The sequence below is a fragment of the Bacillus sp. 522_BSPC genome, assembly GCF_001076885.1.
GTDB lineage: Bacteria > Bacillota > Bacilli > Bacillales > Cytobacillaceae > Niallia > Niallia hominis.
The window spans coordinates 14,272-68,636 of the sequence record NZ_JVDT01000292.1 but is presented as its reverse complement, the minus strand read 5'-3'; the positions used below and the strand labels follow the sequence as shown (position 1 = coordinate 68,636).

Annotated in this window: 45 protein-coding genes and 1 riboswitch; of the genes, 11 read left to right on the top strand and 34 right to left on the bottom strand. The window is 36.5% G+C overall.

All coding sequences use genetic code 11. From position 1 onward, the window contains the following. Positions 1-264: 264 nt before the first annotated feature. The 7 genes from ADJ83_RS24350 to ADJ83_RS24320 all read right to left on the bottom strand — a co-directional run bounded on the left by ADJ83_RS24350 (position 265) and on the right by ADJ83_RS24320 (position 8,583). Positions 265-1,194 carry an ABC transporter permease subunit gene (locus ADJ83_RS24350; protein WP_231512513.1) on the bottom strand — a complete coding sequence of 310 codons (930 nt, stop codon included), beginning with the start codon at positions 1,192-1,194 and terminating at the stop codon, positions 265-267. A 213-nt stretch (positions 1,195-1,407) separates the two neighbouring features. Further along, positions 1,408-1,830, bottom strand: coding sequence for a GNAT family N-acetyltransferase (locus ADJ83_RS24345; RefSeq protein ID WP_031536134.1), 423 nt, complete (start codon positions 1,828-1,830; stop codon positions 1,408-1,410). Then, complete coding sequence (locus ADJ83_RS24340) at positions 1,830-2,927, bottom strand: threonine aldolase family protein (protein ID WP_031536132.1); 1,098 nt, start codon at positions 2,925-2,927, stop codon at positions 1,830-1,832. Before ADJ83_RS24340 ends, ADJ83_RS24345 begins: the two co-directional genes overlap by 1 nt. 240 nt (positions 2,928-3,167) lie before the next feature. Then, positions 3,168-4,970, bottom strand: coding sequence for an ABC transporter ATP-binding protein (locus ADJ83_RS24335; protein WP_031536130.1), 1,803 nt, complete (start codon positions 4,968-4,970; stop codon positions 3,168-3,170). Next, positions 4,967-6,706, bottom strand: a complete 1,740-nt coding sequence (locus ADJ83_RS24330) for an ABC transporter ATP-binding protein (protein ID WP_031536128.1) — start codon at positions 6,704-6,706, stop codon at positions 4,967-4,969. Before ADJ83_RS24330 ends, ADJ83_RS24335 begins: the two co-directional genes overlap by 4 nt. 187 nt (positions 6,707-6,893) lie before the next feature. Beyond that, on the bottom strand, positions 6,894-7,130 hold the full coding sequence (locus ADJ83_RS24325) for a DUF6171 family protein (protein ID WP_031536126.1): 237 nt from the start codon (positions 7,128-7,130) through the stop codon (positions 6,894-6,896). Position 7,131: 1 nt separating this feature from the next. Then, entirely contained in the window at positions 7,132-8,583 is a 1,452-nt protein-coding gene (locus ADJ83_RS24320; RefSeq protein WP_031536124.1) for an alpha-N-arabinofuranosidase, read from the bottom strand. A gap of 291 nt (positions 8,584-8,874) precedes the next feature. On the opposite strand from ADJ83_RS24320, the gene ADJ83_RS24315 reads away from it, so the two are divergent. Beyond that, the gene (locus ADJ83_RS24315) at positions 8,875-9,789 is read left to right on the top strand and encodes an ArsR/SmtB family transcription factor (protein ID WP_031536123.1); all 915 of its coding nucleotides are present in this window, start codon (positions 8,875-8,877) and stop codon (positions 9,787-9,789) included. A 502-nt stretch (positions 9,790-10,291) separates the two neighbouring features. Here ADJ83_RS24315 and ADJ83_RS24310 read toward each other — a convergent pair. Further along, positions 10,292-12,295 (bottom strand): beta-galactosidase, encoded by a 2,004-nt coding sequence (locus ADJ83_RS24310; RefSeq protein WP_048719346.1) that lies wholly within the window; start codon positions 12,293-12,295, stop codon positions 10,292-10,294. 115 nt (positions 12,296-12,410) lie between these two features. Here ADJ83_RS24310 and ADJ83_RS24305 point away from each other — a divergent pair, with 115 nt between their 5' ends. Further along, complete coding sequence (locus ADJ83_RS24305) at positions 12,411-13,226, top strand: AraC family transcriptional regulator (protein WP_031536118.1); 816 nt, start codon at positions 12,411-12,413, stop codon at positions 13,224-13,226. 54 nt (positions 13,227-13,280) lie between these two features. Here ADJ83_RS24305 and ADJ83_RS24300 read toward each other — a convergent pair whose 3' ends face one another. Both ADJ83_RS24300 and ADJ83_RS26640 read right to left on the bottom strand, forming a co-directional pair. Continuing rightward, positions 13,281-14,219 (bottom strand): magnesium transporter CorA family protein, encoded by a 939-nt coding sequence (locus ADJ83_RS24300; RefSeq protein WP_031536115.1) that lies wholly within the window; start codon positions 14,217-14,219, stop codon positions 13,281-13,283. Positions 14,220-14,247: 28 nt separating this feature from the next. Then, a complete protein-coding gene (locus ADJ83_RS26640; protein ID WP_269320374.1) occupies positions 14,248-14,376 on the bottom strand; it encodes a hypothetical protein in 129 nt (42 codons plus the stop codon). 227 nt (positions 14,377-14,603) lie between these two features. On the opposite strand from ADJ83_RS26640, the gene ADJ83_RS24295 reads away from it, so the two are divergent. Beyond that, on the top strand, positions 14,604-16,160 hold the full coding sequence (locus tag ADJ83_RS24295) for an AbgT family transporter (protein ID WP_048719342.1): 1,557 nt from the start codon (positions 14,604-14,606) through the stop codon (positions 16,158-16,160). An 85-nt stretch (positions 16,161-16,245) separates the two neighbouring features. Further along, complete coding sequence (locus ADJ83_RS24290; protein WP_031536111.1) at positions 16,246-17,457, top strand: M20 family metallopeptidase; 1,212 nt, start codon at positions 16,246-16,248, stop codon at positions 17,455-17,457. A gap of 128 nt (positions 17,458-17,585) precedes the next feature. On the opposite strand, the gene ADJ83_RS24285 is transcribed toward ADJ83_RS24290, so the two are convergent. The 4 genes from ADJ83_RS24285 to ADJ83_RS24270 all read right to left on the bottom strand — a co-directional run bounded on the left by ADJ83_RS24285 (position 17,586) and on the right by ADJ83_RS24270 (position 22,420). Further along, a complete protein-coding gene (locus tag ADJ83_RS24285) occupies positions 17,586-19,364 on the bottom strand; it encodes a helix-turn-helix domain-containing protein (protein WP_031536109.1) in 1,779 nt (592 codons plus the stop codon). 132 nt (positions 19,365-19,496) lie between these two features. Further along, complete coding sequence (locus ADJ83_RS24280) at positions 19,497-20,504, bottom strand: SPFH domain-containing protein (protein WP_031536107.1); 1,008 nt, start codon at positions 20,502-20,504, stop codon at positions 19,497-19,499. A gap of 33 nt (positions 20,505-20,537) precedes the next feature. Next, positions 20,538-21,395, bottom strand: a complete 858-nt coding sequence (locus tag ADJ83_RS24275) for a TPM domain-containing protein (protein WP_048719339.1) — start codon at positions 21,393-21,395, stop codon at positions 20,538-20,540. Beyond that, on the bottom strand, positions 21,392-22,420 hold the full coding sequence (locus tag ADJ83_RS24270) for a hypothetical protein (RefSeq protein ID WP_031536103.1): 1,029 nt from the start codon (positions 22,418-22,420) through the stop codon (positions 21,392-21,394). The genes ADJ83_RS24275 and ADJ83_RS24270 overlap by 4 nt, the downstream gene beginning before the upstream one ends. A 288-nt stretch (positions 22,421-22,708) precedes the next feature. Between ADJ83_RS24270 and ADJ83_RS24265 the strand changes: the two genes are divergently transcribed. Then, positions 22,709-23,227: a cysteine hydrolase family protein gene (locus ADJ83_RS24265; protein ID WP_031536101.1), complete on the top strand. Its 519-nt coding sequence runs from the start codon at positions 22,709-22,711 to the stop codon at positions 23,225-23,227. An 844-nt stretch (positions 23,228-24,071) separates the two neighbouring features. Here ADJ83_RS24265 and ADJ83_RS24260 read toward each other — a convergent pair. From ADJ83_RS24260 to ADJ83_RS24220, 9 genes are all read right to left on the bottom strand, one after another. Then, entirely contained in the window at positions 24,072-25,547 is a 1,476-nt protein-coding gene (locus ADJ83_RS24260; RefSeq protein ID WP_031536099.1) for a protein adenylyltransferase SelO, read from the bottom strand. Positions 25,548-25,641: 94 nt separating this feature from the next. Beyond that, positions 25,642-26,721 (bottom strand): D-xylose ABC transporter substrate-binding protein, encoded by a 1,080-nt coding sequence (gene xylF, locus ADJ83_RS24255; RefSeq protein ID WP_031536097.1) that lies wholly within the window; start codon positions 26,719-26,721, stop codon positions 25,642-25,644. Positions 26,722-26,787: 66 nt separating this feature from the next. Beyond that, positions 26,788-28,335 carry a response regulator gene (locus tag ADJ83_RS24250; protein WP_031536095.1) on the bottom strand — a complete coding sequence of 516 codons (1,548 nt, stop codon included), beginning with the start codon at positions 28,333-28,335 and terminating at the stop codon, positions 26,788-26,790. An 11-nt stretch (positions 28,336-28,346) separates the two neighbouring features. Beyond that, a complete protein-coding gene (locus tag ADJ83_RS24245; RefSeq protein ID WP_031536093.1) occupies positions 28,347-29,777 on the bottom strand; it encodes a sensor histidine kinase in 1,431 nt (476 codons plus the stop codon). Continuing rightward, positions 29,770-30,756 (bottom strand): sugar ABC transporter substrate-binding protein, encoded by a 987-nt coding sequence (locus tag ADJ83_RS24240; RefSeq protein WP_031536091.1) that lies wholly within the window; start codon positions 30,754-30,756, stop codon positions 29,770-29,772. The genes ADJ83_RS24245 and ADJ83_RS24240 overlap by 8 nt, the downstream gene beginning before the upstream one ends. 206 nt (positions 30,757-30,962) lie before the next feature. Continuing rightward, a complete protein-coding gene (locus ADJ83_RS24235; RefSeq protein WP_031536089.1) occupies positions 30,963-32,129 on the bottom strand; it encodes a sugar ABC transporter permease in 1,167 nt (388 codons plus the stop codon). Between the two features lie 16 nt (positions 32,130-32,145). After that, positions 32,146-33,666, bottom strand: coding sequence for a sugar ABC transporter ATP-binding protein (locus ADJ83_RS24230; protein WP_031536087.1), 1,521 nt, complete (start codon positions 33,664-33,666; stop codon positions 32,146-32,148). Positions 33,667-33,799: 133 nt separating this feature from the next. Beyond that, on the bottom strand, positions 33,800-34,909 hold the full coding sequence (locus ADJ83_RS24225; RefSeq protein ID WP_031536084.1) for a sugar ABC transporter substrate-binding protein: 1,110 nt from the start codon (positions 34,907-34,909) through the stop codon (positions 33,800-33,802). Between the two features lie 280 nt (positions 34,910-35,189). After that, positions 35,190-36,170 carry a sensor domain-containing diguanylate cyclase gene (locus ADJ83_RS24220; protein ID WP_031536082.1) on the bottom strand — a complete coding sequence of 327 codons (981 nt, stop codon included), beginning with the start codon at positions 36,168-36,170 and terminating at the stop codon, positions 35,190-35,192. A 107-nt stretch (positions 36,171-36,277) separates the two neighbouring features. Next, a riboswitch (cyclic di-GMP riboswitch) is annotated at positions 36,278-36,363 on the bottom strand. 256 nt (positions 36,364-36,619) lie between these two features. On the opposite strand from ADJ83_RS24220, the gene ADJ83_RS24215 reads away from it, so the two are divergent. Next, on the top strand, positions 36,620-37,156 hold the full coding sequence (locus ADJ83_RS24215) for a CueP family metal-binding protein (RefSeq protein ID WP_031536081.1): 537 nt from the start codon (positions 36,620-36,622) through the stop codon (positions 37,154-37,156). A gap of 48 nt (positions 37,157-37,204) precedes the next feature. On the opposite strand, the gene ADJ83_RS24210 is transcribed toward ADJ83_RS24215, so the two are convergent. The 3 genes from ADJ83_RS24210 to ADJ83_RS24200 are packed head-to-tail and all read right to left on the bottom strand — an operon-like array spanning position 37,205 to position 40,102. Next, a complete protein-coding gene (locus tag ADJ83_RS24210; RefSeq protein ID WP_031536078.1) occupies positions 37,205-38,029 on the bottom strand; it encodes a GNAT family N-acetyltransferase in 825 nt (274 codons plus the stop codon). A 14-nt stretch (positions 38,030-38,043) separates the two neighbouring features. Continuing rightward, complete coding sequence (locus ADJ83_RS24205; RefSeq protein ID WP_031536076.1) at positions 38,044-39,114, bottom strand: UvrB/UvrC motif-containing protein; 1,071 nt, start codon at positions 39,112-39,114, stop codon at positions 38,044-38,046. A 22-nt stretch (positions 39,115-39,136) separates the two neighbouring features. After that, complete coding sequence (locus tag ADJ83_RS24200) at positions 39,137-40,102, bottom strand: S66 family peptidase (protein ID WP_031536074.1); 966 nt, start codon at positions 40,100-40,102, stop codon at positions 39,137-39,139. A gap of 124 nt (positions 40,103-40,226) precedes the next feature. Here ADJ83_RS24200 and ADJ83_RS24195 point away from each other — a divergent pair, with 124 nt between their 5' ends. Beyond that, positions 40,227-40,439, top strand: coding sequence for a DUF5316 family protein (locus tag ADJ83_RS24195; protein ID WP_031536072.1), 213 nt, complete (start codon positions 40,227-40,229; stop codon positions 40,437-40,439). Positions 40,440-40,469: 30 nt separating this feature from the next. Here the strand turns inward: ADJ83_RS24195 and abc-f are convergent, their stop codons facing one another. Continuing rightward, entirely contained in the window at positions 40,470-42,104 is a 1,635-nt protein-coding gene (gene abc-f, locus ADJ83_RS24190) for a ribosomal protection-like ABC-F family protein (RefSeq protein WP_031536071.1), read from the bottom strand. 481 nt (positions 42,105-42,585) lie between these two features. Between abc-f and ADJ83_RS24185 the strand changes: the two genes are divergently transcribed. Further along, positions 42,586-44,034, top strand: coding sequence for an amino acid ABC transporter substrate-binding protein/permease (locus tag ADJ83_RS24185; RefSeq protein ID WP_031536069.1), 1,449 nt, complete (start codon positions 42,586-42,588; stop codon positions 44,032-44,034). After that, positions 44,021-44,749 (top strand): amino acid ABC transporter ATP-binding protein, encoded by a 729-nt coding sequence (locus ADJ83_RS24180; protein ID WP_031536067.1) that lies wholly within the window; start codon positions 44,021-44,023, stop codon positions 44,747-44,749. The genes ADJ83_RS24185 and ADJ83_RS24180 overlap by 14 nt, the downstream gene beginning before the upstream one ends. Before the next feature lie 35 nt (positions 44,750-44,784). Here ADJ83_RS24180 and ADJ83_RS24175 read toward each other — a convergent pair whose 3' ends face one another. Continuing rightward, the gene (locus ADJ83_RS24175) at positions 44,785-45,132 is read right to left on the bottom strand and encodes a winged helix-turn-helix transcriptional regulator (RefSeq protein WP_031536065.1); all 348 of its coding nucleotides are present in this window, start codon (positions 45,130-45,132) and stop codon (positions 44,785-44,787) included. A gap of 175 nt (positions 45,133-45,307) precedes the next feature. Here ADJ83_RS24175 and ADJ83_RS24170 point away from each other — a divergent pair, with 175 nt between their 5' ends. Continuing rightward, entirely contained in the window at positions 45,308-46,171 is an 864-nt protein-coding gene (locus ADJ83_RS24170) for an SDR family oxidoreductase (RefSeq protein ID WP_031536063.1), read from the top strand. Positions 46,172-46,249: 78 nt separating this feature from the next. Here the strand turns inward: ADJ83_RS24170 and ADJ83_RS24165 are convergent, their stop codons facing one another. The 5 genes from ADJ83_RS24165 to ADJ83_RS24145 form a co-directional block, all read right to left on the bottom strand. Continuing rightward, positions 46,250-47,605 (bottom strand): PTS galactitol transporter subunit IIC, encoded by a 1,356-nt coding sequence (locus ADJ83_RS24165; RefSeq protein WP_031536061.1) that lies wholly within the window; start codon positions 47,603-47,605, stop codon positions 46,250-46,252. Between the two features lie 80 nt (positions 47,606-47,685). Next, positions 47,686-48,141: a PTS sugar transporter subunit IIA gene (locus tag ADJ83_RS24160; protein WP_048719333.1), complete on the bottom strand. Its 456-nt coding sequence runs from the start codon at positions 48,139-48,141 to the stop codon at positions 47,686-47,688. A gap of 14 nt (positions 48,142-48,155) precedes the next feature. Next, complete coding sequence (locus tag ADJ83_RS24155; protein ID WP_031536059.1) at positions 48,156-48,443, bottom strand: PTS sugar transporter subunit IIB; 288 nt, start codon at positions 48,441-48,443, stop codon at positions 48,156-48,158. Between the two features lie 16 nt (positions 48,444-48,459). Then, positions 48,460-50,592 carry a BglG family transcription antiterminator gene (locus ADJ83_RS24150; protein WP_048719330.1) on the bottom strand — a complete coding sequence of 711 codons (2,133 nt, stop codon included), beginning with the start codon at positions 50,590-50,592 and terminating at the stop codon, positions 48,460-48,462. A gap of 174 nt (positions 50,593-50,766) precedes the next feature. After that, positions 50,767-51,600, bottom strand: coding sequence for a helix-turn-helix transcriptional regulator (locus ADJ83_RS24145; RefSeq protein ID WP_031536056.1), 834 nt, complete (start codon positions 51,598-51,600; stop codon positions 50,767-50,769). A gap of 106 nt (positions 51,601-51,706) precedes the next feature. On the opposite strand from ADJ83_RS24145, the gene fabF reads away from it, so the two are divergent. Beyond that, entirely contained in the window at positions 51,707-52,939 is a 1,233-nt protein-coding gene (gene fabF / locus ADJ83_RS24140) for a beta-ketoacyl-ACP synthase II (RefSeq protein WP_048719327.1), read from the top strand. A gap of 55 nt (positions 52,940-52,994) precedes the next feature. Here the strand turns inward: fabF and ADJ83_RS24135 are convergent, their stop codons facing one another. Continuing rightward, positions 52,995-54,212 (bottom strand): MFS transporter, encoded by a 1,218-nt coding sequence (locus tag ADJ83_RS24135; RefSeq protein WP_031536054.1) that lies wholly within the window; start codon positions 54,210-54,212, stop codon positions 52,995-52,997. Between the last annotated feature and the right edge of the window lie 153 nt (positions 54,213-54,365).

Here is a 54,365-nt window from a genome sequence, read left to right as displayed (position 1 = left end):
TAGCCTCTGCCTTATGACTAGACCGAACGAAGGAATGTAGGCACATAGATGCCCAGAGACATGGGAGGGTACGTCATCATAAGCTACGCAGAGATCCATTGTGCATCGCATAATTCCCTATCACTACTTTCTATAATTATCCAGTAGTGACCGCGTAGCGTACCCGTAGGTTGGAATAATTACACATAATATATAAATTCTGTTAGGAATCGTGTCGAAAAATATTTTTTTGACACCCCAACAACGGCTCAAACCGTTGATAAATCAATATTTATAGAGGGAGGAAACGAAGGATGTAACGGTTATCTTCTCTCTCCACGATTCCTTTTTCAATTCCCGTGCTGGTTCCTTCTCCTCTTTCAATACTATTTCGCCTAACTGAAAAATAATAAAAAATGGCGTGAATATAAGCAGCAAGGAAACAGCAATCGTCATTGGTGTAAAGCTTTCTACTAGAAAATATGTAAATCCATGTATATTAAAGAGTCGTTCAATAATAAATTGACTTGATAGCAATCCCCAAATGATAATTTTCATATGATGAAAGGAAACGGGAATTATATTTCGGAGAATATGTTTCCACAAAATAGGAAAATTATGGATACCTTTACTTCTTGCAAAATTTACATACATCTTCAAATATTCTTCTTCCATCATCAAGATAAGAATTTTGAATAAAGAAACAGCAGGAATAATTGCAAGGGTTAGAATTGGCCCTAAATATGCCTTTTCTGAATAACTGGCTACTTCAAATATCTCTACCCCTGTTTGCACAAAAATAAAGATAACGAAAGATTGCAGAAGTGTCGCTATAATTATATCTGGAATCGATTCAATTAAATCTAAGATTCTTTTTATTGGCTGCAAAAGAAATTTGGGTAGAAAAAAAGAGACAAGTGATAATACAAATGCAGCAATGCTCCCTAATAACAACGCACCAAACAAAATTTCCATCGAATAAATAAACGCCGGAAATAGTATATCCAATATCGGCTTTTCATCTACTCCATTTAAGGAATATACCCATCCATCCTTCTGAAAAAATTCCTCCGATAAAAAAGATAGCAGGGTTGAAAAATATCCCTCTCCCTCTGGAAAATCCCTCATTTGAAAGTATTTTGGAAAAACGCTTAATGCGAGTATCGCCATCGTTCCAAGTAAATAATAGATGATTAATTTCGCAAATTTTCTCATAGATCCCCTTTCCTTCTTATCGCTTTCTATCTAAAAATTTATACTATTCAAATTATATGAATATATCGATTGCTAATCAACCCCATTTTTTCCAAATCAGTGTGAAGGGATAGGGAGATAAGGCTTTCTTAATCTAACATCAGTGAAATTTATGATATACCAGCAAAAATTTCCATTTATCAGCCAATCCTCTTCTTCACTATCATACTTTTTCTATTCCACTAATCTTTTCTGCAAAAAGTATTGTTTTACTCCTTCTGGAAAATGATCTAAAGTTCCAAATACTTCGTAGCCATGCTTTTGGTAAAAATCTGGTGCTTGAAAACTGAAAGTATCTAGATAAATAAATGCACATGCATTTTTCTCCGCAGCTTGTTCCATCTTCTCTAAAAGCTTGCTGCCATATCCTGCTTTCCTTACACTCTCATCCACCCATAAGAAATCAACATGCATATGATGCCAAAACATATGACCCGTAACACCAGCCACGATTGTGCCATTATCATCTCTTACAACAAAACTAATATTTTCATAGGGACTTTTCAATTTTTCTGGCAGCTGCTCCATATTATAAGCAACCAGTTTTTTTCGAATATAATCACTATCCTCTTGAACCCATTGCTGGATTATTTCCATTATTCACCGCTCCTTTTCTCGCTTATTTTTTCTGCAAGTAAACCAAACATTTTTCTGACAGTCTCTGTCGGAATTTCTTGATAAGCATCACCTAAGCTAATTTCAAAAGAACAATTATTTTCAGCTAGCTCTTTTACATAGCCACTTATACCAATTCCCATTATCTCTTGAATATCTGTCAAAATAGTCTCTACTGCTTCTTTTTCCAAATCAAAATGAACATGGAACATATTAGAAACTGGCGCAATTGGAAGTGTTTGAACCCCTTCACATCTGTTAAAAAACGCTGCTAGCTGTTTGGCAGATTCATAGTATTCAGCCATTTTATTAACTCGTTTTTCATAATAATAATCAGCAGACAAAATATATGGATACAAACTGATTAAGTCACCGCCATATCTTCGTTTCCAAACCTTTGACTGGCTTGTAAATTCTTTACTCCCAGCTAGGATTGCCCCAGCAACGCCGCCTATTCCTTTATAAAAAGACATATAAACACTATCAAACAACGCACATACCTCTGCTGCTGTTTTTTGATAATAGGGCAGCACTTCCATTAATCTAGCCCCATCAAGATGGAGCTTCATTCCATGCTCTTTGCAATAACGTGAAATCTTCTCTAATGTCTCAAAGCTTGGTAATTGACCACCAATTTCACGCTGTGGCAATTCTAACAGCACACAGGCAACGCCATTCTCCATTTCCATAATATCTTCTAATTCTATTACTCTCGTTTTATCTGCTAATAGAATTGTTTCGATTTTATGAAGCTTCTTTAATCCATCTTGCTCGTGAATTTCTAAATGACTTAATGGATGATAGGCGACTTTCCCTAAATCTTTTTCATCACACCATATTCGTAGGGCGATTTGCTGTGCCATCGTTCCACTTGGAAAAAAGACTGCTGCTTCCTTTCCGAAAAGATTGGCCATTTTTTGCTGAAAATCTCCTATTATTTTTCCTTGTCCATACATATCACTTTCTACATTTCCGTCTATTTCCTGCAATGCTTCTTTTAGTACCTGTACATTTCTTTTGCCATGATTGCCTAATTTATAGGTGGTTTTGTTATATGAATCTCTTAATGTAATTGCCATCTTACTCTCCCTACTCTCGATCAGAATATTTCGACTATATAATAACTATAGCATTTTTTAAAACTAGCAATGGATTTTTATTAGCTTTCTTGAAAATAGGAAACGGGCACTTACAGGGCGACTCTGTTACCTTTTGCTTTCCTTTTTTGACGAAATGGGCTTAAGAGGCGCTTTCTCTAAAAAATCAAACATACGCAAAGAACAGTAATCCTCATAAGAAATACTGTTCTTTGATGTTATTTAAATAGGCTGTGTTTCTTTCTGATTAACAGTTGCCTCTCCAATATCTGCTTCTCGTTTGAATAATCGTGAATATACACCGTTATTATTTTTTAATAGTTCGTTATGTGTACCTTCTTCGACTATTACCCCTTTATCTAATACGATAATACGATCTGCAGATAATACCGTAGATAGTCGGTGGGAAATGATGAAAATCGTTTGTTTCTTCGTCGTTTTTAAAACAGCTTCATTAATTTTTGCTTCTGTAATAGGATCTAGCGCTGAACTTGCTTCATCTAATACAAGGATTGGGGCATCCTTCAAAATTGCCCGCGCTAAAGATAGACGCTGTTTCTGCCCGCCTGACAGTAAGCTTCCTCTTTCTCCAACCTTTGTGTTCAACCCATCTGGAAGGGTTTCTAGTAATTCGCCTAAACCGCTCGCACGGAGAACATCATACAATTCTTTCTCTGTTGCATCTGATTTTCCAATCCGTAAATTATCTGCCAACGTGCCACTTCGCATTAGTACATCCTGTGTAACGATTGCCATTTGCGAACGAAGCCAGTCCGTATCCCATTCTCGAATCTCTCGTCCATCTACTTCAATAGAACCCTTTGTTGTGTCATATAATCGAAAGAGTAAGTCAATAATCGTTGATTTCCCAGAACCACTCGGCCCAACTAACGCTATTTTCTCTCCTGCCTTAATAGCAAAAGAAACACCTTTTAATACGCTCTCTTCTTTATCTGGATAAACGAAGGACACGTCTTTCAAGCGCACATCACCACTTGCTCTTTCTCCCCTTACCCCTTGCTTCGTTTCTGCTTCTGATACAGGTTGTGAAAGCAAGATATCTGATCTGTCTAAAGCAGGGCCTGTTCGTCTAACTGAAAGCCAATTTCTTAGGAGACGTTGCATTTCATTTGCCGCAATCGTTACTAATCCTCCTGCTGTTAACATTTGACCGCTAGTTAAATCCCCATTCCAGATAAGGAGCGTACTGATAAAATAAACAAGTCCTAATGCAAAACCATTATAGCTTGCAATCACAACTACTGATTGCATTCTTGCTTTTAATTCTCGTAGTGAATGTTTTACAAAAGAATCCCTAATGGAAACGACACTATTTACTTCACTATCGGAAACACCCATTACTCGTGATAGATGAATACCTGTAACAGATTCTCTTAATCTCTCTAAATATTTGGAAGCTTCTGCCCTAGCGTCTGCTGATGCAGCTCGCGTTCTAGCCCCTACATAGTTGGATGCCCAGTAAAACAGAATTCCAAGAACAACACTTGTGATCATTAAATAAGGGTGAATGAACAGCAATACAATACTATAAATCACTACCCCTTGAGCACTTGCCATAAAGGTTGACCCTTCCCATGCTAAAAAATTATGAAGGGTATCTGGATCATCAGAAGTTCGTGCTAATAATTCCCCAGATGAATTATTTTGATAAAACGAAAAAGGGAGTACTTGCAAATGCCCAAATAATCGTAGCTTTTGTCTATTTGTCACAGACTTCGCAGTAATATGGCAAAAGTATTCATCAATGATCATCATGCCTAAATCTAATACAGCAGATAATACCAATAGCCACATTAATCCCCATAGCCAGGTGTTATTCTCACTTGGCAAAATGGTATCAATTAGCCAGCTTAAGGCTAAAGTTGGTATTAACGCAGAAAAGACTTGGCTAATAGCAATAACTAGGGAATCGCCTATGACCCATTTTTTATAAGGCATTAAAAATTGAATAACACGTTTGCCATCACCGATTTTCTTTTGTTTGGAGATATCCAGTTTACTCATCCAATCATCTCCTTCTCCAGCTCGCTATATTGTGCTCGATATAATTGATAATACTGTCCTTTTAAAGCTAACAGTTCTTCATGTGTACCCTGTTCGGCAACCATCCCTTGATCAAGTAGCAGAATTGTATCTGCCTTTCTGACTGTAATCAATCGATGGGCAATCGTAATCGTCGTTCTTCCTGGAATTAATTGTTCTAGTGAGTCTTGAACCTTTTCTTCCGTTTCCCCATCTAAGGATGATGTAGCTTCGTCAAAAATTAACACTGGTGGCTGGCGTAAAATTGCTCTTGCAAGGGCAACCCGTTGTCTTTGTCCCCCCGAAAGCTTCAAGCCACGTTCTCCAACAACCGTTTCATACTTATCCTCCAAGGAATCAATTAGCTCTTTTAATCCTGCCGCTTCAACAGCCTGCTCCAGCTCTTCCATCGTTGCATCTGGCTTTCCATAAAGAAGATTATTGCGAAGCGTACTATTTAATAGGAAGGTTTCCTGTGAGACAACTCCAACCTGCCTGCGAAAACTATTGCGATTATAAGCAAATAAATTTTTCCCATCAATGGTCACTGAGCCTTTCTCCGGTTCATAAAGCCCTAGCAAAATTTGAATTAGTGTACTTTTTCCTCCGCCACTTGTTCCAACGATGCCGATATGCTTACCGGATTCCACAGAAACAGATACACCCTTTAGCACTTGCTTATCGCTTCCTGGATAGGAAAACCAAATATTATCTAAATCTATTTTTCCTTGAACTACACCAAAGTTCGGAAGATTTTGTTCATGCTCTTCTGGCAAATCAAAGTATTCGTATATTCTTTGCAATGCTGGAATGGCTTGTTGAATCGTTAAGGCATTTTCTGCTAAGGAACGAACGGGCTGGAACATGATTGGAATAAAGTTCAAGCAAGAAACGAGTGTTCCAACGGTAATATTCCCTTGCCAGATCGATAATCCACCAATTAGCATCACAACACCAGGAGTAGCAATATTAAATAAATTTCCTAGACGCCAATTGACTTTTCCAATTAAAGCCGCCCGAATAGAATAATTTTTCCAATTGGTCAGTTTCTTTTCCTGTGTAGCAATTTCCTCTTTTTGCGTTTGATAGGTTCTTACTAAACGAACACTTTCGATACTTTCCTGCAAATGCTGATACATGTCTGCACTCATATCTCTTTGTACCGCACTCATTTTCCGCATTGTTTTCCCTAATTTAAAGGATGGGAGAATGTAAATAGCAAATACAATGAACATCACAATCGCAGCTGGCCAGTATATCGCAAATACCGTGATAAAAGCTGCTACTGCACTAATTACTTGTTGAAGTATCCGTGGTACAACCGTATTATTTAAATTTTGTATCGATTCTACATCATGGGTTAGTCGATATAGCATATCCCCACGAGGTGTCTTTGAAAAAAAGGACATCGGCGTTCTGTGAAGTCTTTTAAATGCACGAATTTGCATATCTGTAATCACATCAAAGCCAATTTTCACCTGTACAAATTCTTGTAAAGATTCAAATAGTGCCTTCCCTAAAAATGCTGCTAATATTCCGAAAACAATCCATAAAATAAATGCTATTGCTTTGTCTCCGATTACTTCATCTACCAATTTCCCTACAAGAATTGGAGGTAAAATCGTAAATGCACCACCAATTAATGAGAAAAATAAAGCAATCAATAACTTACGCCAATATGGTTTAAAATGCTGTAAAGTAGTTCTTAATAAGTTCATTCTTTTTCCTCCCCACAAAGAGTTATTGTATTACAAATAATGAAAATATTCACTATAATTTACGAAAAAATTTCGGATTATGAAATTTATTTTTGTACATTAAAAAAGAAGGCAGCAATTGCTAACCTTCGCAAAATATTATTCCGATTTTTCAAGTGATATCTAGGATTGTTTACTATCTATAGCTCTACCACTTTCGATCTGGACAGCTCTTCTTAACTAAGCTAGCACGGAAGCGGACAAAGCATCCGCATTTCCCACATGTATGTTGATTTAGGTACTCACATTGTTCACATATGCTTAACCGCTGATCTCTTACTTCCTCCTGGGCTAAATCTATTTCGAAGGAAAGCTGTTCTTGAACAAGTGCTTCAACATCTAATCGACCAACCTGTTCCTTTATCTCGCAGCCTACACAAGCCATCTTAATTTTCCTTTGTTAGGATGCTTGCAACACTCATTGGAGGCAATGTAACTTTTAGCGTTTCTTTATCTACTAGATAACTAGTAAACTCTTTTTTTGCTACAATTTCTGGTTCTTCAAATGTATTATGTGCATCCATTACATCAGCTGTAATATATTCCGCTTTTAGGACAACAAATTCTCCATTCTTTCTAGAAAGCGTAATTTCTCTCGTTTCTGTTACATCATAGTTACATAAGGAGATCGCTACTTTGCCGTCCTTCTTGGAAGCTGTGTATGTGACATGATTAGTCTCATCGCCATAAGAGTCGACAAGCTCTGCATCCTGATGATGTTTATATAAATCGAAAACATGATAAGTAGGGGTTTTAATCATTTTTTCCCCTTCTGTTAAAATCATCGCTTGTAATACGTTCACCATTTGGGCAATATTCGCCATATGAACGCGGTCTGCATGCTTATGAAAAATATTTAGCGTAATCGCAGTAAGCATTGCATCACGAATCGTGTTTTGTTGATATAGGAAGCCTGGATTTGTTCCAGGTTCTACGTTGTACCAAGAACCCCATTCATCTACGATTAAACCAACTCGTTTTTCTGGATCGTATTTATCCATAATAGTACTATGCTTCGTGATTAACTCGTCCATATACTGTGCATGTTCTAATAAAGAATACCATTGTTCCTCTGGGAAGTTTAAGGCATTTCCTTTATCCTGCCATACTCTTGTTGGAATGGAATAATGATGTAAACTAAGTCCATCCATAAAGTTTGCGGCATTTTTCATTAATACTTCTGTCCAATTATAGTCATCTACACTTGCGCCACAGGCAATTTTATAAATATTATGTTCTCCATACTTGCGGACATATGTCTGATATCTGCGGTATAAATCCGCATAATACTCGGGACGCATATTTCCGCCACAGCCCCAATTTTCATTTCCTACTCCAAAAAACTCTACTTTCCAGGCTTCCTCTTGACCATTCTCTCTACGAAGATTTGCCATTGGCGACTCACCGTTCATCGTCATATACTCAACCCATTCTTGCATTTCCTGAACAGTTCCACTACCAACGTTACCGTTAATATATGCTTCACATTCTAACTGACGAATTAATTCAAAAAACTCGTGTGTTCCAAAGTGGTTGTTTTCTGTTACGCCACCCCAATGTGTATTGACTATTGTACTTCGATTCTCAACTGGTCCAATTCCATCCTTCCAATGATATTCATCCGCAAAGCAACCACCTGGCCAGCGAACTACTGGTACTTGAATTTCCTTTAATGCTGCCACTACATCTTTACGAATTCCATTTACATTAGGAATATCGGAATCTTTGCCAACCCATACTCCTTCATAAATGCATCGCCCTAAATGTTCTGCAAATTGTCCATAAATATGTTTACTAATTTTCGGTCCTTGTTTATCTAATAATAAATTTACTTGCATATTGTTATTCCTCCATTACTGTTTTTTTGGAAAAATGTGAACAGATAATAGGCTACTCTATGTATTAATTCCTCCTTTGCGTCTAACTCATTATCCATTGCCAGTTACATACTTCAAAGATAAACTTACGACTAAAATATATTATATTTTGTAACCGTTGTCAATAACTTAATAGTATACTATTTTAATAATTTTATCATCTTTGTTAACCATTCGGTTATGTAAAATAATTTATTTTGCCATTAATTTATTCCTGTAGTAATATAAGAATAATAAAAGGGGGAATCACACATGCAATTAGATATTTCGGAAAATTCTATCCCTGTGTACGAGGTTCTATCCAGTCCTACTCGAATCAACATTATTAAATTATTATCCAAGAAAAAAATGAATATTGGAGAACTAGCGAAGGAATTGAATATAAGTAGTGCGATAGTGAGTAGACATATTACAAAAATGAGCGATGCAGGGTTAGTAAAAACCGAAACAATCCCTGGTAAATCTGGTCTGCAAAAAGTTGTTATCTTAAAAGTAGATCGAATTGAAATACAATTTCCACAAAAGATCTACTCTGCTTATGAAAGCTATAAACAGGAAATTCCTGTTGGGCATTATTTTAATTTTGATGTTTATCCAACATGCGGACTTGCTACCACAACACATCCAATTGGCGAATACGATGATCCCAAATACTTTATGGATCCACAAAAAAATCAAGCAGCTATCCTTTGGTTTACAAAGGGATTTATTGAATATCGCATTCCATCTATTTTAAAAAAGACGGATAGGCTAGAGATGATTGATATTGTATTAGAGGCATCATCAGAATTCCCTTTTTCCAATAATGTTTGGCCATCTGACATTACGTTCTCCTTAAATGGAAAAGAGCTGTGTATGTGGACTAGCCCAGGAGACTTTTCTGATACAAGAGGTCGCTTCACCCCTGATTGGTGGCCGAATGAAACCAATCAATACGGCATCTTGCTAACAATTCGCATTACCAAGCATGGTGTTTATGCAGATGGGAAAAAATTATCAGACACTACTATTGACGAGTTTCGTGAAGAACAACGTGGAATGTGGGATTTAAAGGTAGAAATAAAAGAAGATGCCCACAATCTTGGTGGCGTTACTTTATTTGGAAAAGGGTTTGGAAATTACAATCAAGATATTAATTTTATTACTTATTACAGTAATCCTGTGTGATGGAATGGGAAACTCCTCTGTTGAAGAATAAACTGCACGGTTAATGGTTCTTTCGTTTTTGGAGAAAAGCTGTTTAGTAAAGACACTTTTTCTTTTACACTTGTAAATTCGGTTTTCATGCTTGGGATGAAAACCTTTTTTGTTTTTGGCATGAGGTTTGGTGTTCATTGGTTTGGTGAACACTACTTTTCCAGCTTTTGGCATGGATTTTGGTTTTCATCGGCTTGATGAACACCACTTTTCCCTCTCCTTTCATCAATTTTGGTTTTCATCGACTGGATGAACTCCACTTTTTCCTCTCCTGTCATCAATTTTGGTTTTCATCGACTGGATGAACTCCATTTTTCCCTCTCCTGTCATCATTTTTGGTTTTCATCTCCTCCATAAACACCACTTTTCCCGCTTCCCCAAAGCTCCCGGCCTTCATCCAGGATCAATCACCAATCTCCCCCTCTAAACCTCCAAAGCAAAAAGCTGCACCAACATCGGTGCAGCAAAATTATTATTTCAATAAAAGCACAGCAAATTGCTCTAGCTCTAGTGCTTCTTTTACTACTTCTCCGGTTAATAGATTTAGTTTGCCAACAAGCTCTTCTGGCAATTTCTGTATCTTTGGATGTTGATTAATAACAAAATAATAGGAGGAATCTGCTGTGTCTCTTTTCGTAATTTCTAGACCTTTTCCGTTCGTGCAGATTGGTTTTACAGTCGTTTCTGCTATCACTTGATCGAATAAATGGGCAATGCCCTCTTGCTCTACTTGTGTGCCAACATACCAGACATTCCCTTTCCCATACGAATTTTTCGTAATTGCTGGAGTATCACTGTAGAAATCCTCTTTATAGGTGGCAATGGCCTCTGCACCTTCGAGATGAATAATGTCACATAGCAACGTACAGGTATATGCATTTCCATCATTAAATGCAACGGCATTTTTTTGCTCTGGCGCTAATGCATCTATTTCTTCTACCCATATTCCAGCTATTTTGCGCAATGGTCCTGGGTATCCTCCTAGGTATACATTATCTGATTCATTCACAATACCGCTCATAAAGGTAGTGACAAACTGTCCTCCATTTTCAACAAACGCTGTAATGCGCTCTGCCAAGCCTGCTTTCATCATATAAAGAACTGGGGCTACCACCACATCATATTTAGAGAGATCACTATCGACCGAAATCATATCGACTAGAATATTTTCATTATAAAAATATTGATAGTACTGATGGATTTGGTCTACATAGGTTAAATCTTTATTTGGTCCACTCGTATACTCCAGCGCCCAATAATTTTCCCAGTCAAACATGCTGCCGACTTTACTTTTTATTGTTGATCCTAGAATTTCCTCTAATTGCTGTAGTTCTTTTCCAAGCTCCATCACTTCTCGAAACACTCGTGTATTTTCATGTCCAACATGTTCAATGACAGCACCATGAAATTTTTCACATGCCCCTACTGAACGGCGTAGCTGGAAAAATTGGATGGTGTCAGCTCCATGGGCAATTGTCTGGTAGCTTTGCGCACGCATTTTCCCTGGTCTTTTTAAGGAATTATAAGGCTGCCAGTTTTGTTGACTTGGGGTTTGTTCCATTAGCATAAATGGTTGCCCATCTTTAAGCCCGCGCATCAAATCATGGCACATCGCTGTATAGCTTAATGGTGTATTATAGCTTGGATAATTGTCCCAGGAAACAATGTCCATCTCTTTTGCCCATTTAAAGTAATCTAAATTTTTGTAAGTACCCATTAAATTTGTAGTGATTGGCGTTTCAGTATCGTATTTCCGAATCGAATCTCGTTCCATCTTGAAATTTTCCAGCATGCTATCCGAGTTGAAACGGCGATAATCTATAGATATTCCTGCAAAAGCGGTTTTATCGCTGCCAATTCCTTCACTTAGTGCATTCGGCAATACTACTTCATCCCATTCATAAATAGTATGACCCCAGAATTCTAAGTTCCATGCTTTGTTTAGTGCTTCAATCGTTTTATAGCGATTTTTTAGCCATACACGAAAGGCCTTCTCACAGTTTTCGCAATAGCACTCGCCCCCATACTCATTATTAATATGCCAACAGGTTACATGGGGATTGCTTCCATATCTTTCTGCAAGTTTTCCTGCCAATTTGCTAGCAAACTTCTGATAAACAAGACTGTTCGGACAAGCATTATGTCTTTGTCCAAACTTATGATGTCTTCCTTCATAATCGGTTCGCGCCACTTCAGGATATCTTTTTACCATCCATGCAGGCAAAGAAGCAGTAGAAGTAGCGAGAATAATGTCATACCTATCCTTACTTAGCATTTCTATGATTTCGTCTAGCTCATCAAAATAATATACTTCTTCCGAAGGCTGAATTTTTGCCCATGAAAAAACATTGATTGTTGCCGAATTAATTCCTGCCTTTTTAAAAATGCGCATATCCTCTTCCCAGATATCCTTTGGCCACTGATTCGGATTATAATCTCCTCCATACAAAAAACGATTAAACAATTTTTTCTCCATATTTCATCCCTCCGCACTTTTTATACATTCATTATAGAAAGGCAAATGGAGAAAAAGTATAATAAGAGTAACTAGTTTATATAAAATTATGAAACTATTGTAAGGGGATACATAAATGGAAGTATATTTTAATTTACTAGATCATTTCAATCCTTTTTCCATTGAAAGCATTGGGTATATGTGGGAACAACCAATGGTCTTAAGAGAAGAGGGATATCCTTACTATCACTGGCTACAAACAGCAGAAGGATTAGGGGAAGTAACGATTGCAAATGAAAAAATCCAATTGCATCCTCAAGAAGGGATACTTATCGCACCATTTGTTCCCCACTTTTATGAATCGATTTCAGCAAAAGGATGGCGCACAAACTTTATGACAATTAACGGTACTTTTTCCGCAAGTATAGCCGAGATACTTGGTACTTCCTCTTACTATCTAGCAAATGACTGTCCTGATTTTTCCTATAGTGATTGGACGCAGAGGATGTTATCACATATAAAAAACGAAAACAAAAACTCTGTACAGCAAAAGCTTTCCGTTGACGTGTATAACTTCTTACTAAATATCCGGGATCATGGTTTACACAGAACGTTTCAAAAGAATGATTTATATCATCAATATATCTCCCCTACTATCGAATGGATTGAAACAAACTATGGAGAAAAATGTGATATTTCCGATATAGCAGGAAGGCTCTTTATATCGCCACAGTATTTGAACAAGCTTTTTAGACGATTTGTTGGCATTTCCGTCTATCAATATGTACTTGCTTATCGAATCAAAAAGGCTAAAGAAATTTTAGTTACAAAAAGAGATGTAAAAATAAAAGACATTACCTTTCTAACTGGATTCAATGATACAAGTCACTTTGTTGCCACCTTTAAAAAAGAAACAGGATATACTCCTAAAGAATTCCGCTCCTTTTATTAGAAAACTCCTCCACTTCAAAATGGAGGAGTTAGAGACAACGAGCAGGCCCCTTTATTAAAAAAACCGCTTCTTCCAAAAGATCAAAGCAGTTACGCCTGATAATAGGAAGGAAATCATAATCGCAATTGTAAAAGAATATGGTACATCTTGATATGGAATATGAACATTCATTCCATAAAAGCTTGCAACCATTGTTGGTAATGACAAAATAATCGTGAAAGATGTTAAGAATTTCATGACAATATTGACATTATTTGAAATAACAGAAGCAAAAGCGTCCATCATCCCACTTAAAATAGACATATGGGTTTCAGCCATCTCAATTGCCTGCTGATTCTCAATAATTACATCTTCTAGCAATTCTTGATCATCTTCATACATTTTCAAATAATTGCTTTTGAGCATTTTTTGCATGACAATATTATTTGATTTTAAGGAAGTGGTAAAATACACCAAGCTTTTTTCGATATTAAGCAAGGAAAATAGCTCTTTGTTTTTCATAGATTGGTGAAGTTCTTTTTCAATAGTATCTGTCTTCTTGCTAATTTGCTTTAAATATTTTAAATAGGCAGTTGCCATACAGTATAATATTTGCAGGGAGAATCGTGTCTTTTTATACGTAAAAAAGCTCTTCATTCTGCCTTCAGAAAACTGGTAAAATATCGGATTATCCTTTAAGCAAACCGTAATAAAGCAATTCTTGGCAATAATCATACCTAATGGGATTGTGTCATAAATAGGCATACTTTTCTCATCAAAGGAAACAAGGGGGAGATTCACGATAATTAAGACATTTTCCCCATCCTTTTCAATTCTTGAACGCTCTTCTTCATCCAAGGGATCTTTCATAAACGCTAATGGAATGTCTAAACCGGTAGCAATTTCTGTAATTTCTGCTTCTGTTGGTGCAATTAAATTAATCCAGCAGCCATCCATCATGCTATCCGTTTCTTTCAGCATTCCTTCTTCAGTAGAAATATAAATTTTTCTCATGTTCTTACCTCCTCTTGTTTAGAGGAAGTCAAAATGCTCTGCCAAATAAAGTTGAATCTTTATCAGCATTCAAACTTCTAAAGGAAGGGTTATTCATGACTCCCTCTTTCATGGCCGTGGGTTCCGGATCAGGTTCCATACACATTCGAGTACTCATAAAAATTCAACTCCTTGCTAGTAATCTTTAAACCTATTACATACTACTTTATATTTTATTTATTGTAAACCGTAAAGGTGCATCTTTCCTAAGCCTCTATCCGACCACCTCTTTGTATTTGAACACAAAAATAAGGAAGAAATTTAGAATTTATTCCATAGATTATTTTCTTAAATATTCGTATAATTTTAAAAAATCCAAAAACACTTCACAACACGGAGGTACATATGAGCGAACTTGCAAAAAAACATCCAAACTATGCCGAACCAACACCGCCTAGTAAAACAAAACTAGTGGACAAGTTTTTAAACATCATTGAACGTGCAGGTAATAAGTTACCTGATCCTATTACCTTGTTTGTCATCATGTCAGCCATTATTTTAGTCGCTTCTTATTTACTATCTTTAATTGGTGTCTCTGCTACTAATCCTAGCTCAGGCGAGACTATTGAAGTAGTTAATTTACTGAATCGAGAAGGTATTATTCAAATCTTAACAAGTATGGTGAGCAACTTTACTTCCTTCCCTCCATTTGGACTAGTATTAGTCATTATGCTAGGGGTTGGTCTTGCAGAAACGACAGGTCTTATTCAAACGGTTATGAAAAGAACGGTGTTAAGTGCACCAAAAAAATTAATCCTTCCTGTTATTGTTTTAACAGGAGTCCTTGGCAATATTGCAGCAGATGCGGCATTTATCGTGTTCCCACCAATTGCAGCGCTTATTTTTATGAGTGTGGGAAGAAGTCCTATTGTGGGTCTTATTGCCACTTATGCAGCTATTGCTGGTGGCTATAGTGCAAATCTGATTCTTAATTCTTTAGATGTATTAGTAGCCGGTATTACAGAACAAGCTGCAAAAACGGTAGATCCTAATTATGTTGGAAATCCTACGATGAATTATTATTTCTTAATCATTTCTACCTTTTTATTAGTTGCTGTCACTACTTGGGTTACCGTAAAATTTGTGGAACCTCGCTTTGGTAAATACACAGGTGTAGTACAACAACTAGAGCAAGTAACTGCAAATGAAAAAAGAGGATTACGTTTTGCCGGTATTACCTTAATCATCTATTTAGCTGTCATTTTATTAATGGTTATTCCAAGAAATGGTTGGCTACGCGATTTAGAGACAGGCTCTGTTATTAACTCGCCATTTATGTCCTCAATCGTTCCACTCATGCTATTTTTCTTTTTATTACCTGCTTTAGCATATGGTATTGGCTCTAAAACGGTTAAAAGTGATAAAGATATTGCGGAAAAACTATTTAAATCCATTGCAGACTTAGCTCCGTTTATCGTGCTAGCTTTTGTCGCTGCACAAATGATTGCTTACTTTAGCTGGAGCAATATTGGTCCGATTCTTGCGATTAAAGGTGCAGAATTGCTTCAAGCGATGAACTTTACTGGTCTGCCAATGATTATTGGTTTCATCATTATTTGTTCGTTTATTAATCTATTAATTGCCAGCGCATCTGCAAAATGGGCATTACTATCTACAATCTTTGTTCCGATGTTTATGTATTTAGGCTATAGCCCAGCATTAACGCAAATGGCTTATCGAATTGGAGATTCTATCACAAATCCAATCACACCAATGCTTGCCTACTTTGCGATCCTTTTAGCTTTTGCTAGAAAACACGATAAGTCGATTGGGATTGGAACTCTAATATCAGCATTGCTTCCTTATTCTATCTTCTTTGCGATTAGTTGGATTTTATTGTTCTCAGTCTGGTATTTATGTGGACTTCCATTAGGACCAGGAGACCCTATCTTCTTAAAATAATTTAGACATTCACCATGTGCAACCTGAAATTTAGGTTGCCATGCTACATATAATTTTAAAAAAATGGAAATGAGGGGTAAGTAACATGGAAGCTTTATTTTCACTCTTAAAAGAATACGAACAGGAGATGATTGAAATTCGTCGTCATCTTCACGAACATCCAGAATTATCCTATCACGAAGTATATACACCTGCTTATATTGCAGAATATCATCAAAAATTAGGGCATGAAGTTAGAACTGGCGTTGGTGGTCGCGGTGTAGTTGCTACACTAAGAGGGAACAAACCAGGTAAAACAGTTGCATTACGGGCAGACTTTGACGCACTTGCCATCCAGGAAGAAAATGATATTCCTTATAAATCTAAAGTAGATGGGGTCATGCATGCATGTGGCCATGACGGTCATACTGCTACTTTATTAGTATTAGCAAAAGCATTAAACAAGCTGCAGGCAGACTTCGAAGGAACCATTGTCTTTATTCATCAATTTGCGGAAGAGCTATCTCCAGGTGGTGCGATTGCAATGATTGAGGATGGATGTTTAGAAGGGGTGGATGTTATTTTCGGTACCCATCTATGGGCAACAGAACCACTTGGAAATATTATGATTAACGCAGGTCCTATTATGGCAGCTGCCGACCAATTCGATATTACCATTCAAGGAAAGGGCGGCCACGGATCCGAGCCACATATGACGAAAGACGCGATTATGATTGGTGCCCAATTTATTACAAATGTACAGCAAATTGTTTCAAGAAGAGTAAATCCATTACACCCTGCTGTTGTTTCTATTGGTAGCTTTGAAGCGCAGAATCCCTTTAATGTTATTGCTGATACTGTAAAATTAAGCGGAACAGCGCGAACATTCCACGATGAAGCTCGTGACTTAATCGAGAAGGAAATTGGAAATGTCATCAAGGCATCCTGTGAGATGGTTGATGCAACTTATGATTATCGTTTTAAACGTGGCTATCCTGCTGTTGTGAACCATCAAGAAGAAACAGACTTTATTATCAAGCATGCAGAACAAATAGAAGAAGTGCAACAAGTAAGAATTTGTGATCCACTTATGGGCGGAGAAGATTTCGCATACTACTTACAGCATGTAAAAGGCGCCTTCTTCTTTACAGGTGCCATGGATCCTAATTGGAAAGAAGTATATCCACATCATCATCCTAGATTCAATATTGATGAGCGGTCACTTTTAATCGCAGCCAAGACACTAGGAACTGCAGCATTACACTATTTAAAGAATGAGTCTGTCGAAATTAAACAAGAAAGCTTGATTAACGAATAAAAGGAAAAAGAAGCTGGGACATATGTATTTTAGCCAAAGACAAAGCCAAACAATTACACGAAAGTTTTCGTATGATTGTTTGGCTTTTCAATAGCTTTTTAAGAGGAATGTTTCCGTAATGCTGTTTGTTAATACTCTTCATTCCCCATCGTTCCTTGTTCTTGTCGTTCATACAAAAACAATGCTACCTTTAAATTAGTTAAGTGGTCTAGATTATCAAAGTCACAGTTCAATTTTTCCTGAATTTGTTGAATTCGATAGTAGACCGTATTTTGGTGAAGATGCATTATTTCAGCTGTTTTTGAGACATTTTTATTCGAATATAAGTAGCTTTGTAAGGTACTCAACCATTCATTTTTTGTTCGATTATTTACTTGGGAAAGAATAGGTCCCAAAATATTTTCTACAAAGTATTCTGCTTCTTCTTCTGGTACATTAAATAAGTAGCGCTTATAGCCAAGAGCTTGAAAGTCAAACACCGATTCCTCTTTTTGAATGGGATCCATCTCTTTCTCTAATAATTCAGCATCTTTATAGGAGATGGGGAGGTGACGCATCGAGTAAACCGGACGGCCAATATAAACGAGTATATCCTTATAGCTCGCTTGTAATCGTTCTATATATTGTCTAACAACTTGAACATTCCCCGAATCTTCCTTCTTTGCGCCTAACAGCAGAAATAGTTTATTTCGATTTGGGAAAATCATCACTGAAAATTCTTTTTTGAATACTTGCCGCATCCCTTCCTCTAGCAAATGAAACTGCGTTAGTTCTTCAAAAGAATGCTGCTTGCTTTTGATTACAAGAAAGACAAAGTACTTGGAAGGAATCATCTCCTGTTTTTTTAAATAGCCTTGAACCTCTGTAGTTAAATTCAAGTTTAAAATATCTTTTAATAAAGCTTCCTTTTCCGCTTGTCTGCTCTTTAATTGTTCTTGGAGCTTTATTTGCTCAATCGCAATAATAGAAGCAGCATGCTGAAAGGAAAGCTCTCCCACAATATCGAGTGGAACGCTTTTTCCTGTAATCACTAAATAACCAATTGTTCCAAATGAAGATTGCACAGATAATGCCTGTCCAAACAACTCCTCCCTTTTATATATTTTCTGTAGCTGCTGGATTTGCAGGACTTTCCGATTTTCCCTAAGCCAGTCGCTTAAAAATGAAACATCGCCGCTAGAGGTTGGATGAGATATATCAAGCCGACCTAATGAATCAAAATAATAAATGCAATCATTTGGATTTCGGGCAAGACTTTTTACAAGTGATTGCATCCCGTTTCCTTCTAGCACTGTCTCATTTAATTGATTATGCAGTTTAAGAATTGTTTCTAACTGTAGAGCTCTTTGTTGTTTTTCATAAAAAGCACGTGCATTTACAATAGAGATGGCTATTTGACTCCCGATTGCTTCTAGAAATCGTAAATCCTCTTCTGTGAAAAAGCCTTCATTTTTAAAGTTATCAATCGTAAGAACGCCAATTTTTTGCTGCTGATAAACAAGCAACACAGACATACAGCTAACTGGCATTAAAGCATGAACCGTCGATTTCAGATAATATTGAAGTGTCTTATTCCGCATATTGGACATTGCTTTTTCAATTTCGTCGATTGTATTGATTAACATGCTTCTACCTTCTGCAAAAACGGTTCCGCTAATCCCTTCTCCTTCTAGCAGCTTATTTTGCAAATAAATATCTTCCTTAAAATTAACGGCAGCCTCAATTTCCAAATACTGATTTTCCTCATTCCAAAGCAATAAAAATCCTGCATCTGCCTTATCAATAGCGCCAATAACGTCTTCGATAATTTGCTGAATCAATTCCTTTAGACTATCATTTGTCGTAATATTTTTCGATACTTGTATAAATGTGTTTAATCGTCGCTCCATATTATTCTCGTTGCTCATTTACTTCCCTCTTTAATACAAATTATTTATTAAGATATTAGTATTATCCCCTTAAATTTATTTTTTGTTAAGAACATTCACGCAAAAAAACAGGACGGCTCGCTAACGAGTAGAACCGTCCTGTATCCATTTTTATACTAACTTATGTCCACAATTGGAGCAAAAATTCCCTTCCCCTGTTTTCGTCCCACAATTTGGACAGAAATTCGGTCGCTGCTTTTTCTCCTGACTCTGTGGTGCTGGTTCCGATGCTGGTTCCGATGCTGGTTGTTGATTTTGCTGCTGATTTTGATTTTGCTTATTCATTTTATCCATCATTTGATTAGCCATATTCATGCCCATCATCATTCCAGCCATGTCAGATGCCGTTCCACCACCAGAATTTTTCCCACTAGACATGCTATCTATCATGGAGATTTGTTGATATTTATCAATATTGCCAACCATTCCATGGGATGCATTTTTATTAATCATATCCTGTACTTCCTTCGGATAGCTAAAGCTCATGATTTGGAAGCCTGTGATAGAAAGTCCGCTTTCGGCCATTTGACTATCTAAATCTTCTCTTATGCCTTTAGCAATTTCAAAGGCATTTGCCTGCAGATTAAACATATCCTTTCCTTCTGTGACAATCCATTTCATAAGAAGCTGATCTAGAACGGAGATAATGCGTATTTTTACATCTTCCACTAAATACTGGTTCTTAATTCCTGCGATTTTATCAATTAAAGAAATATAATCATTTACTTTAAATTGAAAGGTTCCGTTCGCTCGAATTGGCATTCCTCCAGGAAGTCCAGTTGCTGGTATATTTATCGCATTTTTTGTACCCCATTTAACCGTAAATTCCTTTGTATTGACAAATAGCACCTCTACACGCATTCCGCTGTTAAATCCAAATTTGAAACCTTTTAAAGTTGATAAAAATGGGACGATTTGTGACTCAATATCATACTCTCCATCTTCTTGGAATGCTCCCTCTATACTGCCATTGTTTAAAAAGATAGCGTCTTGCCCTGGGCGAATAATTAATTTACTGCCCTTCTTAATTTCACGGTTTTTCCATTTATAGAAGATCATATCTTCTCTGAATTCTTCCCATTCCACAACATTTGCAAATTGATTGCGAAAAAATGACATCGTTCTATCCCCTTTCATTATTCAAATAACTGTTTAGAATTTCCCTCTACTTCCACTATGGGAGTGACCACCACCAGTAATCCCTCCACCACCACCTGAATTATTTTGTGGCTTTCGTTGTTTTGTCACTGTTTTTCGAATAAAGCGATCATGTCTATTTATAATCTTTGAATTTCGTTTATCCATATACGTATTGCCATTTACCGTTACTTTTCCGCCTGATCGGAAGACCATAATACTCACTACAATTCCCGCAAGCACAATAGAAACAATCAATTGGAAGCCCCAATGAGAAAGAAGTCCTAGCATCCCATTTGAACTATTTCCTTCGATATATTCATTTCGAGAGTCAGCAATTCCACTGTAATCATAATCATTTTCTAAATTTGCTGGATCATCAACCAAATAATAGGCTGATTCATGCATAAAGGTTGAGAACGCCTCAAAATAGTCACCTTCAGATAAAGCTGGCGTTATTTGTTCCCGAATATAATCTAAAGTAGCATTATCCAAATTATCTTCTGCCTTTTTAAAGCCGGCCAAATAAATATCCCTTTGTTCCATGTCAATTGCCAAAATAGCTGTATTTCCAAAAGGCTGATCATAGCCAGGTGCCTCATCATCATAATAATCCTCAACGTATTTCTTGATGTCTTTTCCATCTATACCATCTAATGTTAGTACCAATAATGCCGTTTCCGTTTCTTCCCCTAATTCCACTGCCAAGCTTTCTAGTTCTGTTCTTTCCGTATCTGTTAAAAGCATTGCTTGATCAAAAACAAATTGCTTTTGGTTTTCTGAAGCCGCCTTTACTGTCATACCAGAAAAAATGGACATTATTGCCAAGGCAATAAAAAGGAAACTACTATACTTGATTAACAACTTTCTCAAAAGAAGCCACCTCCCATAAAGAAGGAGACACATTTTAATGCTAGGAAGGAACTAGCGGCAATTCCACTAAACCATAATGCCACTTTTCCTTTACTAATTGGCGGTTTTCCTACTACTTTTCCTGTTTGCCCATTCATCGCAAAAATATGCTCTTGGTTTTCATAATCATAGCTTACCATCCATACAGGAAGTAACACATAGTCACTTCGCACCGCTCTCGTATCAATATTTTTATCTCGATAATGAATCGAATGATATCCAGCGAAAGTGGAGTGCACAAAGGAATCAACATAATCACTAATTTTATCTTTTGCTCTCGGCAATAACGCTGAATCTGTATAATTATATTTTTCCGATATAAAGCCAGCAAGATAAGGTGTTTTAAAATCTTTTAGCTGTTCATAAGGAAAAGGCTCTAATTTATCCATTAGCTCGTCATTCATTTTTTCAGAAGCATCTACTGGAATTTTCACATAATCTAAATTTATTTTCCGATAAGCTTCATAATACTTCGTTTCCGTATAAATATAATCCCCACTTGTATAAGTCCGAACCTTCGTACATGATGCTGTTACATCCACATCACTATTTAAATCATAAAGCCAAAATGGAACGTACATACCTGTAATGCTTTTTATCCGATCTGCACTCATAAATCCTTTTGGTGTTAGAAGTCCTTTTCTGCACCATTTTCGAAAGGCTATGATGGCCTCTTCTTTACTGATGGTAAAAGGAATTACTTTTTTAGGGGCAAGCACACCTGCCAACCGATCGGCGATCACTATTCCCGCACCACAAAAACTACAATTGGTTGCCGTAGTATCTGCTTCTGTTAATAACACTGCACCACAGTTGTCACAATGGTACTCCTTTACTTCATTTTCTTCAAATGATGCAGACATTAAATTGTCTGGATAGTTTTCAATATTCTCTTCATTTCCGCAGCTAGGGCAAGATAAACTGCCAGTATCTGCATTAAAGCTCATGTCTCCCCCACAATTTGGACATTTATAATGAAGGATCAAGTTAATCACCTCAATTTATTTATCTATCAATATACTAATAATAACTTAATTATCCTCTTACTGCTTTCCTACCCTTGAAAAAGGATGATATATACATATACTGATTGGATGTAGAAAAAGTTTCATTTTCCTATTCTCTCCTTAGAATCAAAGCCCATCACTTCATATTCTAATTTTCATAAAGAACTGGCATAATAAGGAGAAAAGGAGACAAAAAGCGAACGTTAGATGTGGTGTATCACAATAAACAATTAGGTACTTTCGAAACTTATATATAGGGGGAAAAGAATGAAAAAAGCACTTTTGATTATTGATGTCCAAAATGGCATGTTTCAAAAAGGGAATGTCGTACATAATGGCGAGCAATTACTTCGTCGTATCAAATCTTTACTGGATCAAGCACGCTTCACAAAAACACCTGTCTTTTACATACAGCATCAATCAGCAATTGGTAAACCGCTGGAATATGGTACACATGGTTGGGAAATCCATCCCGAAATCGCTCCAGAAAAGGAGGATATTATCATTCAGAAAACAACGCCAGATGCATTTTTTCACACTTATTTAGAGCAAGAGTTAAATCAATTAGAAATTGAGCAATTAATTATTACTGGCATCCAAACAGAAGCCTGTGTCGATACGACTTGTAGAGGTGCTTTTAGTAAGCATTATAAGATTACGCTTGTTTCTGATGCACATAGTACTTGGGATACTAATTTGTTAACAGCCGAGCAAATTATTGGGCATCATAATGAAGTTCTACGTTGGTTTGCAGATGTATATCCTTGCTCGAAGATAAGTTTTTAGGCGCTATTGCCAGGAGAAAAAGGTTAACTTAGAAGTCTTTTTTTAGCGTATATTTCTACTTGAAATAAACTCCTGTTAATGTTGATGTCACAGTATTATCAGGTTGTACTTTATATTATTTTCAGCTTAACAAGCTACTTTTCGTACAGCATTTTTTACTTTTTGATTATATCGGCTTTAAGATGTAAGATGCCTTCTCTGTTACCTTTTGTTGTTGGTATTCTTGGGTTGGGGCTCAAAGGGCGATTCTCTGTTACCTTTAAAGGGTTCCTTTTTGAGGTACTTTTCTTTAAATGTGTGTCGATTTGACAGTGGCATTGGCAGCGTTATTGGTATATAAAACCCCACTTACTATTGGTACAGTTCACCGTCATGCATTAAAATAAGGATTTCTTAGACTCACTCCCTTTTAAACAAGACGTTTTGTCCTGAATCAAGTAATCGGCAAAAGGGAAATAAGCGGAAGTTTTCCGGTTAAACGCAGAATAGAGCTTTTTTCGGGGTAAATAAGGGGATTTTTTCCGATTATGCAAAGCAAACTCTCCCTTTTTCGCATTTTTCGAGTCAATAGGCGGAATCTCTCCGTCTATTTAAGCCTTTTTTAATAATAATTACTAAATAAGCGAAATTTTTCCGTCTATTTTTCAACCCAGATGCTTTCCCTTATACCCCAACCGACAAGTGCGGACCCTCTCGAACCCTTGATACACAAAACAGCACTGCAAATGACAGAAGATTAGACATCTTTAACAGTCCCTAAATCATATTGCCGTTAACAAAAAAGCGGACCGCAAATTGCCTTTTTCAGCATTTACTGAAGGACTTTATATTTATTGCATTTAACTCATGTACCACAATAGGTTTTAAAAGCTGGATTCACCTTTTGCGGGGCTATGCCGTATTCTATTTGTTCTTTTGTATAAGCATATGGATTAGAAAGCATTTGCAATAATTCTTCCATTACACTTAAATCCCCGTCTTCTGCAGCATCAAGAGCTGCTTCTACAAGGTGATTACGAGGAATGACGACTGGATTATGCTTTTTCATTTTTTCACGTGCGCCTACTTCCCCACCTTCTTGGCTCTCTATTCTTTCCTTCCAAGCCTTGTGCCAATCAATAAATGCTTGATTTTTACTTAGCTCCAATTTATCTACTTCCCCTAATGCTAAAAAGCGGAAAGTATCTGTAAAGTCAGCTCGATTATTTTGCATGATGCCAAGGAGCTTCTCAATTAGTTCTGCATCTTGTTCTTCTTCTTTGGCTTGTAATCCTAGCTTTCCTCTCATGCCATCAAGCCAATGCTCTTGATAATACGTATTAAATGCATATAATTCATTTTGGGCTAGTTCCACTGCTTTTTCCACATTATCATGCAGTAATGGCAACAAGGCTTCCGCAAACCTCGCCAGGTTCCAGCCAGCGATTTTCGGCTGATTTCCATATGCATAACGCCCTTGGACATCGATGGAACTAAACACCGTCTCTAGATGAAAGGTATCCATAAATGCACAAGGACCATAGTCAATCGTCTCTCCGCTGATTGTCATATTATCCGTATTCATAACACCATGGATGAATCCTACCAACTGCCACTTTGCAATTAAGGTAGCTTGACGTTTAATCACCTCTTTAAACATTGCTAAATAGTGATTTCCATCTTTCTCAATCGTTGGAAAGTGGCGGTCAATCGCATAATCTGCAAGGGCTTTTAGTTCCTTCTTCGAATCAAGGGAAGCTGCATATTGAAAGGTCCCTACGCGCAGATGGCTTGCTGCAACTCTCGTTAAAATTGCTCCTGGCAAATCTGTTTCACGAACAATCTTTTCTCCAGTTGCCACGACTGCAAGACTTCTTGTTGTTGGAATACCAAGTCCATGCATTGCTTCACTTATAATATACTCTCTCAGCATTGGCTTAAGAGTAGCTCGCCCATCTCCTCCGCGAGAATACGGAGTGCGGCCAGAACCTTTTAATTGAACATCAACTCTATCACCTGTCGGCGTAATATGCTCACCGATCAACATTGCCCTTCCATCTCCAAGCATCGTTGGATGGCCGAATTGATGCCCTGCATACGCTTGTGCAAGAGGAAAGCCTCCTTCCGGAATCTCATTACCACTTAATACTTGTATCACCTCTGGGCTTTGCAATTGTTCCGTATTTAATCCTAATGTCTTTGCCAAATCGTAATTTAGCTTCACCAAGCTTGGCGAACTGACTGGATTTACCGTCATTTCAGAATAAAAAACACCTGGAAGACGAGCATAGCTGTTATCAAAATTCCAGCCAGCATTTATTTTCATTTCACTATTACTCATATTAGCTCCCTTCCAATCGTTATTTGGATATTTTCTATTATACCCTCTTCATCATATGGAACATGCAATAACCTCTAAATAGGTACGAAATCGTTTATTTTTTATACACTTCTTCTTTTGAATGAAAATCATCTTTTATGATTGTTTCTTCCATATTTTCTTTTGTTACAGCAACTGGTGAAAGCAAGATAGTCGGAACCTCTATTTTCCCATTATTCACCTTATTCTCCACAGGGATCATTTCTCCATTTGCCATCCGAACAGCAATTTGAGCTACTTCTTCAGCTAATGCTTTAATTGGCTTATATACAGTCATCGTTTGAGTTCCTTGGATTATCCGTTGTGCTGCTGGAAGATCGCCATCTTGTCCAGCAACAGGAATTTTCCCTTCTAGTCCATATTTTTTAAGTGCTTTAATGGCACTTCCAGCAGTTGCGTCATTTGCCGCGATAACAGCATCTATTTTATTGTCATTTGCTTTTAAAGCCTCTTCCATGTTACTGTATGCATATTCTGGATTCCAGTTTTTTGACCATTGATCATACACTACGGTAATATCACCTCTATCTATAAAAGGTTGTAAAACTTGAAATACGCCTCTTTTAATAAGATGGGCATTATTATCCGTATCTGCTCCTCCAATGTATACATACTTCCCTTTTGGCACTAATTTTGTAATTGCTTCCGCCTGCAATGTTCCAACCATTTCATTATCAAAGGAAATATATAAATCGACTTCGGCATTTTTTATTAATCGATCATACGAGAGAACCTTTATTCCAGACGAATGAGCTTTGTTCACAATAGTTGCCATTGCTTCTGCATTATGTGGGACTACGACTAATAAATCGACCCCTTTGCTTATTAACGTCTCTGCCTGTAAAATTTGCAAAGCGTCATCACCATTCGCAGCAACGCTTTCTACTTCTGCACCTAGCTCTTCCACTGCTTCTTTAAATAAATCTCTGTCTCTTTGCCATCTGTCTTCTTTCAAGGTATCCATTGAAAATCCTATTTTAAGCTTTTTAGTCTCTTCTTTTGCTTCTATTGTTTTGGAAGTAGCCTTAGACGGCAAATACCCTTCCTGTTTTCCTTGTTCCTTATAACAGCCAGCAAAAATACCTGTTAAGCATAGTAACAGAATGAACAATGTTTGTTTTCCTATCCGTCTCATCCAACTCTCTCCTATTTTAATCACTTTAGCTCTTTCTTCTAATGGTCTTGTTAATCAAAGAAGTATCTAGGACGTCTTATTCGCTAATAATAACTTCCGATATTCCTTTGGTGACATATTGCATAGCTTTTTAAAGACTTTACTAAAATAGTTGGGATCATGGTAGCCAACTTCGAAGGTAATTTCTTTTATACTTTTATCCGTATCTCTTATTAATTCCTTTGCCTTTTCAATTCGACATTCTGTTAAGAAATCAATATAGTTAACCCCTTGCTTTTCTTTAAAAATCTTGCTTATATAAATAGGACTAAGACCGACTTTCCTAGCCAATGAATCTAAGGATATATCTTCTTGAGAGTGGGAAAGAATATATTGCTTCAACTGATGGATCGCATCTGCTTCCAATCGTTCTGTTCTTTGTCTAAAAGAATGAACCATTTCATCGAGTAATCTCGTTGTTTCTACTTGCAATTCCCGATAGTTTAAAGGCTTATATGCATATAAAGGGGGATCTGTCTCCATTCCCAATTCTTCCATCACTCGCGATATAATCCAAAGAATTTCTAATATTCGTTGCTGTGTATGCAATACGTCTGCCGCTTCTTTTTCATAGTGCTGCAGAACATATAAAATATATTTTCGTACATTCTCCCATTGCCCCATTCGAATTTGGTCAGCAAATTCCTTTTTCCGGTGCTCTATTAATCTTCCACTCATCGTATCACTTGAAGATGCTGCTTCTTCTGAATAAAAACGATATTTTGTTGGTAAGGAAATATCCATCGTCGCAAATAGAGCTTCATGGTACGACTGGCGAACCTTCTCTAAGGAATCCGAAACATTCCCTATTCCAATAAAACAATCCGCTTTCTTCGTACGTTTAACAATGGAAAGCACTTGTTGAGCTAGAGAAGTTGCCTGTGAACGATAAGAAACTTTTTCGTCTCTAAACACAATGATAGGAAGATGACTACCATAAAGGGCACCTACCCAGCAATTTTTCGTTTCTCTAATTTTCTCTTTTATGACCGAATAAAGAGACTCTCCCCCTGTTGGCATTAGCACTAGCATGACAAACATTTCCTGTGTAGATGGCGTCTCTAACATTTCTACAAGCATATCAACATGCACTTCGTGGACATGATCGAATAATAATTGTGTTACCACATCAGTCTCCACTAGAGATAACGCTTTCGAAAATGCTTCCTCTTGATATTTTCTGACGATAGTTGCTCTATGTTCCTCTTTAATCTGCTGAAAAACCTTTCCGACCGTTGTAATAATTTCACTTGCTCTACTCGGTTTAAGAATATAATCCTTCACTCCTAGCTTTATGGATTGACGCATATATTCAAACGTATCAAAAGCAGTGACCATAATAAAGCGAACCATTGAATTGCTTGCGATAATCCTTTCCATTGCTTCCAAGCCATTGATGCCAGGCATTTTAATATCCATTAGTATTAAATCAGGTCGAAATGTTTCCGCTAATTCGATTGCCATTTTTCCATTTTTCGCTTGCATTATCTTTGTATCAGGAAAACCTTTTTTTATGATTGCCTCCATTCCATCTCTCTCTATTTGTTCATCATCTACAATGAGGAGTTTTATCATCATCCCACACCCTATTTTTTAATTTGAATGATCACCTTAGTTCCTGAGCCAATCTCACTCTTAATCGTTATGACATCTTCCTCGCCGTAAAACAGTCGTAATCTTTTTACTACATTGCTAAATCCTATTCCAATGCCTTTTGATTTATTTTCAACTAGCTGTGAATCCTCTGTAAGTAATAGGTTTATTTTATCCTTATGTATTCCAATCCCATCATCTTCAATTTCGATTAGGACTGTATCCTTCTCATCGATTACTCTTGCCCAAATCGTTCCACCATCCTCATTTGGTTCCACTGCATGAATAACTGCATTTTCAATAATTGGCTGTAAAGTTAACGACGGAATTTTCCAATCTAGACAGCATTCATCTATCTCCATAAAAAATCGTAATCTATCTGTGAATCTTGCTTTTTGTATATCCATATATTGCCTTACCACCATTATTTCCTCTCGCAGTGTCACCGACCGATCTAATTGCTTTAAATTGTAGCGCAGAATTCCTGCTACACTAACTAATAAATCACTTGTTTCTTCTGAACCTTCTAAATAAGCCTTTTTAGATATCGTATTTAAGGTGTTAAACAGAAAATGGGGACTGATTTGACTCTGTAAACTTTTAAATTGACTTTCTTGCAGTAATAGTTTGCTCTGCTGTAATTCATGTTCTAACTGTGCCTTATGTTTTATTTCTGAAATTAGCATATTAATGTTCTTTCTCATTCGATCAAAGGTTCTCGCTAGAAAGGCAATCTCATCTTTTGTTTCTACTTTCACCTGCAAATCAAATCGGCCCTTAGACAATTCGTTTGCTGCCTGGGTTAGCTTAAATATTGGTCTAGTAATAGTTAGAGAAAACCAATATGTTACCAAAAACAATACAAACATGATTAATAATAAAAGGAAGATTCCTAATTTCATTACTTCACCTGACTGTTTAATAATACCTCTATAAAAACGGTCATAGGTCTTTAGCTCTGTATCTACTAAAGATAAAGACATCTCTGAAATATATGTTGATATGCTTGTTACTTCAGAAAATTCCTGAGCTGCCGCTTCACTGTCATTTTCTGATAAAAATAGCAGAAGTCGATTGGTTGTTTCAATAAAACTATCCATTAAATGAACATAGTTTGTTAAGGTAAAATTGTTTTCTTCATTTCTTAGTGTAATAACACCTTGCTTTGCTTCTTCCATTCTCTTCTTACTTTGGTTAAGCTGAGACATATTTTCTTCAGATGGTTTTATCATGTAGTTATTTATATCAGTAATGACATTCTGGCTACTAGTGGTAACTTCGTTTAGTTTTAAATAACGCTGCAAAATCTCATTATACTGTTGTTGCGTCTTGTGATTATAGTAAGTAAGCGCAATCCATATAACAGACATGATAATCAAGACAATGGTTGTGAGCAGAAGAATTTTTTTCTGAATACTATTCATTTGTATTTTCCGCCTTTTGTATCTTTATATCTGTAAGATAGCCATTTTTATCTAACGGAACTTTTTCACCGTTCAGCCATTCCATCATTAACTGGACACTCTGTTCTCCCATTGCTTCAGGAGTTTGCTCTACCATGGCATCTAAGGTTCCCTCTTCTAATAGGGAGATGGATTCCGGTCCATCATCAAAGGAATATAAATAATAAGGATCGATTTGGTAACGCTTACTAATTTCTTTAACCAAAGTTCCCAAAACATTTGCATTAATAGCAATGAACGCATTCGTATCAGGTTCCTTATTTAAAATATCCTGTGTTGTCACAACTACTTGCTCTTTCGTTGTATCAATTGTTTTTGCATACACAACATTAATATCTTTATATTGTTTAAGTATCTCCTCTATGCCTTTCAATCGTTGTTTTTGAAAATATTCCTCCTGGGATTCAAGCATGAGAACAACCTTCCCCTTTGATCCCATATCCCTTACTAGTTGCTCTGCAATCATTTTTCCAGCTGAAAATTGATCGGACCCTACATAAGTTCTTCGCAAACTGTCAGCTATCGGAACATCATTGGCAACAGTAATGATAGGAACTCCATAAAAGGAGGCTTTTATTTTTGTCAAATTCTTAAACTCATCCGTATCTAACCCCTGAACAATAATTCCATCTACTTTCGATTGAATCGCTATTTCGACGTTTTTCAGAAAATCTTCCTGATTATGGCTATAGCTCCCCCAAACTTCAAGACTAACTTCTTCAATTTCCGCCTGCTTCTTCGCACCCTTTGCTACTTTATCCCAAAAAGGAGTATCTCTTTCCTGAGTGATTAAGACAAGACGCTGCTGATCTTGATTGTTCATCCTATCATCAGAGGGGAATTGCCAATCCGCACGAAAAACATTTTTTGCTGCATCAAATGTAAAATAACAAAGAATTAGGATGACCGTTAAAAATATAACCATAATTGTTTTTCGCAAAAGATCAGTCTCCTTCCATTAATTGTATCCCACAAACTCATCATAGCATCCTTTGTAGATTGTTCAATAGTTATCTTTTCTGGGAAAAGTAATATCATTTATCTAGTGGGAAATAACAGCAAAAAAGGGATTAGTGAAAAACGTGGCATAGGCTTGTCCTAGTGAAAAAGCGGAAAAGAGGAGAGACCGCTGTCTCTCCTTCTAGTTTATTTTGACTTTCTCGTCATTACATCAAATATAACCGCACCTGCTAAAACTCCGCCTCTAATCATATATTGATAAGATATTCCAACACCTAGTAAGTTCATCCCACTTGAAAGTGATGCCATAACGATTGCACCAATAATAGCACCTGTTACTTTTCCAACTCCTCCAGCAGCTGAAACTCCCCCTACATAGGCTGCAGCGATGGCATCTAATTCGAATAGAGTTCCGGCTGTTGTGGTTGCTGATTGAAGACGAGCCGTGAATAAAATACCGGATAATGCTGCCATCATTCCCATGGATCCAAAAACAATATAAGTAATTTTTTTGACATTAATCCCACTAAGGTGAGCAGCTTCTGGATTGCTTCCGACTGCATAAATATGTCTTCCAAGTACTGTTTTCGTAGTCAAGAAATGATACACAAAAACAACTGCAAGCATTACAATAACGGTCCAAGAGAATCCATTATATCCAGCAAGAATCCATGTAATATAAGCAATAATGATTGAAACAAATGCTAATTTTAAAATAAACATCGGTTTAGACAATACATCGAATTGATAGTTTAATTTGTTCCTTCTATTTGTTATTTCGCTATAAATATAGAGCAGAATCCCTATTAACCCTACCAATAAGGATAAAAAATGCAGTCCATTTACTTCAAACATGGATGGAATATATCCATTGCCAATTGCATTAAATGCATCATTTTGAATAATAATAGTTCCTGTTTTTTCCGTTACTTGCAATAAAGCCCCCCGAAAAATCAGCATTCCTGCTAAAGTAGCCACAAAGGATGGTATGCCTACTTGTGCTACTAACAGCCCATTAAATAATCCTACTACAATTCCTAGAATGAGAATGATGGGGATGGAAATATATACAGATACGCCTGCCTGTGTCAGTAGGATTGCGGCAATCGCCCCGAGAAATCCCGCAACATATCCAACAGATAAATCGATATGACGAATAACTATAATCAATGTCATCGCAACTGCAAGCACGGCTATATATCCTGCTGAGTCTAGTAAATTACTTATATTTCGCGAAGAGATAAATAGTCCGTCTGTCATAATCGTAAACGTAAGAATAATAACAAACAAAGCGATATACATTCCATAATCACGAATATTCGCTCGAATAAGTGCTTTTGCTTCTTGATACATAATCCTTCCACCCTCCCTATTGTGTTGCCAGTTGCATAATGTTTTCTTGATTCGCTTCTTCTATAGACAATTCACCTTTTAATTCTGTTTGCGCCATGACATACACTCGGTCGCTCATGCCAAGCACCTCTCCTAGCTCAGAAGAAATCATGATGATGCTTAATCCTTCTTCAATCAGCTTATTCATAACAGTATAAATTTCAAATTTAGCACCAACATCAATGCCACGGGTTGGTTCATCTAAGATTAATAGTTTTGGGGCAACAAAGAGCCACTTTCCAAGTGAGACTTTCTGCTGATTTCCTCCACTTAAATTACCTGCGAACTGTTCAAGTGATGAAGCTTTTATATGAAGCGACTTTTTATAGGAGTCAGCAACCTTAATTTCCTCATTTTCATTAATGACTCCTTTTTGCGCAATTCCTTTCAAATTAGCAGCGGAGATATTACTCTTAATATCTTGCAGCAAGAATAATCCGTCTCCTTTACGATCTTCTGTTACATACGCTATTCCCGCTTGAATAGCATCACTCGTATGTTTAAATTTTTGCGGTTCCCCATTCAAATACATTTGACCCTGAATCTTATACGATTTTGCATTTCCAAATATACTTAATGCAAGCTCCGTTCGTCCTGACCCCATTAAGCCTGCTATCCCAACTATTTCCCCTTTTTTCACATGGAGGTTAATATTCTTTACCACATCTCTCCCTAATTGAGGATCAAAGGCACTCCAATTTTTCAGCTCTAAAATAGGGGTTCCTTTTTCTTTCTTATTTCGTTTTGGATAAATATCCTCTATTTCTCGACCAACCATGTTTTTAATAATAAAATTCTCTGTAATTTCTCCTTTAGCAGCTTCTAGGGTACAAATCGTTTGGCCATCTCGAAGGACAGTCGCTTTATCTGCTATCGAGATAACTTCCTTTAGCTTGTGGGAAATCATAATACAAGTAATCCCCTGATGCTTTAGTTCCTTTAACAAGCGAAGAAGATTTTCACTATCATCCTCATTTAATGCAGCTGTCGGTTCATCTAAGATAAGAAGCTTTACATCTTTACTTAATGCCTTAGCAATTTCAATTAGCTGTCTTTTCCCGACACTTAAATCTTTTACAAGTGTGTCTGGAGCAACATCCAGTTTTACTTTTTCTAGTAATTTCTTTGACTCTACAATCGTTTGGTTCCAATTGATTACTCCACCTTGCTTCACTTCATTGCCAGCGAAAATATTTTCATACACTGATAAATCAGGAAATAAAGCAAGCTCTTGATAAATAATGACAATCCCTGTTTTCACACTGTCACTAATTTTATGAAACTGTTGAATTTCATCTTCAAAGACAATATCCCCCTCATACGTTCCATATGGATGGACTCCACTCAACACTTTCATCAAAGTCGATTTACCAGCTCCATTTTCTCCTATTAAACAATGAATCTCTCCTTTATTAACCTTGAAATTCACATTGCTTAACGCCTTAACTCCTGTAAATTCTTTTGTGATCCCATTCATTTCAAGAATATATTCACTCATTTTCTTCCTCCTTTAAAAGCTGACAAGGGAATGGATGAAAGGGCCGACCTCCCTTGATATATCAATCACCAAAAGCAATCGATATAGCCAATGGAGGCCGAACATTTTTTTTTTGGAAGTCCCTTCTATAAAATTACTTTAATCCTGTAAATTCACTTGCTTCATAATAGCCTGAGTCAATTAATTCTGTTTGGACATTATCTTGATCTACAACAATGACATTTGTTTGCTTCGCACTTACTTCAATCGCTCCATTATCATAAGAACCTGTAGTTTCTGGTGATTTTCCATCTAAGATATCAACAGCAATCCCCATTGCGTCCGTTACTAAGGTACGAACATCTTTAAATACGGTCATGGATTGCTTTCCATCAATCACATATTGAATAGATGCCTTTTCTGCATCTTGTCCTGTCACGGTATAACTAGAAATATCTCCATCAGAAGCGAAAACATCAGCAATTGCGCGGGCAGTTCCATCATTAGGCGCTAAGACAGCAACATCGCCCTTCATGTCTGTTCCTACCGCTGTTAAATGAGTTTGTGCTTTATTTTTCGCTTCGTTTGGATCCCAGTTTGTTGTAACCTGGCCTAAGATTTTACTCATTTCATCACGACTAAGCTCTTGCTTATCTTTTAACTTTTCTGCTTCACTTGAGTTAGCAATTTTGAATGTTCCATCCGCAATTTTTGGTTGAAGTACATTCCATGCTCCCTCAAAGAATAAAAAGGCATTGTTATCTGATGCAGCTCCTGCATATAGATACAAAGGGACATCCTTTCCTTCTGAATGCTCAATCAAATATTGCCCTTGTGCAGCACCAACTGCCACACTATCAAAAGTGACATAGTAATCAACTGCATCAGTATCTGTAACCAAACGGTCGTATGAAATAACTTTAATGCCATCTTTTTTAGCAGCCTCAACAGCTGCCGCTGCTGCCGCTCCATCTTGTGGAGTTATAATAAGTACTTCAATTCCTTTATTAATTAACGTTTCCACATTTTCTTTTTCCTTCGCAGAAGAACCTTGGCTGAATAAAATTTCAGTCGTATATTCAGAGTCTTTTAAGGCATCTTTAAAACGCTGTTCATCCTGTACCCAGCGTGGCTCATCTTTCGTTGGCAAGACAATTCCCACACTAATTTTATTGCTGCTTCCACCTGTGCTGTTGCAAGCTCCCATCAGAGCAGCAATTAGCACTACTACAAGTAATAAGGATATGGATTTCCATCTTTTCATTGATTTTTTCCCCCTTTGAATTTGGTTCTTTCCTTTCTTTACAGTTAAAATTGTATGAGAAAAAACGCCTTTTTGTAAGCGTTAACAATAGTACTCTTTTAATATCATCTGTATTTTTTTAATATAGGGGTGGTAAAAGGATTTTATTTGGCTTAGCAATGCTTGAGGGTAAGGATATTTCAAAAGTGGAGCACTTCATCTTTTATAGTGGTAAAAAAAATAGCCCTCATTCGACTAATGAAGGCCGTTCTTTCAACCAATATACTAGCTATCCAACCAGTTACTTTACAATCACTCTATTTCCGTAAGGTATGGTATTTTTCTTTTTCTTCATTTTATTTTGGTACATATTATCATCTGCTTCTGTAAATAACGCAGTCATTTTTCCAAGGGAGCTTGAAACAAATGCATAGCCTATAGACATTTTTACAGTAGTATCCGTATCCCTTTCCTCATCGCCGCTTAATTCCATGGACATACGTTTGTACAACTCTTCTATTTCTTCCTTTCCCATTCCTTGTATTAGTAGGACAAACTCGTCCCCACCGATCCTTGAGACCGTTATATACGGGGAAGAAAAAGTGTTTAGTATTTTTCCAGCTTCTTTGATTAGATCGTCACCTTGTTTATGCCCATATTTATCATTTACCTGCTTTAGTTCGTCTAAATCACATAAAATAATAGCGATTGCCTCATCTATTTTTGTATCAAATTCTTCCATCTTTTGTTCAAAATAAAATCGATTATGTACCTCTGTCAGTGCATCATGAATCAGTTGATACTCTAAATTTTGTCGCAGTCGCACTTTCTCATCAATATTGCGAATAATTCCATGTATAGCTACTAGATTCCCTAGTTCATAAATAGGGGTGGCATATTCCTCAAACCACTTATAATTACCGTCTACACATCTCATACGTTGGATCAATGGCTCACTATAATCTATCTTTCCAATGAGTTTTTTGTACATAATATGATAATCATCTGGATGGATTAATTCTAAAGGAGCATGGGGATTTCGATAGAATTCCTTAACCATTCCCTCTCCTAAAATATAATCGGTGGATGGACTAATATACGAATGTCTCATTTGCGGTCTTACTTCATATCTGTAAACAATATCCTTCGAGCTTTCCACTAAGCGAAACATAATATCTTCCCTTTCCATTTTCACTTTCCAGCTATTATGTTTTCGTTTGGCATTTACCTTCCAAAAGAAAATACCAAATATTATCCCGCAAAAAAAATAGAAAATCCCCATCTTCATCCTCACCTTAAATTTGTGAGACTATCATCGGCATATTACAACGATCTAAATACAGAAAAAAACTAATCTTCTTCCGATTAGCCTTCCGTTTATAAAGATAAATCGGTAACTGGCTGACTTAATCTCCAAGATCTTAGTCCCTATAGCTTTGCGTCTTCACCTTTCGATGAATTTGCCTTTAACACCTTAATATATTTAATGAATTATTGCATTACATTTTTTCCTTTTTCTAGCTTCTATTACAAATTTTATAGGAAAATAGTCAGATGCACAAGAGATAGGAAGGACTTTTTTCACATTTTCTTACATAACTAGCAAAAATATCACTTCCTATTTAATTTGAAAAATTCACAAAATCTCCATTTCTCTTTCCTCTTTTTTGCGGTTTAGTTTGATATCTTAATAAATAAGCAATCAAACTAAAAAGGGAGAATGCGATTAAGATGAAAAAAAATAAACTTATCATCCCAATATTCATTACAATAGTATTTGCCATAACTATCTATTTATTAATCAATCAAAATAATCGCTATGAAAAAATGGAAAGTGGAGATGTTAAACAACTCGTCCATGATTATAGTACTGGCAAAATATCAGCCGTTTCTGCTTCGATTAGCTCCGATACACTAACAGTAAGCACGCCTGAAAACGAGGAACTTATCTATCAGTTGCCTAAAGGTGAATTTTTCGTATCATTTGCTCCTTACTTAATTGATACACACCCTTGCGCAATCCATAATCTAGCAGGTTGCCGCGGAGAATTGGCTAATAAGGAATTTGCTGTATATATTGAAGATCAAGATGGAAAGGTTTATGTGGATGAACAGATAACATCCCAAGCAAATGGTTTTATCGATGTATGGCTTCCTCGCAACAAGGATTTTAAAATGACTATCTCTTATAATGGCAAGACAGCTAAGACCGAATTTGCTACTTTTAAAGATGATAACACTTGTATTACTACCCTTCCTTTAACCTAACATGCTAAGTAGGTACCTATTTTCTAGGTTACCTACTTTTTTTGACAGTTACTTAATTTCGTAATAATCCTGAGAATGATAGCTTCGAAATCCACAAGACTCGTAAAGCTTAAGCGCACGAGCATTTTTGGCTTCTACTTCTAAAAAAATCGGCAAGCCTTTTTGCTCTTCTTGTTTTACTACTTTCGATAATGCCCTTCTGCCAATTCCTTGCCCGCGGAACTCTGGAAATACCACAAAACCATAAATCCATGCTTCTCCATTCATTTCAGAAACTCTGATTTTCCCTGCTATTTTTCCATCCACCTCAATAATCATACGGTGATCATCATCCAGTTCCCTTATTGTTTCTACATATGCTCTGACATCCTCTTCCACCATTCCAAATCCTCGGACATCAAGCTGGATTTCTACTTCTTTGTCATGAACATAATCATAGGGTCTTAACTTAATCGCTGTGTCCTCGATTATGTTTGCCTTCTGCCATTTCATTTGATGCTCCGAAAAGGTATAGGAACAAGGAATTTTCTCTAAAAATGCTTTCGCACTCTGGGATGTAGCAGGAGCATTCAATAATATGCTCGTCGCCCCTCTCCTTCTTGCCTCCTCTAGACCTTCCGCCAGTAATGCTGTAAAAATCCCTTTTCTTCGATACTGTGGATGAACCATGCCACAAAACTCTACTTTTCTTCCAAAATAGTAGCTTCCTAAAAATCCAACTAGTTTGCCGTCTTCATTATGGAAAAAGTCCTCTTTATTTTCTCCATTTCGGTTTTCTAGCATATCGAAGTTAAGCTTTAACTCATATCCTTCCTCTTGCTCACAAATTTCTTTAAGTGATTTTATTTCTGCAATTTGCTCTTTTGACAGCATATTTATTTTCTCCTCTAATTTTGGATAGGAATCGGAAGGATTCTCCTAAGAACATCTTCCAAATAATCACATTCAGTGCTACTTACTCGATCATCCTCTATAACAGTATACGTACAATTGTCGCTGTTTAAATATTTATAAATAATATACGCTTCATCTATTTCCTCTTTTCCCAAAGCACTGATATGTTGGTTGGGTACAGAAAGGGATTCTATCCTTCTCTTCACTTCTTGAATATCTACCTGATTGACTTCATATATTTGTTGATAAATAATTTTATTTCGTCTAATAAGAAAAAGCTTTATTCGATAGTCAGCTAAGGATTCTACTGCCATTATTAGATGATTATCCACCATAAAACTTACTACTGATTCTGTTTGCAAAATCGTATTTATTTTCGTAATCGTATCTCTAATTTCTGCTGCCTTCTCAAACTCAACATTACTGGAGGCTTCAATCATTTTTGTGGACATCTCTTCTAGTACACCATTATCCTTTTTATTAAATAAAGCGATAAGCCGATGAATAATTTGTTGGTGAGCTTCTTTGGCTATTGGATCAAAACAAATCCCCATACACTTTCCGATGGAATAATTCAAGCACGGACTTTGACTCCACTTCTCTTGGGAGCAATTTATTTTATAAAATGCTTTTATTCCATTTATCACATTTTCTACTGTTCCTTTACTAGTGAAGGGACCAAAGTAATAATGAACATCGTCCTTATCTAACTCATTGGCGATCTCCATATGATAGTTTCCCTTCTGCCATCGAAAAACGATGTAGTTATAAGCCTTTGTTGTTTTCATCATTCTATTGTACATAGGTTGAATTTCCTTTATTAACTTACATTCCAGCATCAATGCCTCAAATTCCGTATCTGTTAGGATAAAGTCGAAATCCTTTATATGCTTTACAAGCTTCTCCCATTTGCCAAACCGATTTTTCGAATGCTGGAAATAGGAAGAAACTCTATTTTTTAATTTTTTTGATTTGCCAACATAAATGATGTGACCAGAGGAGTCTTTCATCAAATACACCCCTGGAGATGTTGGCAGATTTTTTATTTTTTCTTTAAGCTCCAAGTCGATTCCTCCTCTGGATTGTTTAAAAAGTAGTCATCTTTATTCCATGTGTCATCGTATCAATCTCTACTTCTCCTCCAATTGGAAAAGTAAAGAATGGTTGAATATGTCCAAAATCAACATTATAGAGAACAGGGATTTTTTTCAAAAGAGGATGTTTATCCAGAATAAATAGAAGCTGCTCCTCTGACATCTTAGAAGCTTTTTGAAATCTCCCAATTACTAGCGCTTTTATGGAGCCAGCAGTCTGTAATAAAGAAGTTAAGTCTCTTGCAAACGTTTCTGGAATGGTTAATTCATCATCTTCTACAAACAGAAGGCTGTCTTTCAGATTTGGCATATATTCTGTTCCCTGCAGTAAATTTAAGGTACATAGATTACCGCCAAACACTTGCCCTTTTGCCCTACCCTCTTGGTATACTTCCCAGCCACCAGGTTCATAGTTACGATTTTCTTGATCCAAATACCATGCATCATCTGTCCATACATCAGAAGGCTCAACCATAAATTTCTGTGATTCCATCAAGCATTTCTGGAAATATTCCGTTTGGTATTCCTGTAACTTATCCATTTGAAAGCTAGAAAAGTGCGGTCCTGAATATGTAATAAAATCAGCCTTTGTTGTGATGGCTGTTGCTAAAGCAGTAATATCACTATACCCACAAAGTATCTTTGGATTGTTTTTTATTAATTCATAATCCAAATAAGGCAATAGCTCATTACTGTTAAATCCACCAATTACAGTTAAAATCCCTTTCACCTTTTTATCCCGAAAAGCATCATGAATATCTTCTATTCGATGTTCTATTGTCGTGGAAAACTGTAAGTCGGATTCAAAAATATACTTACCAAACGTAACAACAAATCCAAAATCCTCTAATCTTTTCTTTGCTTGCACAATTCCCTCTTCCGATAAAATTTTTGCACTTCGACTAGGAGCGATTACTCTAATTTCATCCCCCTTTTGTAGCTTAACAGGTACTCTCATGCCTATTCCTCCTCTTTCTTTTTATTAAAACACAAATAATCTTATATTTCTGTAACTTTTAGGGAGGACAAAACGTATATTTTACAAAAGAAAAAGGTGCTTCATTGGAAAAGGAGGAATAACTATGTTTACATTTTTTTTAGTCATTGGGATTATCGCGATTTTTATCGCTGTAACTATGGTAGGCGCATGGCCCGATGGACGGCAACATAGAAACCATTATTTCACAGAAACAAAAGAAGATCGCGCATTAAACACAAAGATTTCCATAGTAGTTGGTTTGATTGGGATTGTGTCATTAGCAATAGCTACAGCAATTTATTATTTTGTAAATTGAGTGGGACAAGGAACCCGGCCCCACGTCCCACTACTCCAACTCCTTCATTCGCTTCGTCAAATCCAGAAACTTTCTATCTAATTCTGCATATTTTTTATCCTTTGGTGTCATAAAGCTTAATTTTCCTAGAACTTCTTGTCTTTCTGTTTCTAGCTTTAAACGCAGTTCCTCTTTATTGTCCCTTTCCTGCTTCTCCGATTCTGTCCATTGCCTCTTTAAGAATCCTTCTGCTAAAACTATTTTGCTTGTTGTTGTTTTCTCCAAAAAATAGCGGTCATGGGAAACGATTAGAAGAGTCCCATTATATTGCGATAACGTTTCTTCTAATTGTTCACGGGATGGCAAGTCAAGATGGTTCGTTGGTTCATCCAGAATAAGCACGTCTTTTTCTTCTAAAATATATGCCATTAACTTACACTTTACCCGTTCCCCCATGCTCATATTTTTTATCGGTTCCTTCCATTGGGACGGCATAAACCCTAGATGTTTCATTAACGTTTGTACTTTTCCCCTTGCAGCAAACGTCTCAGTAAAAAATAGCTGTTCTGGTGTTTCCTCTAAAGGGAGATCAAATACTTCCTGTGTTAAATACCCCATATTGGCCGTAGGAGAAATCCAGGCTTCCCCGTCTGCTTTTTCTTTTCCTAAAATAATGTTTAATAAGGTTGTCTTCCCGCTTCCATTCGGACCTATAATAGCAACCTTCTCGCCATATTGAATCGTAATATTCCCTTTTTCAAACAAAACGCGAGAGCCAAATTTCTTCGATAAATCCTTAATCTCCAAAAAGCGTTTTCCTTTCTTTTTATTCGCTTCAATCGAAAAAGATACCGTATACTCTTCTTCTACACGCTCCACTTTATTTCTTTCCAGTTCCTTTTCCAATCGTTTTTGCTTCGATTTCACTTGAGCATCCATTCGTTTCGCCTTTGCCCGATAATATTCCTTTGGAAACTCTTGTTTGGTTGATTGCGCATGTGCCTTTTGCGCCCAAGAGGTAATCTCTTTCATTTGTCCTTCGACTTGTTTAATCTTCTTTTGTTGTTTATCATATTCCCTCTGCTGGGTTAACCTTTTCTGTTCGCGCGCTTCCATATAACTGGAATAGTTTCCTTTATGTTCAATAAGCTTCCTACTTTCAATAGACCAAATCTTTGTGGTTACACTATCTAGAAAATAACGATCATGAGAGACAAGGAGAATGGTACCCTTATATTTTTTGATTTGCTGTTGAAGGAGTTTCATACTTCGCTCATCTAAATGATTGGTTGGTTCATCTAAAAGCAGTATGTCTGCTTCAACAGCAAAACCTCTAGCAAGCCGAGCTTTTAACTTTTCCCCACCGCTCATATTCTGAAAATCATTTGTTGGCACTTGCCATTTTTCCAACAGCTTCATTTCAGTTGAATTTTCTTCCGCTAGGTCATAGTTTTCTGTTTCTTGCTCAACCATTCTAATAACCAAATTTTCCTTTATCCACTTCAAATGCCCATTTGTAGGAGCTATATCTTGATTTATTAATTGCAATAATGTTGATTTGCCTGCACCATTCTTGCCAATAATCCCAATAACCTCTCCCTGCCGTACACTTGCATTTATTTTTTCAAAAATGGTTGCATCCAACACTTCATAACTGATATTCACTAATTTAAATAGTTCTGTCATCCGATCAAACCCTTTCTATGAAGGGAGAAAAAAAATCCTCCCAATTTTCCTTGGAAGGATTAGCCGTACCTAATTATCCGCTCGTTCCCAATCATGATCATATACAAAAAAACCGTGCATATCGACCACTAATTGTGCGCATACCATTAGAGATATACACAGAAAAGCGTTATATGAAAATGGGCAGACTAATCCTATTTTTGGTTAATTTGAAATTTTTTCATTCAAATTGTTGAAAAATAAGATTAGTTCTTCATCGTTCACCCATCATCCCTTTCGTTGTAAGTAACTGTAGTATAACATACTTTCTGTAATGTAATCCATTTCTGACAAAAAATATGGAAAAATTTCACTTTATATTCCTATCTGTACAATATCACGATTGTTTAGTATTATTTTAATTATGTTTTTGTTAGATAATCTAACATAAGATATCCAAAACTTATCAACATCAAGAATAATGCGAAAAGGAGTTACACGAATGAAGCAAAAAAGAATGTCTAAATTTATTTTATTCTTTGTAGTTATCTTAACTATATTGAGTATTATTTCTCCCATAACAAAAGCAGAAGCAAAGGAGAAAGTATATCAGATTGCAACAGATATTACATTTGCACCATTTGAATTTCAGGATGTAAATGGTGATTTCGTTGGAATTGATATGGACTTAATCGCTGCTATTGCAAAAGACCAAGGCTTCCAATATGAAATGAAGCCACTTGGATTTAACGCTGCTGTTCAAGCGCTTGAATCAAACCAAGTAGATGCTGTTATTGCCGGAATGAGTATTACAGAGGAAAGACAAAAGAAGTTTGATTTCTCTGATTCTTATTTTGATTCAGGTATCATTATGGCGGTTGATAGTGATAATGAGACCATCTCCTCTTATGAAGATTTAAAAGGTCAAAAAGTTGCTGTGAAAACAGGAACAGAAGGTGCTAGCTTTGCAGAGAGCATCAAAGACGAATACGGATTTTCAATCGTGACTTTTGACGATTCTGCTAATATGTACGAAGAAGTAAGAACAGGAAATTCCGTTGCTGTATTTGATGATTATCCTGTATTAGCATATGGAATCAAGCAAGGAAATGGATTAAAAATTGTCACAGATAAAGAAGCAGGAGCATCATATGGTTTTGCTGTCTCAAAAGGACAAAACACAGAGCTTCTTGAGATGTTTAACACTGGTTTGGCTAATTTAAAGGCGTCAGGTGAATATCAAAGAATATTAGATAAATACTTAGAAACTGGCTCAGATGTGGAAGAAGGAAGCGGCTTTTTCGGTCTATTGAAAGAAAGTTTCCCAAGCTTGCTATCTGGTTTAAAAATGACATTGATCTTAACCGTTATTTCTCTGTTAATTGCAACCGTACTTGGGATTATTTTCGGATTATTACGTATTGCAAAAAATAAAGTGTTAAACACAATCGCTATTATTTACATCGATATATTCCGAGGAACACCATTAATCGTTCAAGCATTCTTTATTTATTTTGGAATACCAGCAGCTCTTGATTTTCGTATTTCAGCTGTTGCTGCCGGTCTTATTACCCTAAGTTTAAATGCTGGTGCTTACATGGCTGAGATTGTCCGCGGAGGAATTCAATCGGTTGATAAAGGACAAATGGAAGCTGCACGTAGTCTGGGACTTCCTTATGGAAAAGCAATGAGAAAAGTCGTCCTTCCACAGGCGATTCAATTAATGATTCCAGCATTTATTAACCAGTTTGTTATCACCTTGAAAGATACGTCTATTCTTTCGATTATCGGTATCAATGAATTGACACAAAGCGGAAAAATTATTATTGCAAGAAACTTAGAATCATTCCAAATGTGGCTAATTGTCGGCATTATGTACTTTATTGTCATTATGATTCTAACAAAAGTATCAAATGTATTAGAAAGAAGGATAAAAAATGGCCAAGCTTAAAGTGACGAATCTGAAAAAATCATATGGTAGTCTCGAAGTATTGAAATCAATTGATTTACAGGTAACAGAAGGCGAAGTTGTTTGCTTAATCGGTCCTTCTGGATCTGGTAAAAGTACCCTTCTGCGCTGTTTAAATATGTTAGAAGAAGTAACAAGTGGAGAAGTAGTAGTAAATGACTTTAAATTAACCGATAAAAAAAATGACATAAATAAAATTAGAGAAAATATTGGAATGGTGTTCCAGCACTTTAATCTTTTTCCACACTTAACGGTATTAGAAAATATCACGCTAGCACCAGTTGATTTAAAGAAAGCAACGCCACAGCAAGCGAAAGAAAAAGCATTAGCACTTTTAGATCGAGTTGGTTTGAAAGAAAAGGCGAACGAAAATCCAGCTAAATTATCTGGTGGCCAAAAGCAAAGGGTCGCAATCGCACGTGCCCTTGCCATGAATCCTGATATTATGCTATTCGATGAACCAACAAGTGCCTTAGATCCGGAAATGGTCGGAGAAGTATTGAATGTTATAAAACAATTGGCACAAGAAGGAATGACCATGGTTATCGTTACACATGAGATGGGCTTCGCTAGAGAAGTGGCGGACCGTGTAATCTTCATGGATAATGGATACATTGTCGAAGAAGGTACACCACAAGAGATCTTTGGAAACCCACAAAATGAGCGTACGAAAGATTTCTTGAATAAAGTATTGTAAAGCTTATGGGGACAATCAATTGTCCCCATCTTTCTTTAGTCCTTATAATGCTTCTTCCCCCACTCCCCCATTAAATCAAGAATGGGGATAAAGCTTACTCCCTTTTCTGTTAAAGAATACTCCACTTTAGGCGGCACTTCTTTATATACTTCTCGATGTACCATTTGATCTGCTTCCAATTCCCTTAGCTGTCTTGTTAAAATTCCTTTTGAAATGCCTGGTAACAGCCTTTGTAGTTCATTAAAGCGTTTTGTTCCTTGACTTAAATGCCATAAGATAATAATTTTCCATCTTCCCGCTGTTAAATTTTGCGTATAAGTAACAGGACAGAACCCTTCCTCTTCACTCGAGTCAGGTGTTCTTTGAACAAAATAACGAGCCATCTGATCTATCTCCTTTCCCATGGTACTATTTATGTGACTATGTCATTAAAAAATAACTACTTTTATTTTTCTAACTATGAATATACTATATACCTATATTGAATATACAACAACACATCTTGTCAGAAACATTTGGTTATAATGAAATAAGAAAATGAATGGGAGGAAATATAAAATGAAACTATTAGTAACAGGTGCTACTGGTAAACTCGGCTCTAAAATCGTGAATGTTTTACTATCAAAAGTTTCTGCTGACCAGCTTGCAGTCAGTGTTCGTCATCCTGAAAAAGCAGAAGATTTACGTGTAAAAGGTGTAGATGTTCGCGAGGGAGATTTCGATAAGCCAGAAACATTGGAAACAGCCTTTAAAGGAATTGATCGATTATTGATTATTTCAGCAGATGGAGACACGGAAACAAGAATTCGTCAACACAGTAACGCAGTCGCGGCAGCCAAAAATGCTGGTGTTTCGTTTATCGCATATACAAGTATTGCAAATGCACAAGAAAGCACAAATTTCCTTGCTGAAGTTCACAAAGCAACAGAAGAAGCTATTCTTCAAACAGGCATCCCCTATTCTTTCTTGCGTAACAACTGGTACCTTGAAAATGAACTTTCTACTATTCAAGGTGTTCAAGCGGGAGTACCATGGATTACCTCTGCTGGAGAGGGAAAAGTCGGCTGGGCTTTACAACAAGACTACGCAGAAGCAGGAGCAGAAGTACTAGCAGGAGAAGGACATGAGAATACGATTTATGAGCTGTCTGGCAAACTATTATCTCAGGAAGATATCGCTGCTGCTGTTAGCACAGTGATTGGAAAAGAAGTACCCGTTCAACAGGTTGATGACACAACTTATGCTGAAATAATGACTAAAGCTGGCGTACCAGACTTTGTCGTTCCTATGCTTGTTGCAATTCAAAAGGATATTCGCGAAGGTTCCCTAGAAATAGAAAGCGAAGACTTTGAGAAATTGCTTGGACGTTCGGAAACTCCTGTGGTGGAAGGGATAAAACAACTTCTCAATGGTTTAAAATAAATAAGTCCATATAAGAAAACAGCCACACCCTTTGATTCATGGAGTGTGGCTGTCACGTATTCTACGACTACTTATTTTTTAAGCTTCTACATTATCTGCTTGTTCTTTCGCTTCTTTTAAAATTCTTCTTCTGTTATAAAGCATTAAAGCAAGGGTAAGAACAGCAATGATAATTGCGCCAATTACTTTTATATCTAACAATTTTACGATAAACCATGGTAGTGGACTTGCTGCATAATCAATGCTTGACACTAAGCTTGAACCATTAGGAATCGCAAAGTTTACTAAGCTAGCTGCATTTGTAAAGATAGGCGCTAAATCTGTAGCAAACCATAGACCTAATATTGTAATAACAAGACCCACAATGAATGTACGGAATACATTCCCTTTTGTAATTGGGACAATTAACACAAAGGCAAATGGTAAACCAGCTAAACTTGCAAATGGTAATAAACCGTTACCTGGAAGTATTGCTGCAAGAACTAATGATATTGGTACAAGTAATAGAGATACAACTAACGTAGTTGGATGACCAATCCCAACTGCTGAATCAAGACCAATAAATAGTTTCCCAAAATTTTTAAAGCGTTTTTCAATCAAATCTTGTGTTGCTTCCGATACAGGCATTAATCCTTCCATTAATACTGCTGCCATTTTTGGAATTAACACTAATACTGCTCCCATTGTAATCGCTAAGTTAAGAATACCTTTTACATCATAACCAGCTATTAATCCAAGAATTCCACCAATAATGGTTCCAAGGAATATTGGTTCACCGAATACACCTAGTCTTCTTTGTAACCCATCAGCATCTAAATTAATTTTATTAATCCCAGGAATCCAGTCTAAGATTTTATTCACAACGATGGCAATCGGTACAAATGATGCAGTAAAACCATGCGGCAATGATACTCCTTCTAATCCAAGATGCTTTTCGACACTTTTCGCAGTCAGGTCAGCAATAACCATAATAACAATCATATTTATAATAGCTGCAAAAATACCCCACCAAAAACTATCTGTTAAAACTGCAACAATCGATCCTGTAAAAGCAAAATGCCAGTAGTTCCAAATATCAATATTAACCGTTTGTGTCGTTCTAGTAAGTAACATCACTATGTTCACTACTAAACAAACTGGAATAATCAGTGCCCCTACTTTTGAACCAAACGCGATAGCGGCGGCAGCTGGCCAACCTACATCTAATACATGTAAATTCAGACCGAAATTTTCTACCATTTGCTCTGCAGCAGGACCAAGGTTATCTGTTAATAAAGCAATAACAATATTTAACCCAATGAATCCTACACCAACAAGTAATCCTGATTTAATTGCCTTTCCTATCTTTACTCTTAATAAAAGAGCAAAGATAGTGAATATAATTGGCATCATGACACTTGCACCTAAATTAACAATATAATCTAGAACAGCCATGTGGCTTACCTCCCAATACCAATTGCAATCCCTCTAATATGATAACGGTTACAATTGATCATTTTATTTGCCTGAAAAACTTAGCTTACAACAAGTTGACTTAAATATTTCTTAATAGAAGAAATATTACCAGTCATCATCTCTTTAACAGCCTCTTCTTCAGAAAAGAGACCCATTAAACTGGAAAGCATAGCAGTTTGATTTTGCTTATCTTTTAAAACAATATTGCAAATTAATTTCACTTCTACCGCTCCACTACCATCCATATTACTAAATGTAATAGGTTTTTCTGGAACGATGATTCCAAGCGTCGATTTATTGACATGAATTGCATCTGAATGTGGAATTGCTACTCCGTAATTTCCAAAATCAAGTCCAGTTGGAAACTCAACCTCACGTTTTAAGAGTGCTTCTTTATAGGAATCTTTCACATAGCCTTTTTTTAATAATTCATCCGCTAAAAATTCCAATACCTCTTTATCGGTTGTAAATATTCGATCCGTGAATATCAGTTCTTCATCTATTACGAAATCCATTTTCCTTATCCCCCTTATTTTAGACCTAACTTCGTAATAACCTCCTCAATGGTTTTCTCTTTCCCCACATTTGTAATGAATGATAAGCCTTTAACAACTGGAATATTTAATTCTTTTGTGAAGTTTGTAGTTGTTACGATTAAATCATATTCATTTGCTTTACTAGCCAATTCAGCAACTGTTGTTTGATGAAGCGTTACTTGATTTAGCAATCCTCTTTCCTTTAAAGCATCCTGTAATTTATTTAAAGCAACAGTAGAAGTAGCAATACCTGCACCACAAGCGATTAATATTTTTTTCATTTTAATTTCCTCCTATTTATTGCGAATATTCATTGAAAATTTGGAAGATATCTTCCTTGGAATTCGCTTTAATTATTTTTTCCACATCATCTTTATTCGTTAATAGTTTCATCAGTTGTCCCAATATTTCTAAGTGACTAGTCTTATCCACAACCGTTAAAGTAACCACCAGTCGGACATCTTCTTTAAAATCGTCTTTAAAATCGATACCATTTTTAAAAGTAACTAAACTGAGAGCAAGCTTTAATGCTCCATCTTCTGGCCTTGCATGTGATAAAACAACTCCAGGCGCAACCACCATATATGGACCATATTCATGAAAGTGTTTAATCACCGTCTCATAATAAGGGCTAGTTGCTGATTTATCGTCATATAATAAGTCAGTTCCTTCTTTAATTGCTTCTTCCCAAGAACCTACTTTTGCTTTCAGTTTTATTGTTCTTTCATTAATAATATTTCGAATACTTAAATTCTCATAGGATGTAGAATCTTCTTTTTTATCCATTAATATTTTCATAAATTGATATTGGAGCTTATAAACATCCTTCACTGTTCCATGTGATTGAACCGCTTCCAATAGTTTATTCACCTTATTTAAGTTAACTTCGTAATAATTCCCTTGGCTAAATTTGGAATGTAAAAATTGACTAATAAGCTCATAGTCTGACTCTGTTAAAAAAACATTAACTTTCAAGTATTTCTTATTATTCATCTCTGGAATATCAATTGTACTTATGATTAAATCATAGCTGCTAGAGTCCATATACTGTAACGCTCTAAACGAAACTGTGTTTACAATCTCTACATGGAACGCTTTTTGGAGTTGATTGGATAAAATATTGGCACTCGATATTCCAGCACCACAAACCAACAACACTTTTTTTCTTGCTTCCATATTATCCTGTGCTTTTTCTAATGCTGCTGCAAAATGCAAGGTAATGTAGGATATTTCATGATCGTTAAAAGACTGGTCCAGATGTTCTTCCAAATACTTTGTTATTTTTTTCGTATGTTGAAACAATTCCTCATAATGAAAGATAATCTCATCAAACATAGGATTTTCTAACGTTAAGTGATATTTAATTCGATAGATAGCTGGCTTTAAATGAAGAAGTAATCCCTCAACAATCTTTTCTTTCTCTTCCCCAAACCTGCATTGATAGATGGATTCTAATTCATCGACCATTTTTAGAGAAGCTAAGTATAGCTCATCACCATTCAACTCTTGTTGATCAAGTGGATGCTTTTTAATGCTCTTTGCCCCTAATAATTGTAAAGCAATATAACCAGCCTCCATATCTGGAATAGAAATAGCATAATGCCAAGCCAGTTCCTCCATCATATGTTTAGCTACTGTATATTCTCTTGTATCACTGATATTACTAATAATAGCTTCTGATATATCTACTTCACGATGCTGAAATGTCCTCTTTACCGCAACCATTAAGTGTGTTAACAGATTCATATAAGACTGATCATCAAATTCTTTATCCAATTCCTGTTCTGCTGAGAAAATTAAATCATCAATAAATTGAATATCGATTTCACTTAATACATCATGAAAATAAATAGTATTGATTTTCGAGAGAACACGGCGATTGCGAATATATTGAAAGATATCTTTTGCACTAATGGTACCTAAGATCATCTTGTTTAAAAGCGATCTCTTTTGCTTTTCATCTCCCTGTATCAGAACACCATGCTTTCTTTTTCGCTCTAGAGTTAAACCATATGGATCAATATATTCATTAATCAATTGCAGCTCTGAATCCAAGGTAGACTTAGATATTCCTATTTTATCTTGCAAATCAGAGTATGAAATCGGTTCCGTTTCACCTAACAACCTTGTCAAAATATAGATAAAACGCTCTTCCTTCGATAAAATATACTGATATGGTGAATGCTCTTCTAGAAACTTTGCTATAAACGTTGTTACTTCTTTTACTCTATTTAATTTAATTCCTTTTAAATGATGCCTTTCAATGCAGTTAAACCCATTTTGAAAAAGAAATTCATCTAATTTATTGATGTTATATCTTATTGCCCTTTCACTTATATCAAGTTTATTAGCTAGTTCTTGAATTTTGATGTAGTCAGGAGTCTCTAATAAATCTCTTAGTATGGCCATACATTTTTTATTTAGATTCATTGTTGTTCTCCTTTCTATTTCCATGATATACGATAATTCTCTATAAATGAATACGCTTAACACACAAACCATGACCGATTGTTTCGGAAAAAATTATGCAAATACGAATTCGCTTCATTTGTTGTTAACACGGACCAAATCAGTAATATGCCCCCCCTAAACTAGAATCACCTCTTATTTCATCAAATGCTTAATCTTCTCTTCTGTACCAGTCCCATCAACAGGCGTATAAATGCTACATCTTAAATCATTTCGGCCATGAACTTGCAAAGAAGTTAAATTATAAATCATTTTCCCAGCCTTGGAGTGACGAAATTCAATTAATACTTCAGGCGCAGAACTTACTTCACTTTCATTCCACATTTTATTAAAATCCGGATAGTTCTTTTTCATCTCTTCAATAAATTCTCCATACCACTCATCTGCCATATACTGCCCTAAATAAGTGCGAAAGATAGAGAGAAATCCTTTGACAAAGTCTTCCCAATTAACAGCTAATGCTCTTAGCTCTTTTCTTGAAAAAACCAGTTCAATTAGATTTCTTTTTTCAAGTGGAATTTTTTCAAAATCCAAGAATACTTGTTTAGCAGCTTCATTCCATCCTACAATAAAGGAGCGTCGATCGGTAATAATCGAAGGACAGTAACGAAGCTCTTTTAAAATTTTCTCCAAGGATGGCGTAATCATTTCCTCTTCCTCTCCTTTTGGAAAGAAGGAACCACCTTCTTCAAAAGCTAATCCGTACACATATTTTCTCTCATCTAAACTCAATTGGAGCGCATCTGCAACAGCGTCTAAAACTGAAATAGATACTTTAATGTCTCTACCTTGCTCTAGCCAGGTATACCATGTAGTGCTTACACCAGCTAATTGTGCTACTTCCTCGCGACGAAGTCCTGCCGTTCTTCTTCTACTACCAGCAGGAAGTCCAACCATTTGTGGCTGTATTTTTGACCGTTTTGTTTTTAGAAAATCGGATAGCGCTTCTAATCGGATGTCTCTATTCATATACATTCTCCTTTTTAACCTAGTATTAATTATACTAGTATAAACTACAACTTGTAATAGGATAAAAAAAGCATACAATAAATAAAAAAGGAATGGGGGAAAATTTGTGAAAAGAGTCGTTATCACTGGAATGGGAATCATTTCACCGTTAGGAAACAATGTAGATGATTATTGGCAGAACCTTTTAAATGGAATATCTGGAATCAGTATGATCGAGCATTTAGATGCCTCTTCATTAAAAACAAGAATAGCTGGAGTTGTAACGGACTTTCATCCAGAAGAAAGATGGGGTACAAAGGAAGCGAAGAAGCTTGACCGATTTAGCCAGTTTGCATTAGCAGCAGCAGATGAAGCTTTATCTAACTCTCAGCTAGACTTAAATAAAGTAGACAAAGAGCGGCTAGGTGTCTATGTAGGTTCAGGGATTGGCGGTTTAACCACCCTTATTGATAATGTAAATACATTAAATCAACGAGGGCCTAATCGAGTAAGTCCTAATTTAGTGCCGATGATGATTTCAAACGCTGCTGCGGCACAAATTAGTATTAGATTCGGAGCCCAAGGTCCTTCCCTTTCTCCTGTAACAGCTTGTTCCATTGGAAATACCTCGATTGGGGAAGCTTTTCACACCATTCGAAATGGTGATGCAGACGTGATGTTTGCCGGTGGAGCGGAAGCAGCTATTACAAATTTATCCTTAGCTAGCTTTGGTAATGCAAGGGCCTTATCTACTAATAATGAGGAACCCACATTAGCAAGCAGACCTTTTGATAGAAATCGAGATGGATTTGTAATGAGTGAAGGTGCGGCAATCTTGGTCGTTGAAGACTTGGAACATGCCCTTAAGAGAAATGCTAAGATATTAGCTGAAATTATTGGCTATGGAGCGAGCTCTGACGCTCATCATATGGTTGCAACCCATCCAGAAGGAAGAGGCGCATATCTCGCCATGAAAAATGCATTAGCAAAAGCAAATGTCTCCCCTTCTGATGTGGATGTAATTAGTGCTCATGCGACTAGTACACCAGTAGGCGATTTATCGGAAACATTAGCTATTAAGAAATTATTTGAAGCGGAAGCTTATAAAATACCAGTAACCGCGAACAAATCGATGCTTGGTCATATGCTTGGTGCCGCGGGTGGAGCGGAGGCAATCGCCTTAGTTAAGAGTTTGCGAGAAGGTATTATTCCACCAACTATTAATTTAAAAACTCCAGATTCTGACTGTGATTTAGACTATGTCCCAGAAGGAGCAAGAAAAGCTTCCTTATCTATTGGTTTATCCAATTCCTTTGGGTTTGGCGGTCATAATTCTGCGATTTTGTTGAAAAAGTATTAAAGGGAAAAGACTAGGAAAATCACTATCAGCGTTTCCTAGTCTTTTTTATCGGAATTTAGGAAGCAAGCTTTTCCTCAGTATTCACGTTATCTATAAACGCAAAATATGGTAGTAGCATTCCTAGTAGGGAAATAATAGCAATTAATGTTCCAATTAAAATGTACAAAGGTCGGATTCCCCATACTTCACTTAGAACTCCACTTATTAATACGCCAAGCGGCATCATTGCACGAATGATAAAAGAGCGCACGGAAATAATTTTTCCCATTAGATGATTAGGAACAGTTTGCTGACAAATCGTTATATTATGGATACTAAAAAAAGCCATCGCGATACCTGCAATCAATTCTGTTGCTATGGCAAAAATGAGCGAGCTAGTTATCCCAAGATTAATATAAGTCAACCCTCCAATTAAAAGTGCCCCTAGCATCAATCTTCGTCTTGAGGCGTATTTTAATTTCCCAACCAATAATGTCCCTATCATATAGCCTAACGGAAATCCCGCCATAAAATAACCATACATGGCATTATTTCCGTATAGAACCGTTTTGATATATGGGATATTAATTACCATCGTAACCCCTACTCCAAATTGGACAAATGCTAGAAAAACCCCTAACCACACTATCGTCCTTTGCTGAAAAAAGTAACTGATTCCCTCCATAAATTCAGTACCCCATGCTTTTCTCTCCGGTCTCTTTTCTCTTTCTTCGGAAACTCCTAATAAAAGACTTCCGCTAATAATCAAGGAAAGGCAAATAAAAGATAAAGTGCTGTTAACCCCGATATATTCAATGACCACCCCTGCCATAACAGGAGCCGTAAAGGTCATTAATCTCGCCATTCCTTCTATGTATGCATTAGCTGTATGCAATTGTTTTTTTGAAACAATACTGGATAGTATCGCTTGATTGGCTGGTGAATAAATAGGTGTTATTAATCCTATAATGATTTGGACAATAAAAATATGCCATGGGACTAATGTGTTTGTCATAACACCGATAAGGGGTATGACAAACACAAGTCCCCTGCTCCAAAGTGCAAAAATCATGGTCCATTTTCTACTCCAACGATCAATATAAGGTCCAATAAAAACCTGAAGCGCAAGGGAGGGCAGGAAATATAATAGCCACATACTCCCCAATGCCCAAGATGAGTCTGTTATTTCATAGATTAATAACGAATTGCAAAAGGTTCCAAAAGCTCCTGCTAATTCTGATATGCCATTACCAATCCACATATATGTAAATGATTTATTTCGAAAAATATACAAACTAGCACCACTTTCTTTGGTTTGGCTGATATATTTCTATTTTGGCTGATATCCTTGGTGGTTTGGCTGATATATTCTTTTTTTGGCTGATATCCTTGGTGGTTTGCTGATATATTCTTTTTTTGGCTGATATCCTTGTCGGTTTGGCTGATA

What these genes read in the sequence shown, in the direction of transcription:
- ADJ83_RS24350 (WP_231512513.1), bottom strand. Translation starts at nt 1,194, where the DNA reads ATGAGAAAATTTGCGAAATTAATCATCTATTATTTACTTGGAACGATG.
- ADJ83_RS24345 (WP_031536134.1), bottom strand. Translation starts at nt 1,830, where the DNA reads ATGGAAATAATCCAGCAATGGGTTCAAGAGGATAGTGATTATATTCGA.
- ADJ83_RS24340 (WP_031536132.1), bottom strand. Translation starts at nt 2,927, where the DNA reads ATGGCAATTACATTAAGAGATTCATATAACAAAACCACCTATAAATTA.
- ADJ83_RS24335 (WP_031536130.1), bottom strand. Translation starts at nt 4,970, where the DNA reads ATGAGTAAACTGGATATCTCCAAACAAAAGAAAATCGGTGATGGCAAA.
- ADJ83_RS24330 (WP_031536128.1), bottom strand. Translation starts at nt 6,706, where the DNA reads ATGAACTTATTAAGAACTACTTTACAGCATTTTAAACCATATTGGCGT.
- ADJ83_RS24325 (WP_031536126.1), bottom strand. Translation starts at nt 7,130, where the DNA reads ATGGCTTGTGTAGGCTGCGAGATAAAGGAACAGGTTGGTCGATTAGAT.
- ADJ83_RS24320 (WP_031536124.1), bottom strand. Translation starts at nt 8,583, where the DNA reads ATGCAAGTAAATTTATTATTAGATAAACAAGGACCGAAAATTAGTAAA.
- ADJ83_RS24315 (WP_031536123.1), top strand. Translation starts at nt 8,875, where the DNA reads ATGCAATTAGATATTTCGGAAAATTCTATCCCTGTGTACGAGGTTCTA.
- ADJ83_RS24310 (WP_048719346.1), bottom strand. Translation starts at nt 12,295, where the DNA reads ATGGAGAAAAAATTGTTTAATCGTTTTTTGTATGGAGGAGATTATAAT.
- ADJ83_RS24305 (WP_031536118.1), top strand. Translation starts at nt 12,411, where the DNA reads ATGGAAGTATATTTTAATTTACTAGATCATTTCAATCCTTTTTCCATT.
- ADJ83_RS24300 (WP_031536115.1), bottom strand. Translation starts at nt 14,219, where the DNA reads ATGAGAAAAATTTATATTTCTACTGAAGAAGGAATGCTGAAAGAAACG.
- ADJ83_RS26640 (WP_269320374.1), bottom strand. Translation starts at nt 14,376, where the DNA reads ATGAGTACTCGAATGTGTATGGAACCTGATCCGGAACCCACGGCCATG.
- ADJ83_RS24295 (WP_048719342.1), top strand. Translation starts at nt 14,604, where the DNA reads ATGAGCGAACTTGCAAAAAAACATCCAAACTATGCCGAACCAACACCG.
- ADJ83_RS24290 (WP_031536111.1), top strand. Translation starts at nt 16,246, where the DNA reads ATGGAAGCTTTATTTTCACTCTTAAAAGAATACGAACAGGAGATGATT.
- ADJ83_RS24285 (WP_031536109.1), bottom strand. Translation starts at nt 19,364, where the DNA reads ATGAGCAACGAGAATAATATGGAGCGACGATTAAACACATTTATACAA.
- ADJ83_RS24280 (WP_031536107.1), bottom strand. Translation starts at nt 20,504, where the DNA reads ATGTCATTTTTTCGCAATCAATTTGCAAATGTTGTGGAATGGGAAGAA.
- ADJ83_RS24265 (WP_031536101.1), top strand. Translation starts at nt 22,709, where the DNA reads ATGAAAAAAGCACTTTTGATTATTGATGTCCAAAATGGCATGTTTCAA.
- ADJ83_RS24260 (WP_031536099.1), bottom strand. Translation starts at nt 25,547, where the DNA reads ATGAGTAATAGTGAAATGAAAATAAATGCTGGCTGGAATTTTGATAAC.
- xylF (WP_031536097.1), bottom strand. Translation starts at nt 26,721, where the DNA reads ATGAGACGGATAGGAAAACAAACATTGTTCATTCTGTTACTATGCTTA.
- ADJ83_RS24250 (WP_031536095.1), bottom strand. Translation starts at nt 28,335, where the DNA reads ATGATAAAACTCCTCATTGTAGATGATGAACAAATAGAGAGAGATGGA.
- ADJ83_RS24245 (WP_031536093.1), bottom strand. Translation starts at nt 29,777, where the DNA reads ATGAATAGTATTCAGAAAAAAATTCTTCTGCTCACAACCATTGTCTTG.
- ADJ83_RS24235 (WP_031536089.1), bottom strand. Translation starts at nt 32,129, where the DNA reads ATGTATCAAGAAGCAAAAGCACTTATTCGAGCGAATATTCGTGATTAT.
- ADJ83_RS24230 (WP_031536087.1), bottom strand. Translation starts at nt 33,666, where the DNA reads ATGAGTGAATATATTCTTGAAATGAATGGGATCACAAAAGAATTTACA.
- ADJ83_RS24225 (WP_031536084.1), bottom strand. Translation starts at nt 34,909, where the DNA reads ATGAAAAGATGGAAATCCATATCCTTATTACTTGTAGTAGTGCTAATT.
- ADJ83_RS24220 (WP_031536082.1), bottom strand. Translation starts at nt 36,170, where the DNA reads ATGGGGATTTTCTATTTTTTTTGCGGGATAATATTTGGTATTTTCTTT.
- ADJ83_RS24215 (WP_031536081.1), top strand. Translation starts at nt 36,620, where the DNA reads ATGAAAAAAAATAAACTTATCATCCCAATATTCATTACAATAGTATTT.
- ADJ83_RS24210 (WP_031536078.1), bottom strand. Translation starts at nt 38,029, where the DNA reads ATGCTGTCAAAAGAGCAAATTGCAGAAATAAAATCACTTAAAGAAATT.
- ADJ83_RS24200 (WP_031536074.1), bottom strand. Translation starts at nt 40,102, where the DNA reads ATGAGAGTACCTGTTAAGCTACAAAAGGGGGATGAAATTAGAGTAATC.
- ADJ83_RS24195 (WP_031536072.1), top strand. Translation starts at nt 40,227, where the DNA reads ATGTTTACATTTTTTTTAGTCATTGGGATTATCGCGATTTTTATCGCT.
- abc-f (WP_031536071.1), bottom strand. Translation starts at nt 42,104, where the DNA reads ATGACAGAACTATTTAAATTAGTGAATATCAGTTATGAAGTGTTGGAT.
- ADJ83_RS24185 (WP_031536069.1), top strand. Translation starts at nt 42,586, where the DNA reads ATGAAGCAAAAAAGAATGTCTAAATTTATTTTATTCTTTGTAGTTATC.
- ADJ83_RS24180 (WP_031536067.1), top strand. Translation starts at nt 44,021, where the DNA reads ATGGCCAAGCTTAAAGTGACGAATCTGAAAAAATCATATGGTAGTCTC.
- ADJ83_RS24175 (WP_031536065.1), bottom strand. Translation starts at nt 45,132, where the DNA reads ATGGCTCGTTATTTTGTTCAAAGAACACCTGACTCGAGTGAAGAGGAA.
- ADJ83_RS24170 (WP_031536063.1), top strand. Translation starts at nt 45,308, where the DNA reads ATGAAACTATTAGTAACAGGTGCTACTGGTAAACTCGGCTCTAAAATC.
- ADJ83_RS24165 (WP_031536061.1), bottom strand. Translation starts at nt 47,605, where the DNA reads ATGGCTGTTCTAGATTATATTGTTAATTTAGGTGCAAGTGTCATGATG.
- ADJ83_RS24160 (WP_048719333.1), bottom strand. Translation starts at nt 48,141, where the DNA reads ATGGATTTCGTAATAGATGAAGAACTGATATTCACGGATCGAATATTT.
- ADJ83_RS24155 (WP_031536059.1), bottom strand. Translation starts at nt 48,443, where the DNA reads ATGAAAAAAATATTAATCGCTTGTGGTGCAGGTATTGCTACTTCTACT.
- ADJ83_RS24150 (WP_048719330.1), bottom strand. Translation starts at nt 50,592, where the DNA reads ATGAATCTAAATAAAAAATGTATGGCCATACTAAGAGATTTATTAGAG.
- ADJ83_RS24145 (WP_031536056.1), bottom strand. Translation starts at nt 51,600, where the DNA reads ATGAATAGAGACATCCGATTAGAAGCGCTATCCGATTTTCTAAAAACA.